This is a genomic window from Streptomyces sp. CG4 (assembly GCF_041080655.1).
Taxonomy (GTDB): domain Bacteria; phylum Actinomycetota; class Actinomycetes; order Streptomycetales; family Streptomycetaceae; genus Streptomyces.
In genome coordinates this window covers 3,432,513-3,490,183 of sequence record NZ_CP163525.1, presented here as the reverse complement: position 1 = coordinate 3,490,183, position 57,671 = coordinate 3,432,513, and the positions used below count along the sequence as shown (strand labels likewise).

46 protein-coding genes, 2 tRNA genes and 1 pseudogene (2 of these 49 cut by a window edge) are annotated in these 57,671 nt (G+C 71.9%); 34 read left to right on the top strand and 15 right to left on the bottom strand.

All coding sequences use genetic code 11. The annotated features are described in order from the left end of the window. From AB5L52_RS15695 to moeZ, 9 genes and pseudogenes are all read left to right on the top strand, one after another. On the top strand, nt 1-1,273 hold the 3' portion of the coding sequence (locus tag AB5L52_RS15695) for an ABC transporter substrate-binding protein (RefSeq protein WP_369364572.1). Its footprint begins 446 nt before the window's first position; 1,273 of the gene's 1,719 nt are visible here — the last part of the coding sequence; its start codon lies off the left edge, out of view; its stop codon occupies nt 1,271-1,273. 4 nt (nt 1,274-1,277) lie between these two features. Continuing rightward, nucleotides 1,278-2,365, top strand: a pseudogene (locus AB5L52_RS15690) (ABC transporter permease). After that, nucleotides 2,362-3,360, top strand: coding sequence for an ABC transporter permease (locus AB5L52_RS15685; RefSeq protein WP_369364570.1), 999 nt, complete (start codon nt 2,362-2,364; stop codon nt 3,358-3,360). Before AB5L52_RS15690 ends, AB5L52_RS15685 begins: the two are co-directional and overlap by 4 nt. After that, a complete protein-coding gene (locus AB5L52_RS15680) occupies nt 3,357-4,949 on the top strand; it encodes an ABC transporter ATP-binding protein (RefSeq protein ID WP_351024116.1) in 1,593 nt (530 codons plus the stop codon). The genes AB5L52_RS15685 and AB5L52_RS15680 overlap by 4 nt, the downstream gene beginning before the upstream one ends. A 202-nt stretch (nt 4,950-5,151) precedes the next feature. After that, nucleotides 5,152-6,858 (top strand): DUF3492 domain-containing protein, encoded by a 1,707-nt coding sequence (locus tag AB5L52_RS15675; RefSeq protein ID WP_369364568.1) that lies wholly within the window; start codon nt 5,152-5,154, stop codon nt 6,856-6,858. Nucleotides 6,859-7,322: 464 nt separating this feature from the next. Beyond that, nucleotides 7,323-8,591 (top strand): hypothetical protein, encoded by a 1,269-nt coding sequence (locus tag AB5L52_RS15670; protein ID WP_369368883.1) that lies wholly within the window; start codon nt 7,323-7,325, stop codon nt 8,589-8,591. Between the two features lie 473 nt (nt 8,592-9,064). Then, on the top strand, nt 9,065-10,024 hold the full coding sequence (locus AB5L52_RS15665) for an NAD-dependent epimerase/dehydratase family protein (RefSeq protein WP_351024111.1): 960 nt from the start codon (nt 9,065-9,067) through the stop codon (nt 10,022-10,024). Continuing rightward, on the top strand, nt 10,012-10,761 hold the full coding sequence (locus tag AB5L52_RS15660; protein WP_369364565.1) for a spherulation-specific family 4 protein: 750 nt from the start codon (nt 10,012-10,014) through the stop codon (nt 10,759-10,761). The genes AB5L52_RS15665 and AB5L52_RS15660 overlap by 13 nt, the downstream gene beginning before the upstream one ends. 63 nt (nt 10,762-10,824) lie before the next feature. Then, nucleotides 10,825-12,003: an adenylyltransferase/sulfurtransferase MoeZ gene (gene moeZ / locus AB5L52_RS15655; RefSeq protein WP_351574801.1), complete on the top strand. Its 1,179-nt coding sequence runs from the start codon at nt 10,825-10,827 to the stop codon at nt 12,001-12,003. Between the two features lie 156 nt (nt 12,004-12,159). On the opposite strand, the gene AB5L52_RS15650 is transcribed toward moeZ, so the two are convergent. From AB5L52_RS15650 to AB5L52_RS15640, 3 genes are all read right to left on the bottom strand, one after another. After that, on the bottom strand, nt 12,160-12,372 hold the full coding sequence (locus AB5L52_RS15650; protein ID WP_351574804.1) for a hypothetical protein: 213 nt from the start codon (nt 12,370-12,372) through the stop codon (nt 12,160-12,162). A gap of 214 nt (nt 12,373-12,586) precedes the next feature. Beyond that, a complete protein-coding gene (locus AB5L52_RS15645; protein WP_351024100.1) occupies nt 12,587-12,715 on the bottom strand; it encodes a hypothetical protein in 129 nt (42 codons plus the stop codon). Nucleotides 12,716-13,142: 427 nt separating this feature from the next. After that, the gene (locus tag AB5L52_RS15640) at nt 13,143-13,520 is read right to left on the bottom strand and encodes an MAE_28990/MAE_18760 family HEPN-like nuclease (protein ID WP_369368882.1); all 378 of its coding nucleotides are present in this window, start codon (nt 13,518-13,520) and stop codon (nt 13,143-13,145) included. Here AB5L52_RS15640 and AB5L52_RS15635 point away from each other — a divergent pair. Then, the gene (locus AB5L52_RS15635) at nt 13,519-14,178 is read left to right on the top strand and encodes an NAD(P)H-dependent oxidoreductase (RefSeq protein ID WP_351024097.1); all 660 of its coding nucleotides are present in this window, start codon (nt 13,519-13,521) and stop codon (nt 14,176-14,178) included. The genes AB5L52_RS15640 and AB5L52_RS15635 overlap by 2 nt on opposite strands. A 25-nt stretch (nt 14,179-14,203) precedes the next feature. Here AB5L52_RS15635 and AB5L52_RS15630 read toward each other — a convergent pair whose 3' ends face one another. Both AB5L52_RS15630 and AB5L52_RS15625 read right to left on the bottom strand, forming a co-directional pair. Beyond that, complete coding sequence (locus AB5L52_RS15630; RefSeq protein ID WP_369364562.1) at nt 14,204-15,751, bottom strand: alpha/beta hydrolase; 1,548 nt, start codon at nt 15,749-15,751, stop codon at nt 14,204-14,206. Nucleotides 15,752-15,927: 176 nt separating this feature from the next. After that, a complete protein-coding gene (locus AB5L52_RS15625) occupies nt 15,928-18,927 on the bottom strand; it encodes a lysylphosphatidylglycerol synthase domain-containing protein (RefSeq protein ID WP_369364560.1) in 3,000 nt (999 codons plus the stop codon). A 186-nt stretch (nt 18,928-19,113) separates the two neighbouring features. Here AB5L52_RS15625 and AB5L52_RS15620 point away from each other — a divergent pair, with 186 nt between their 5' ends. The 6 genes from AB5L52_RS15620 to AB5L52_RS15595 all read left to right on the top strand — a co-directional run bounded on the left by AB5L52_RS15620 (nt 19,114) and on the right by AB5L52_RS15595 (nt 30,138). After that, a complete protein-coding gene (locus AB5L52_RS15620; protein ID WP_369364558.1) occupies nt 19,114-19,500 on the top strand; it encodes an MGMT family protein in 387 nt (128 codons plus the stop codon). A gap of 361 nt (nt 19,501-19,861) precedes the next feature. Next, on the top strand, nt 19,862-23,119 hold the full coding sequence (locus tag AB5L52_RS15615) for an ATP-dependent helicase (protein WP_369364557.1): 3,258 nt from the start codon (nt 19,862-19,864) through the stop codon (nt 23,117-23,119). A 115-nt stretch (nt 23,120-23,234) separates the two neighbouring features. Beyond that, a complete protein-coding gene (locus AB5L52_RS15610; protein WP_369364554.1) occupies nt 23,235-27,164 on the top strand; it encodes a UvrD-helicase domain-containing protein in 3,930 nt (1,309 codons plus the stop codon). Between the two features lie 53 nt (nt 27,165-27,217). Next, on the top strand, nt 27,218-28,621 hold the full coding sequence (locus AB5L52_RS15605) for a dipeptidase (protein ID WP_351574819.1): 1,404 nt from the start codon (nt 27,218-27,220) through the stop codon (nt 28,619-28,621). A 154-nt stretch (nt 28,622-28,775) separates the two neighbouring features. Next, nucleotides 28,776-29,720 carry an NAD(+) diphosphatase gene (nudC, locus tag AB5L52_RS15600; RefSeq protein WP_351024078.1) on the top strand — a complete coding sequence of 315 codons (945 nt, stop codon included), beginning with the start codon at nt 28,776-28,778 and terminating at the stop codon, nt 29,718-29,720. Between the two features lie 58 nt (nt 29,721-29,778). Continuing rightward, on the top strand, nt 29,779-30,138 hold the full coding sequence (locus AB5L52_RS15595; protein WP_369364550.1) for a class I SAM-dependent methyltransferase: 360 nt from the start codon (nt 29,779-29,781) through the stop codon (nt 30,136-30,138). 49 nt (nt 30,139-30,187) lie between these two features. Here the strand turns inward: AB5L52_RS15595 and AB5L52_RS15590 are convergent, their stop codons facing one another. Beyond that, entirely contained in the window at nt 30,188-30,430 is a 243-nt protein-coding gene (locus tag AB5L52_RS15590) for a mycoredoxin (protein ID WP_351024074.1), read from the bottom strand. Between the two features lie 183 nt (nt 30,431-30,613). Here AB5L52_RS15590 and AB5L52_RS15585 point away from each other — a divergent pair, with 183 nt between their 5' ends. The 5 genes from AB5L52_RS15585 to AB5L52_RS15565 all read left to right on the top strand — a co-directional run bounded on the left by AB5L52_RS15585 (nt 30,614) and on the right by AB5L52_RS15565 (nt 34,532). Continuing rightward, nucleotides 30,614-32,833, top strand: coding sequence for an ATP-dependent DNA helicase UvrD2 (locus AB5L52_RS15585; protein WP_369364548.1), 2,220 nt, complete (start codon nt 30,614-30,616; stop codon nt 32,831-32,833). A 164-nt stretch (nt 32,834-32,997) separates the two neighbouring features. Then, nucleotides 32,998-33,321: a hypothetical protein gene (locus tag AB5L52_RS15580; RefSeq protein WP_351574825.1), complete on the top strand. Its 324-nt coding sequence runs from the start codon at nt 32,998-33,000 to the stop codon at nt 33,319-33,321. Nucleotides 33,322-33,492: 171 nt separating this feature from the next. Next, on the top strand, nt 33,493-33,861 hold the full coding sequence (locus AB5L52_RS15575; protein ID WP_103817702.1) for a WhiB family transcriptional regulator: 369 nt from the start codon (nt 33,493-33,495) through the stop codon (nt 33,859-33,861). Then, the gene (locus AB5L52_RS15570; protein ID WP_351024066.1) at nt 33,858-34,181 is read left to right on the top strand and encodes a hypothetical protein; all 324 of its coding nucleotides are present in this window, start codon (nt 33,858-33,860) and stop codon (nt 34,179-34,181) included. The genes AB5L52_RS15575 and AB5L52_RS15570 overlap by 4 nt, the downstream gene beginning before the upstream one ends. A 138-nt stretch (nt 34,182-34,319) precedes the next feature. Continuing rightward, nucleotides 34,320-34,532: a hypothetical protein gene (locus AB5L52_RS15565; RefSeq protein WP_351024064.1), complete on the top strand. Its 213-nt coding sequence runs from the start codon at nt 34,320-34,322 to the stop codon at nt 34,530-34,532. An 82-nt stretch (nt 34,533-34,614) separates the two neighbouring features. Here AB5L52_RS15565 and AB5L52_RS15560 read toward each other — a convergent pair whose 3' ends face one another. Further along, nucleotides 34,615-35,994 (bottom strand): AarF/ABC1/UbiB kinase family protein, encoded by a 1,380-nt coding sequence (locus tag AB5L52_RS15560; RefSeq protein ID WP_351024062.1) that lies wholly within the window; start codon nt 35,992-35,994, stop codon nt 34,615-34,617. Beyond that, nucleotides 35,987-37,219: a TOMM precursor leader peptide-binding protein gene (locus AB5L52_RS15555; RefSeq protein ID WP_369364543.1), complete on the bottom strand. Its 1,233-nt coding sequence runs from the start codon at nt 37,217-37,219 to the stop codon at nt 35,987-35,989. The genes AB5L52_RS15560 and AB5L52_RS15555 overlap by 8 nt, the downstream gene beginning before the upstream one ends. 413 nt (nt 37,220-37,632) lie before the next feature. Between AB5L52_RS15555 and AB5L52_RS15550 the strand changes: the two genes are divergently transcribed. The 4 genes from AB5L52_RS15550 (at nt 37,633) to AB5L52_RS15535 (ending at nt 41,581) form a co-directional block, all read left to right on the top strand. Next, complete coding sequence (locus tag AB5L52_RS15550) at nt 37,633-38,229, top strand: M48 family metallopeptidase (RefSeq protein WP_076090927.1); 597 nt, start codon at nt 37,633-37,635, stop codon at nt 38,227-38,229. 129 nt (nt 38,230-38,358) lie between these two features. Then, on the top strand, nt 38,359-40,116 hold the full coding sequence (locus AB5L52_RS15545) for a TerD family protein (protein WP_369364541.1): 1,758 nt from the start codon (nt 38,359-38,361) through the stop codon (nt 40,114-40,116). An 11-nt stretch (nt 40,117-40,127) separates the two neighbouring features. Then, on the top strand, nt 40,128-40,808 hold the full coding sequence (locus tag AB5L52_RS15540) for an AIM24 family protein (RefSeq protein ID WP_351574840.1): 681 nt from the start codon (nt 40,128-40,130) through the stop codon (nt 40,806-40,808). Between the two features lie 17 nt (nt 40,809-40,825). Continuing rightward, the gene (locus AB5L52_RS15535; RefSeq protein WP_351574843.1) at nt 40,826-41,581 is read left to right on the top strand and encodes an AIM24 family protein; all 756 of its coding nucleotides are present in this window, start codon (nt 40,826-40,828) and stop codon (nt 41,579-41,581) included. Nucleotides 41,582-41,654: 73 nt separating this feature from the next. Here the strand turns inward: AB5L52_RS15535 and AB5L52_RS15530 are convergent, their stop codons facing one another. Next, nucleotides 41,655-42,170: an NUDIX hydrolase gene (locus tag AB5L52_RS15530; RefSeq protein ID WP_369364539.1), complete on the bottom strand. Its 516-nt coding sequence runs from the start codon at nt 42,168-42,170 to the stop codon at nt 41,655-41,657. Then, nucleotides 42,167-43,627: a zinc-dependent metalloprotease gene (locus tag AB5L52_RS15525; RefSeq protein ID WP_351574849.1), complete on the bottom strand. Its 1,461-nt coding sequence runs from the start codon at nt 43,625-43,627 to the stop codon at nt 42,167-42,169. The genes AB5L52_RS15530 and AB5L52_RS15525 overlap by 4 nt, the downstream gene beginning before the upstream one ends. A gap of 191 nt (nt 43,628-43,818) precedes the next feature. Here AB5L52_RS15525 and AB5L52_RS15520 point away from each other — a divergent pair, with 191 nt between their 5' ends. The 3 genes from AB5L52_RS15520 (at nt 43,819) to AB5L52_RS15510 (ending at nt 47,014) form a co-directional block, all read left to right on the top strand. After that, complete coding sequence (locus tag AB5L52_RS15520; protein ID WP_351024041.1) at nt 43,819-44,931, top strand: SDR family oxidoreductase; 1,113 nt, start codon at nt 43,819-43,821, stop codon at nt 44,929-44,931. 121 nt (nt 44,932-45,052) lie between these two features. Continuing rightward, nucleotides 45,053-45,511: a molybdenum cofactor biosynthesis protein MoaE gene (locus tag AB5L52_RS15515; protein WP_369364536.1), complete on the top strand. Its 459-nt coding sequence runs from the start codon at nt 45,053-45,055 to the stop codon at nt 45,509-45,511. 408 nt (nt 45,512-45,919) lie between these two features. Beyond that, nucleotides 45,920-47,014 (top strand): PDZ domain-containing protein, encoded by a 1,095-nt coding sequence (locus AB5L52_RS15510; protein WP_369364534.1) that lies wholly within the window; start codon nt 45,920-45,922, stop codon nt 47,012-47,014. 114 nt (nt 47,015-47,128) lie between these two features. On the opposite strand, the gene AB5L52_RS15505 is transcribed toward AB5L52_RS15510, so the two are convergent. Then, entirely contained in the window at nt 47,129-47,671 is a 543-nt protein-coding gene (locus AB5L52_RS15505) for a PPA1309 family protein (protein ID WP_351024030.1), read from the bottom strand. A gap of 164 nt (nt 47,672-47,835) precedes the next feature. Between AB5L52_RS15505 and AB5L52_RS15500 the strand changes: the two genes are divergently transcribed. The 4 genes from AB5L52_RS15500 (at nt 47,836) to AB5L52_RS15485 (ending at nt 53,018) form a co-directional block, all read left to right on the top strand. Next, nucleotides 47,836-50,727 carry a UPF0182 family protein gene (locus AB5L52_RS15500; protein ID WP_351024214.1) on the top strand — a complete coding sequence of 964 codons (2,892 nt, stop codon included), beginning with the start codon at nt 47,836-47,838 and terminating at the stop codon, nt 50,725-50,727. A 42-nt stretch (nt 50,728-50,769) separates the two neighbouring features. Further along, nucleotides 50,770-50,843: transfer RNA gene (locus AB5L52_RS15495), tRNA-Met, on the top strand. Between the two features lie 204 nt (nt 50,844-51,047). Continuing rightward, complete coding sequence (locus tag AB5L52_RS15490) at nt 51,048-52,868, top strand: tetratricopeptide repeat protein (protein WP_369364532.1); 1,821 nt, start codon at nt 51,048-51,050, stop codon at nt 52,866-52,868. 76 nt (nt 52,869-52,944) lie between these two features. Beyond that, nucleotides 52,945-53,018: transfer RNA gene (locus tag AB5L52_RS15485), tRNA-Met, on the top strand. A 143-nt stretch (nt 53,019-53,161) separates the two neighbouring features. On the opposite strand, the gene AB5L52_RS15480 is transcribed toward AB5L52_RS15485, so the two are convergent. Then, nucleotides 53,162-53,578: a Fur family transcriptional regulator gene (locus AB5L52_RS15480; RefSeq protein WP_351024024.1), complete on the bottom strand. Its 417-nt coding sequence runs from the start codon at nt 53,576-53,578 to the stop codon at nt 53,162-53,164. 149 nt (nt 53,579-53,727) lie between these two features. Here AB5L52_RS15480 and AB5L52_RS15475 point away from each other — a divergent pair, with 149 nt between their 5' ends. After that, a complete protein-coding gene (locus tag AB5L52_RS15475) occupies nt 53,728-55,197 on the top strand; it encodes a catalase (RefSeq protein WP_369364529.1) in 1,470 nt (489 codons plus the stop codon). Nucleotides 55,198-55,330: 133 nt separating this feature from the next. On the opposite strand, the gene AB5L52_RS15470 is transcribed toward AB5L52_RS15475, so the two are convergent. Next, on the bottom strand, nt 55,331-55,726 hold the full coding sequence (locus AB5L52_RS15470; protein ID WP_369364527.1) for a cyclic nucleotide-binding/CBS domain-containing protein: 396 nt from the start codon (nt 55,724-55,726) through the stop codon (nt 55,331-55,333). A gap of 222 nt (nt 55,727-55,948) precedes the next feature. Beyond that, nucleotides 55,949-56,749, bottom strand: a complete 801-nt coding sequence (gene hisN / locus AB5L52_RS15465) for a histidinol-phosphatase (RefSeq protein ID WP_351024016.1) — start codon at nt 56,747-56,749, stop codon at nt 55,949-55,951. A 179-nt stretch (nt 56,750-56,928) separates the two neighbouring features. Here hisN and AB5L52_RS15460 point away from each other — a divergent pair, with 179 nt between their 5' ends. Beyond that, the gene (locus AB5L52_RS15460; RefSeq protein ID WP_351024013.1) at nt 56,929-57,540 is read left to right on the top strand and encodes a TetR/AcrR family transcriptional regulator; all 612 of its coding nucleotides are present in this window, start codon (nt 56,929-56,931) and stop codon (nt 57,538-57,540) included. A gap of 25 nt (nt 57,541-57,565) precedes the next feature. On the opposite strand, the gene AB5L52_RS15455 is transcribed toward AB5L52_RS15460, so the two are convergent. Then, a protein-coding gene (locus AB5L52_RS15455) for an ABC transporter family substrate-binding protein (protein ID WP_351024010.1) crosses the window boundary here: on the bottom strand, nt 57,566-57,671 show its final stretch. It continues 1,583 nt past the right edge of the window; 106 of the gene's 1,689 nt are visible here — the last part of the coding sequence; its start codon lies off the right edge, out of view — the gene reads right to left on this strand; it ends in the stop codon at nt 57,566-57,568.

Genomic DNA, 57,671 nt, shown 5'->3' with positions numbered 1-57,671 from the left:
CGCGCCGTACCTGCGTGACTGGCTGTCCGGCGCCGCCGATTACCAGGGGCCGTACAAGGACAAGAAGGGGCTCTCGGCGATCGAGACGCCGGACGCCCGGACCATCGTCTTCCATCTGGACAAGCCCGAGGGCGAGTTCCCGTTCCTCGCCACGCAGACGCAGTTCGCACCGGTGCCCCAGAGCAAGGACAACGGCACCAAGTACGAGGCGCACCCGATCTCGTCCGGCCCGTACAAGGTCGTCAAGAACGAGAACGACGGCGAGCATGTCGTGCTGGAGCGCAACACGTACTGGTCCACGGCGACCGACGCCGAGCGCAAGGCGTACCCGGACACCGTCGACGTCCGCTCCGGTCTCGACTCCTCCGTGATCAACCAGCGGCTGTCCGCGTCCCAGGGGGCGGACGCGGCCGCGGTCACCACGGACACCAACCTCGGACCGGCCGAACTCGCCAAGGTCAGCGGGGACAAGCAACTCGCCGCGCGCGTGGGCACCGGCCACTTCGGCTACACGAACTACCTCGCGTTCAACCCGACCGTGAAGCCGTTCGGCAACCCCAGGGTGCGGCAGGCGATCGCGTACGCCATCGACCGGTCCTCGGTGGTCAACGCGGCCGGCGGCAGCGCGCTCGCCGAGCCCGCCACCACCTTCCTGCCCAACCAGAAGTCCTTCGGCTACACGCCGTACGACCCGTTCCCGGCGGGCGCGTCCGGCAACGCGGCGAAGGCCCGGGAACTGCTCGCCCAAGCCGGTTACAAGAGCGGGCTCACCATCACGCTGACCCACTCCAACGCCAAGGACTTCGAGACCAGCCCGGAGATCGCGACCGCCGTCCAGGACGCGCTCAAGAAGGCCGGCATAACGGTCAAGCTGCAGGGCCTGGAGGACAACGACTACCGGGACAAGATCCACAGCGTGAAGACCGAGCCCGGCTTCTTCCTCGCGCACTGGGGTGCCGACTGGCCCTCCGGCGGTCCCTTCCTCGCCCCGATCTTCGACGGCCGGCAGATCGTCAAGGACGGCGCGAACTTCAACACGGGCCTGCTCAATGACACGTCGGTCAATGACGAGATTGACGCGATCAACAAGTTGACCGACCTTGACGCGGCCGCCAAGCGATGGGGTGCCCTGGACAAGAAGATCGGCGAGCAGGCCCTCGTCGTGCCGTTGTTCCACCCGGTCTACAAGCGTCTGTACGGCTCGGACGTCAAGAACATCGTCATCAGCGACTGGACCGGCGTGCTGGACATCTCCCAGGTCGCGGTGAAGTAGCGTCGTGAGCGAGGCACTTGTCGCCGTCGAGACCGCCGGGGCGGACACCGCCGCCCCGGCGGTCTCGGGGCCCGTCAGTTCTGGCGGCGGCTGCGCGCGCAGCGCGCCGCCCTGGTCGCCGCGGCCGTCGTCGCGCTGCTCGTCCTGATCGCGCTCGCCGCGCCGCTGCTCACCGCCCTGGAGGGCCAGGACCCCACCACGTACCACCCGTCCCTGATCGACTCCGCGCGCGGGGGCGTGCCCCTCGGCTCCTTCGGCGGCATCGGCGCCGACCACTGGCTGGGCGTCGAACCGCAGACCGGCCGCGACATGTTCGCCCGGCTGGTCTACGGGGCGCGGGTGTCGCTGGGCGTCGCGCTGGCGGCCACGGTGGTCCAGGTGGTCCTGGGCGTCGCCATGGGCGTGGCGTCCGGCCTCGGCAACCGCTGGGCCGACCTGGTCCTGAGCCGGATCACCGACATCTTCGTCGCGATGCCGCTGATGGTCATGGCACTCGCGCTGCTGGCCATCGTGCCCGACGGCTTCCCGCGGCCCGTCCTGGTCGCGCTGGTCATCTCCCTGGTCTCCGGCTGGAGCACGACGGCGAAGATGGTGCGCGCCCAGACCCTCACCCTGAAGAACCTCGACTACGTCGCCGCGTCCCGGCTCAGCGGCTGGAGCACCTGGCGGACCGCCGTACGCGAACTGCTGCCCGGCCTCGCCGCGCCCGTCATCACCTACGCGGCGCTGCTGATCCCGTCGAACATCAGCGCCGAGGCCGCCCTGTCCTTCCTCGGCGTCGGGGTGAAGCCGCCGACGCCGTCGTGGGGACAGATGCTCACCTCCGCCGACGTCTGGTACCAGGCGGCCCCGCAGTATCTGCTGCTGCCCGCCGCGGCCCTGTTCGTGACCGTGTTCGCGCTGACCGTCCTCGGCGACGGCGTCCGCGTCGCCCTCGACCCCCGCGCGGCCTCCCGCCTGCGCATCGGCACCGGCCGCAAGCGCGAGGCCCGCGCGGAGACCTCCGGACCGGAGCAGAACGCGGAGACCTCCGGACCGGAGCAGAACGCGGAGACCTCCGGACCGGAGCAGAACAAGGAGGACCGGGCATGAACGGCCTCACCGGCTTCGTCCTGCGCCGTGTCATCGGCGCCGTGGTCACCCTGTTCGCGCTCTCGGTGATCATCTACGTCGTCTTCTACGTCACCCCCGGCAACGTCGCCCAGATCACCTGCGGCCCGCGCTGCTCCCCGGCCCAGGTCCACCAGGTGGCCCAGCAACTCCACCTCGACGACCCGCTGTACGTGCGCTACTGGCACTTCCTGCAGGGCCTCTTCGTCGGCCAGGACTTCTCCACCGGCACATCCGTGGAGCACTGCGCGGCGCCCTGCCTGGGCCAGTCGTACCAGACCGACCAGCAGGTCACCGGCATCATCCTGACCAGGCTGCCGGTGAGCTTCTCGCTGGTGCTCGGCGCGATGGTGATCTGGCTGCTGCTCGGCGTCGGCACCGGCGTGCTGTCCGCCTGGCGGCGCGGCCGCTTCAGCGAGCGCGCCCTGACCGCGCTCACCCTGGCCGGTGTCGCCACGCCCGTCTTCGTCATCGGCCTGGTCCTGATGATCGTCGTCTGCGGCGAGCTGCAGCTGCTGCCCTTCCCGGAGTACGTGAACTTCACCGACGACCCCGAACAGTGGGCGTGGAACCTGCTGCTGCCCTGGCTCTCCCTCGCCCTCATCGAGTCGGCCAACTTCGCCCGGCTGACCCGGGCGTCGATGCTGGAGACCCTCGCCGAGGACCACATCCGCACCTTCCGCGCGTACGGCGTCGGAGAGCGCGCGATCATCGCCCGGCACGCGCTGCGGGGTGCGACCGCGTCCGTCGTCGCGCTCAACGCCGTCACCTTCGGCTCGGCCGTCGGCGGTGCCGTGCTCACCGAGACCCTGTTCGGCCTGCCGGGCGTCGGCCAGGAGCTGGTGCACGCGGTGAAGGTCGTGGACCTGCCGGTGGTGGTCGGCATGGTTCTGGTCATCGGCTTCTTCGTGGTCCTCGCCAACGCCGTCGCGGACGTCCTGTACGCGGTGGCCGACCGACGGGTGGTGCTCGTATGAGCCTGGTCGACGTCACCGGCCTCACGGTCGAGTTCGGCTCCCTGCGGGCCGTGGACGGACTCTCCTTCAGCCTGGCGAAGGGGGCCGCGCTGGCCCTCGTCGGCGAGTCCGGCTCCGGCAAGTCCACGGTCGCGGGCGCCCTGCTGGGCCTGCACCGGGGCACCGGGGCCCGGGTCACCGGCTCGGTGCGGGTGGCCGGCACGGACGTACAGGCCGCCCCGGACGAGGAGCTGCGGCGGCTGCGCGGGGCGAAGGCCGCCATGGTCTTCCAGGACCCGCTGTCCTCGCTCGACCCGTACTACGCGATCGGCGACCAGATAGCCGAGGTCCATCGCGTACACACGCGCGTGTCGCGTCGTACCGCACGCGCGCGTGCCGTGGAGGTGCTGGAGCGGGTGGGAATTCCGGACGCGGTACGGCGCTCCCGGTCCCGGCCGCACGAGTTCAGCGGCGGCATGCGCCAGCGCGCCCTCATCGCCATGGCGCTCGCCTGCGAGCCGGACCTGCTGATCGCCGACGAGCCGACCACCGCCCTCGACGTCACCGTCCAGGCGCAGATCCTCGACCTGCTGCACACGCTGCGCGAGGAGACCGGCATGGGCCTGCTGCTCGTCACGCACGACGTGGGTGTCGCCGCCGAGAGCGTGGACGACGTCCTCGTGATGCGGCACGGCAGGGCCGTCGAGCACGGCCCCGTCGGCACGGTCCTCGCGGCGCCCGCCGAGGCGTACACCCGGGAACTCCTCGACGCCGTCCCGCGCGTGGACGCCCGCCGCACCGGTTCCCAGGCATCCGACGAGGTCGTGCTGGAGGCCGCCGGACTGCGGCGCGAGTTCGGGCGAGGCAAGCGGGCCTTCGCGGCCGTGGACGACGTCTCGCTGACCGTACGCCGGGGCGAGACCCTCGGCGTGGTCGGCGAGAGCGGCAGCGGCAAGACCACGCTCGGCCGGATGCTGGTCGGGCTGCTGGAGCCGACGGCCGGCGCGCTCCGCTACGCGGGCCACCCGCACACCGGCGTGAACCCGGCCGTCCAGATGGTCTTCCAGGACCCCGTCTCCTCCCTCAACCCCCGCCGCAGCGTGGGCGAGTCCATCGCCGACCCGCTACGCGCGCGTGGCGAACATGATGAGCAGGACATCCGGGGGCGCGTGACGGAACTGCTGGAGCGCGTGGGGCTCGACAGGGCGCACTACGACCGCTACCCGCACGAGTTCAGCGGCGGCCAGCGCCAGCGCGTCGGCATCGCCCGGGCGCTCGCCGCCGAACCGCGCGTCATCGTCTGCGACGAGCCGGTCTCCGCGCTCGACGTGACCACGCAGGCGCAGGTGGTCGAGCTGCTCGGCGAACTCCAGCGGGAACTCGGCCTCGCGCTGGTCTTCATCGCCCACGACCTCGCCGTCGTACGGCAGGTCAGCGACCGGGTCGCGGTGATGCGCCGGGGCCGGATCGTCGAGTACGGGCCGGCCGACGAGGTGTACGACAGCCCGCGCGAGCCGTACACCAGGCAGCTCCTGGCCGCCGTACCCGCGCTCGACCCGGAGCTGGCGGCGCGGCGGCGCGAGGCCCGGCGCGAGCCGGCCGTGGCGTAACGTTTCGTGCTCGGTTGATCGCCGTGTGAGGCCTTAGCGCGGCCGAACGCGACCCGCACGCGAAAGTTACGACCGTTCACCCCTTTTGGTGGTGCGACGGACAACCGTCCGTCGCACCACCGCCTTGTCCCCTTACGTTCGTCACCGCTGCGAGCCGCCGGGACAACGGTGGCTCCCCAGACGGGAGATCGGGGGTGCACACGTGCGCATCGGACTGCTTACCGAGGGTGGCTACCCGTATGTGGGCGGTGACGCCGGGCTCTGGTGCGACCGGCTCGTGCGCGGGCTCGGGCAGCACGAGTTCGACATCTACGCGCTCAGCCGCAGCCGGCGCCAGGAGGAGGACGGCTGGGTCCCGCTGCCGCCACAGGTCGGCCGGGTGCGCACGGCGCCGCTGTGGACGTCCGAGGACGACGGGGTCGCCTACGGGCGGCGCGCGCGCCGGCGCTTCACCGAGTGCTACGGCGAACTCGTCGGGGCGATGTGCGCCGGAGCCGGCGTCGACGCCGCCTCCGAGGGTGCGGCCACCGATCTGCCGGACCGTTTCGGCAGCGCGCTCTACGGGCTCGCCGAACTCGCCCGCGAACAGGGCGGGCTGGTCGGCGCCCTGCGCTCGGACGCCGCCGTGCACGCCCTCGAACGCGCCTGTCGCGCCCCCGGCGCGCTGCGCACGGCGCACGAGGCGCGCGTACCCGATCTGCTCACCGTCACCGCGCACCTCGAACGCGCCCTGCGCCCCCTCTCGCTCGACTGGTACGGCGACGACGGACTCGGCGCGGCCGACCTCTGCCACGCCGCCGCCGGAGGCCCCGCCGCCCTCCCCGGGCTGCTCGCCCGGCACTTCTCCGGCGTGCCGCTGCTCGTCACCGAGTACGGCGTGCAACTCCGCTCGCACTACCTGGCCCTCGGCCCCGACACCGCCGCCCCCGCCGTACGCGCGCTGCTCGGCGCCTTCCAGGGCCGGCTCGCCGCCGAGGTCTACCGGCGGGCCGAGCTCCTCACGCCCGGCAACTCCCACGCCCGGCGCTGGCAGGAACGGTGCGGCGCCGAGCGGGCCAGGATCCGCACCGTCCACCCGGGCATGGACGCCGGCCGCTTCGCGGAGGTCGGCGAGGCCCCGGACCGCGCCGACCCGGACACCCTGATCTGGGTCGGGCGCGTCGAACCCGCCAAGGACCTCATCTCGCTGCTGCACGCCTTCGCCGAGGTCCGCAAGGAGGAGCCCAAGGCGCGCCTCAGGATCGTCGGCGCGCCCTGCGGACCCGAGGGCGCGGCCTACCTCGGCCACTGCCGGGCGCTCGCCGCCCAGCTCTTCCCGGACGAGGCGGAGGGCGTGCACGCCGTCGGCGACAACCCGGTCTCCTTCGAGGAGATCGGCGGCCCGGAGGCCCCCACGCTGCCCGACGCGTACGCCGCCGGCGCGGTCGTCGTGCTGTCCAGCGTGGTCGAGGGCTTCCCGATCGGCCTGATCGAGGCCATGTTCTGCGGCAGGGCCACGGTCTCCACCGACGTCGGCGCGGTGGTGGAGGTCATCGGGGGCACCGGGCTCGTCGTGCCCCCGCGCAATCCGCGGGCGCTCGCGGAGGCGTGCGTGGCCCTGCTGCGCGACCCCGAGCGCCGTGAGCGCCTGGGCGCCGCCGCGCGCGCCCGCGCGCTCGAACTGTTCACCGTCGAGCAGAACATCGCGGCATTTCACGGCATTTACCTGGAGATCGTCTCGCACTGCCCGGTCCGCCGGGTCGTCCTCGACGAGGCCGGCGCGCCCCTGCCGTTCGCCACCCCCGCCGAGTCCCACGTCCCCGGCCGCTGGACCGGCCCCACGGCCCGCGTCCTGCCCCGGACCGTCCCCGGCTGGGCCACGGCCCCACCGGTGCGCACGACACCGCTGACCGCTGCGGAGGGGGCGTGATGAGCGTTCGGGACGACCGCGCCGACGGGGACGGGGAGTGCGCGGTGGGCGAGTTGAGCGGATGGGCGGCGCCGGGGAAGCCGGAAGGCACGGGTTCGGCCGCCGTGTCGGGGGCTTCCGGTGACGGGGCGCGCGCGGGGAGTGCGCCGGGCGCGCTGGACCTGCCGGGGATGCCCAGGGGGGCGGAACCCTGGGACTCGCGGTCGGGGGAGTGGGAGTGGGGCGAGGGAGACCGGGGTGGCGAGGGAGACCGGGGTGACGGGGCGGCCTGGTCCGGCGCAACCTCGTCGGATCGCGCGGGCTCTTCCGCGCCGACCGCTTCCGTGCCCGGCGCGGACAGCCTTGCCGGTCACGCCGACAGAACCGACCGGACTGGCTGGACCGGATGGACCGACAGGACCGACCGGACCGACCAGACTGGCTGGGCCGACCGGACCGGCCCCGGATCGCTTGCGGCGAGCGTCGTGGCGCGGGCGGAACCGGACGACCCGCTGTCGCTCAACTCGCCTTCCGGCGACCGGGATTCGAGCAGCCCCGAGCCGGGCAAGCGGCGCGTCGCCGTGCCCCGGAGGGGGACCGCCGACCCCGTGAAAGCGTTGCTGCACCGGCACCGCGACCTGTGCGAGCGGGCCGTGGACCCGTTGGAGATCGTGGCCGGGCTGGAGGCGCAAGGCGTCACCGACCGGACCGCCGCCCGCTTCCGCCACCGCGACGTCTTCTCGCTCGCCGAGGAGCTGTACGCGCGCGTGCCGCGAGGCGGCGAGCGGGGCCCCAGGACCGAGCCCCCGCCCGCACCCCGCGTCCGCGCGGACTGGATCCTGCTCACCCTCCTGCCCGGCGCCCTCGGCGCGGCCACCGTGGCCGGACTCCGCCTCACCCACGGTCACCCTCGCGTCCTGGTCGCCTGCACCGGTGTCCTGGCCGTCGCCCTCGCCCTGCGTGCCGCACTGCGCCGCGGACCCCTCGCCGGCCCGACCGGCACCGGCACACACGCGTGGCGCGCATCGAGCACCGGCACGCACGCATGGTGCGCGGGAAGCACCGGCACGCACGCGTGGCGCGCGGCGAACGGCACGCGCGCGTGGACCCTCTGGCTGCTCGGGTACGCCGTCCTCGGCGACGGTCTCCTCAACGCCGCCGTGACGGGCGGCCCCGACGCCCTGCCGACCGGCACCCCGAACGGCTCCTGGCCCACCGCCACCGCGCCCGCCCTCGCCCTCACGCTGGCCTGCGCCCCGGCCGCCTGGTGCGCCCATCTGCTCGCCGCGGGTGCCCGCCGCAGGCTCGCCGGCAGCCGGGGCCTGGAGGACTTCACGGCCGCCGCCAAACCGCTGCTGTTCGGCGCGTTCGCCCTGTTCGTGGGCGCGTTCACCGCACTGCTCGTGGTGTGCGGCACCGTCCTGCGGGAAAGCCCGGCCTGCCCGCAGACCCTTGCCCTGGGCGCCCTGCTGCTGCTCGCCCGGCTGCTCAGCGTGCACCACCACCGGCACGCCCCGGCCGTGGTGCTGGGCGCGGCGGCGGCCACGGAGGCGGTGGCCGTCGCCCTGCCGCTGGCCGCGCGGCTGCCCGGCTGTGTGGTCCTGGCGACCCCTGTACGGACCCTCGTGAACGCCTGGGGCGCGGCCGCCGTCCCGGCCCTCGGCTGCGGCATCGCGGCGCTGGTCCTGCTGGTCCACGCCGGCCGCACCCTCACCCAGGCCTCGGCACACGCGCCCACGGGAGCCCCCGAGTGAACCTTCCGCCACCGGCCCGCACCACCGCCGTGGGCGGCCGCACCACCCCCAATCACCGCCGCAGGCGGTCGCACCACCCCTTTTGAAGGAGAACGCCAGATGACCACCTCCCGACCCGGAGCGTCCGGAGCCCCCGGAACCGCCGGCGCGCCCGCAGCTGTCACAGCCGCGGGCGCAGAAGCCGCCGGGACCGCCGGAGCCGGAGTCCGGGGACTCACCGGATCCGCCGGCCCCGTCAGAGCGGGCGGACCCACCGCGCCTTCGTGGCTCACCGAGCCTTCTTGGACCAGCGCGCCTTCCCGGCCCACCGCGACTTTCCGGCCCACCGCGCCGGTCGGCCTCGCCGGGCACAGCGGCTCGACCGGACAGGGCGCTCCTGCGAGTCGTATCGGCAGCCTCGTCAGTCGTGCCACCCGTGCCCGGCACACCGGCCCCGCCCGTCACGTCAGTGCCCACACCCCGGGAGCCGCCCGATGAGGGTTCTGCTGATCGGAGCCAACGGATACCTCGGCCGCTTCGTCGCCGACCGTCTGCTCGCCGACCCGGCCGTCCAGCTCACCGCGCTCGGCCGCGGCGACGACGCCGACGTCCGCTTCGACCTCGCCACCGGCAGCCCCGGCGCACTCACCCGCTTCCTGGACGCGGTGCACCCCGGGGTCGTGATCAACTGCGCGGGCGCCATCCGCGGCGGCGCCCGCGAACTCACCCGGCACAACACCGTGGCCGTGGCCACCGTCTGCGAGGCCCTGCGCCGCAGCGGCTGCGGCGCCCGTCTGGTGCAGATCGGGTGCAGCTCCGAGTACGGGCCGAGCCAGCCCGGCTCCTCCACCGCCGAGGACGCCGTACCGCGCCCCGGCGGCCCGTACGGCGTCAGCAAGCTCGCCGCGACCGAACTGGTCCTCGGCTCCGGCCTGGACGCGGTCGTCCTGCGGGTCTTCTCGCCGGCCGGGCCCGGCACCCCGGCCGGCTCCCCGCTGGGCCGGCTCGCCGAGGCCATGCGGCGGGCCATGCAGTCCGGCGACGGTGAACTCAAGCTCGGCGGCCTCGGCGTCCAGCGCGACTTCATCGACGTACGCGACGTCGCCCGCGCCGTGCACGCCGCCTCGCTCTCCGCCGCCCAGGGCGTCATCAACATCGGCTCCGGCCGCGCCGTGCGCCTGCGCGACGCCGCCGCCGTCCTCGCGCGCGTGGCGGGGTACAGCGGTGCCCTGCACGAGCTCGACGCCCCGCCCGGCCCGCTGCGCGGCGCCATCGGACACCCGCGCCCCGACTCCGATCACGCGGCCCCGGTGGCGTACCCGTACCCGGACGGCTGCGGCAGCTGGCAGCAGGCCGATGTGCGCACCGCGCGCGACCGGCTCGGCTGGCGGCCCCGCATCAACCTCGAAGAATCCCTGGCCGACATCTGGATGGAGGCGGCATGCCGCATCTGACCAGCACCACAGCGGGCACCACGAGCACCGGCCTGCGCACCACCCTCGGCATCCCCGGCTTCGCCCACCCGCTCGTCGCCCCCGCCCAGTGGGCCGAGCTCTCCCGCCCGGGCACCCCGCTGGACTGGGTGGTCCTCAACGTCGCCGCGGGCCCCGGCACCCGCCCGGACCCGCACTGTCTGGAAGCCGCGGGCCGGCTGCGGGGCGCCGGCGTCCGCGTCCTCGGCCACCTGGACCTCACCCACGGTGCCCGCGCCTTCGGCGACCTGGTCGCCGACGCCCAACGCCACCTGGACTGGTACCGGGCCGACGGCTTCTTCCTGGACCGCTGCCCCAGCGACCGCACCGCGCTGCCCGAGGTCCGCCGCGCGGTCACCACGCTCCGGGCGATCAGTGACACCGCCCACATCGTCCTCGGCCACGGCAGCCACCCGCACCCCGGGTACGCGGACCACGCCGACCAGTTGGTGACCTTCGCCGGCGCCTGGTCCGACTACCGCTGGTCGCAGGCCGCCGAGTGGACCGCCGACTACCCGCCCGACCGCTTCTGCCACTTCGTGCACAGCGTGCCCCGCGGCCACCTGGAGGAGGCGCTGCGCATCGCACGCTGGCAGGGAGCGGCCACGATCTACTTCACAGACCGCACGGACCGCCGCGGCCGCGCCGACCCCTGGGAGACGATGCCCGGCTACTGGGACGAAATCGTCTCGCGTATCGGAACAGGTGTCTCGGAATGAAGAAGGCCGTGGCAGTGTTACGGGGAGAACAACCGTAGTGATTGACCGACCAACGGAGTCCCCGTGTCGCTGCCACCCCTGGTTGAGCCGGCTGCTGAGCTCACCGTAGACGAGGTCCGCAGGTACTCCCGCCACCTGATCATCCCCGACGTGGGCATGGACGGGCAGAAGCGGCTGAAGAACGCCAAGGTGCTCTGTGTGGGCGCCGGCGGCCTGGGCTCGCCGGCGCTGATGTACCTGGCCGCCGCGGGCGTGGGCACCCTCGGCATCGTGGAGTTCGACGAGGTCGACGAGTCGAACCTGCAGCGCCAGATCATCCACAGCCAGTCCGACATCGGCCGTTCCAAGGCCGAGTCCGCCCGTGACACCGTCAAGGGCATCAACCCGTACGTGAACGTGGTCCTTCACGAAGAGCGGCTCGAGGCCGAGAACGTGATGGACATCTTCAGCCAGTACGACCTGATCGTCGACGGCACGGACAACTTCGCGACCCGCTACCTGGTCAACGACGCCTGCGTGCTGCTGAACAAGCCGTACGTATGGGGTTCGATCTACCGCTTCGACGGCCAGGCCTCCGTCTTCTGGTCCGAGCACGGCCCCTGCTACCGCTGCCTCTACCCGGAGCCCCCGCCCCCCGGCATGGTCCCCTCCTGCGCCGAGGGCGGCGTGCTGGGCGTGCTGTGCGCGTCCATCGGCTCCATCCAGGTCAACGAGGCCATCAAGCTCCTCGCGGGCATCGGCGAGCCGCTGGTCGGCCGCCTGATGATCTACGACGCCCTGGAGATGCAGTACCGCCAGGTCAAGGTCCGCAAGGACCCGAACTGCGCGGTCTGCGGCGAGAACCCGACCGTCACCGAGCTCATCGACTACGAGGCCTTCTGCGGCGTCGTGTCGGAGGAGGCCCAGGAGGCCGCCCTCGGCTCGACGATCACTCCGAAGCAGCTCAAGGAGTGGATCGACGAGGGCGAGAACATCGAGATCATCGATGTCCGCGAGCCGAACGAGTACGAGATCGTCTCCATCCCGGGCGCCAAGCTGATCCCGAAGAACGAGTTCCTCATGGGCGCCGCCCTGGAGACCCTCCCGCAGGACAAGAAGATCGTCCTGCATTGCAAGACGGGTGTCCGCAGTGCGGAAGTCCTCGCCGTCCTGAAGTCCGCGGGCTTCGCCGACGCCGTCCACGTCGGCGGCGGCGTCATCGGCTGGGTCAACCAGATCGAACCCCACAAGCCGGTCTACTGACCGCCGCTTCCGCTCACCAGCGGGACTGACGAAGCCCACGGCTCTGAGCTGCTCGGATGCCGTGGGCTTCTGTCGTTGTTGGTTGGCGTCGGTCGGCCTCGCACGGCCCAGGGACGGCCCAGAAATCGCGCCGGTGGTGCGTGCCGGGAAGGTGCGTCACCTGCTGCAGGCAGCGACGATGCCCAGAATCACCAAGGCCACGAAGAACATCGCTACGCAACCACCTATGGCGCTCTCCGCCTCCGCGACGATCCCCTTGGGCTTCGGGCGGGACTTCTCGTAGTCCCGCATCCCTCGCGCAACCGCACGCCTGATTTCGTCCTCATCCACGGAGTCCCCCAAGCCAGCCACCGCGTTCTGAACGACCATGGTCAACCTACCTGTTGCGCACCATCGTCGCTCGATCCATCGGCGCGCACAGTGGCTGGCACTGACCTCTTCGTCCCGAAGCAACTTGGGTGGGGGCGCTGCCTCGGGCTGGTGTGGCACTCACCTGCGGCAATCGTCCGTGGGCGTCTGCGCTCGTCCGCTGCTGTTCGTCGGGGTTGTCACGCAGTCAGACACTCACCCCCGCGGCTCCGGATCACTTCTTGCGGCGCTTGCTCGCCCTCTTCTTCAGCTCGGCTTGGCCGCGCTTCGTCCAGTCACCTTGGTGGAGGTAGCAGCGCGACGTGCCCTTGACCGTCTTGTTCTGGCAACGTTTCCCAGTCACCGTCGGCCAACCGCACTTCCCCTGCTTCCACTCACCCACGGTCGCCCCTCCCGTTGGTCAGCCCTGCGTCTGAACATCCAGCCTGGCGCACCTTGCCTGCACAGGGCAGGGCGCATGGCCGACGGCACTAGGCGACCCGGGCGCACGCGGGTCAGTACGTCGAGCACACTTCGCCGAGTGCAGGCTTTCCAAGTCTGTTGGTCCCCTGCTGGGCGGAGTGCAGGCTCGTTCACCTGAGTTCATGGGCAGGGCAGTGCTGGGACGACCCCATGCGGATGGTCGCGCTTGAACGGCGGCGAATGAGACGGAAACTGAGACGGTCTGGCGCACGGCCAGGGTGGTGACCAGCTTGCCGAAATGGCGTGGGCTCAGGTCGGTGAGCGGGGCCATCCAGGATGGCATTACCAATACCCGCTTGAAGTAAAACCTAGAGTTCCTTGCGTCTTCGGTATGTCTGGTTCTCCGCTGCGGCGCCAACGGTATTTCGAACGAAACCCATGATCCCGAGAACTTCTAAATGCAACTCTTCATATGAATCCGCGTCGACACTTAGATATTGGCCGTGGGTTATTTCGTTTCGCACTCTTAGTAGCTCATAGTCGATGAGCCTCGTCTTGGTTTGGACAGGAGAAGAATCGAGGTAATGCCGGCCAGCGCCGGTGAGGTTGGCGTCGGCTGGCCGCGGACGGTCCCAGGACGGCACAGCTGCGGTCCTCCCCTGTCGCGTGATGTCCGTCGGGGAACCACACTGGTCGGTGGGGCGCCCTGCTGGAGGCGCTTGCCCGCGATGGAAGGACGGACCCATGCCCACGGACTCGCTTCCCGGCCCGCTGCGGTTCCTGATCTTCGGCGCGGCCCTGCGGGCCGATTCGACCAACGCCCGTCTCGCCTCCCTCGTGGCCCGGCTCATCTCCGACACCGGTGCCGCCGTCGACCTCGCCAGCATGCGCGATTTCGACATGCCCTTGTACGACGGTGACATGGAGACCGGCGAAGGGCTGCCGCACGGCGCCCTCGCCCTGCGCGACCGGCTAGAGCAGAGCGACGCCCTCGTCATTTCCTCGCCGGAGTACAACGCCTCCGTGCCGGGAGTGCTGAAGAACGCGATCGACTGGGTCTCGCGTGTCCGGCCGCAGCCGTTCAAGACCAAGCACGCGCTGCTCGTCTCCGCCTCGCCGTCGCTGGTCGGCGGCAACCGCGGGTTGTGGGCTCTGCGGATTCCCCTGGAACACCTGGGCACCCGTGTCTACCCGGACATGTTCAGCGTGGCCAACAGCTACCAGGCCTTCGCCGAAGACGGAACGCTGGCCGATCCGGGGCTGCAACAACGTCTCAGCGAGACCGTGTCGGGTTTCCTCAGCCTCGTCGAAGCGGACGTGCGCTACGTCTGCCTCGAACGCCGTTGGTACGAGTTTCTGGGAGACCGTACCGAGGCGGCCATCACCCAGCGGGCCGAGAAGTGACGCCGTACACGGGCTCCCGTGTGCCTCAGGAACAGACCGCGCCGGTCTTCGGCTCCTTGCCGTCCAGCAGGTAGTCGTTCACCGCGCTCTGTACGCACTTGTCCTTGCTGTCGTACGCACCGTGCCCCTGGCCCTTGTACGTGAGCTCGACGCCGACGCCCTTGCCGAGCGCCTCGACCATCTTCTGCGCGCCCTCGTACGGGGTGGCCGGGTCGCCGGTGTTGCCGACGACGAGGATGGGCGCCGAGCCGGGGGCGCTGACGTCGGGATGGTCAGCGGCGCCCGGCACGGCCCAGTCGGTGCAGCTGACCATGCCCCAGGCCAGATAGTCCCCGAACAGCGGGGAGGCGGCACGGAACTCGGGCAGCTTCTGCTGTACGTAGTCGGCGGTGTACCGCGGCTTTTCGTCGGCACAGTTGATGGCGGTGTTCGCCGCGGTGATGTTGCTGTACTCGCCGTTCTCGCTCCGGCCGTTCATCGAGTCGGACAGCAGCATCAGAATCTTGCCGTCGCCCTCGTACGCCCGCTCCAGGCCCTCGGTGAGGTACTCCCAGAAATCCTTGGAGTACAGGGACTGCGCGATGCCGTTGGTCGCGGCGGTCTGGGTGAGCCGGCGGGGCGCGATGCCCGGGATCGGCTTCTTCTCCAGGTCGTTGAGGAGTTTCGCGATGCGGTCCTTCACGTCCTGCGCGGTGTTGCCGATCGGGCACTCCGAGGTCTTCGAGGTGCAGTCCTGGGCGAAGTTGTCGAGCGCGAGCTGGAAGCCCTTGGCCTGTCCGAGCGCGCTCTGCTCGGCGTTCTCCGTGGGGTCGACGACGCCGTCGAGCACGGCACGGCCGACGTTCTTGGGGAACAAGTGGGCGTAGACGCCGCCGAGTTCGGTGCCGTAGGAGATGCCGAAGTAGTGCAGCTTGTCGTCGCCGAGGACCTGGCGCATCAGGTCCATGTCGCGGGCCGCGTCCGTGGTCGCCACGTGGGGAATGATCTGCTGCGAGTTCTTCTCACAGGCCGCGTTGAACTGCTTGGTGCGGTTCACCAGCGCGGTGCGCTCGGCGTTGTTGTCGGGGGTCGCGTCCTGCTGGAAGTACACGTCCAGCTGGGCGTCGCTCTCGCACTTCACCGGTGCGCTGCGGCCGACCCCGCGCGGATCGAAGCTGACCAGGTCGTAGCGGGTGCGCAGGGCGGCGTAGTCCTCGCCGAACGCGGGCAGCGTGGTGACACCGCTGCCGCCGGGCCCGCCGAAGTTGAAGACCAGCGAGCCGATCCGCCGGCTCGCGGGGCCGCTGGCCTTGGCGCGGATCAGGGCGATGTCGATGGTGTCGCCCTTGGGACGGCTCCAGTCCAACGGCGCCTTCATGGTGGCGCACTGCCAGGCGCCGCCGCCCGGCAGCGGCGACGGGGCGGCGCCGCCGCCCTCCGCCTCGGACGGAGCCGGGCAGTCCTTCCAGTCCAGCTGCTGCGCCGAGAGGTCGCCGTCCTGGCCGGCGCCGTCGCCGCAACCGGCCAGCAGGGCGGAGAGCAACAGAGCGGTGGTGGTCAGGGCGGCGGCGCGCAGCCGGGAGGGATTCGCCATGTTCCCCATCCTGGCGGCGCGCACGCCACCGCGCGCGGGGCGCGGGCCGTACGAGGTACGCGCACGCGGTGCCTACGGGGCGCACGCCTCCCTGCCTACGCGGGGTGCCTACGCGGGGCGCCTACGTGGGGCCCGTCCTCTCACCACAGGGCTCTCACCACAGGGTTCCCTTGCGCTTACAGGGCTCCCTTGCGGGTGAGGTGGTTGAAGGCCAGCCAGCCCGGGAGTACCGGCAGCCACAGCGTCAGCAGGCGGTACAGCAGCACGGCCGGCGCGGCGACCTCCTTGGGCAGGCCGAAGGCGATCAGGCCGAGTGTGAGGCTCGCCTCCACCGCGCCCACGCCGCCCGGGGTGGGCGCCGCGGACCCGAGGGCGTTTCCGGCGAGGAAGACGACGGCGACGCTGGCGATGCTGAGCGAGACCGTGCCGCCGCCGAACGCCCGGACGGAGGCGTCCAGGCACATCACGAAGCAGGCCGTCAGCAGGAGCATGCCGCCGATGCCGGTGACGAGCTTCTGCGGCCGCTGCAGCACGTCGAGCATGCGCGGTACGACACCGGCGAACAGCGACCGCACGCGCGTGACGACGAATTTCCGCAGGAACGGCACCGAGGTCACCACGAGCACCAGCACCGCCACCGTCAGCAGACCGGCGATGACCGTACGGGACGGCGACAGCGAGGGCGTCTTCTCGGTACCGGTCAGATAGCCGAAGGACAGCAGCATCAGGATGTGGCAGCCGAGCCCGAACAACTGCGACGCGCCGACGCTCGCCACCGCGAGCCCGGCGCGCACGCCGGCGCGCTGCAGGAAGCGTGTGTTGAGGGCGACACCGCCGACCGCGGCAGGCGCCACGATCTTCACGAAGGACCCGGCGACCTGGGCGGCCACGGTCCGCAGGAACGGCACCCGCTCCGGCACGAATCCCAGCAGTGCCATCGCCGCGGCGACATAGCTGAGCGCGGAGAACGCCACCGCGGCGCACACCCAGCCCCATTGGGCCTGCGCGAACAGCGTGCCGAACTGGATGTGGGTGAGCTGCGTCAGCAGGTAGTACGCGCCGATCGCACCCGCGATGAAGCTGATGAGGGTGCGCGGCCGCACCCGCTCCAGCCGGGCCGGCTCCACGGGGGCCTGCGGCCTGATCCGCAGCACCTCGTGCCGGATCTGGGTGAGCAGATCCTCCTCGCGGGCCTCTTCGAGGGCTTCGTCGATGGCCCGCCGCTCGGCCCGCTGCTCGGCGCGGACCGTCTTCTTGTCGGGCTTTTCCAGCTTCTTGCCGGGCTCCTCAAGGGTGGTGGGCCCGCTGGTCTCGGCGGCCTCCTCCAGACGGGCCTGCTTGGCCTGCCGGGACGCGTCGAGGACCGCTTCCCGCTCGCGCTGGGAGCGTTCGCGGGCCAGTCGGCGCAGCGTCGCGCGCGTGGAGCGCGTCAGCGCGATCGGCTGGAGCATTGGCAGACAGTCGGCGACGGCGTCGGGGCCGAGCACGCCGACCGCCGAGGCCACGGCCCGTTCGGCGCCCACCCGCAGACCCAGCGTCGTGACCAGCTGCGCCACGTCCATGCGCAGCAGCAGCTCGCCGGCCGCGATCTCGCCGCCGCGCAGCTCGGTGAGGATCACCCTGCCGGAACGATCCACCAGAATCGCGTCACCCGCGAGCCGGCGGTGCGCGATGCGCCGCGACTGCAGCGCCTGCACCTGGTGCCAGGTGTTGCGCAGCAGCTCGTCGGTGATCTCCGCGTCGGCCAGCGAGTCCAGCGTGCGCCCGCCGGAGTGCTCGTAGACGAGCATCACGGCATCCGGGCCCAGTTCGGAGGTGGCGATCAGCTTGGGCGCGTTGGCTCCGGCCGCGATCGCCGCGTACGCCAGCAGCGCCTCCTGCTCCAGGGCCTGGCGCAGCGACTGCAGGCTGGAGCGGGTGGCGAAGCCGCGCAGGGTGAGATTGCGCCACGCGCGGTAGAAGAAGCCCTGGGCCTGCTGTTCCCGGTCCACGACCGTGACGTCCAGCGGCGGGCCGTCCTCCAGGGTGACGAAATAGCGCCGGCCCCGGTCGCCGTTCTCCGACTCCACGGCCTCCTCGCGGGCCGCGCTGACGGGGTGGAAGCCGACGTGTCGCAGGCCCGCCATCAGGGTCTGTCCGGTGGGGCGGATGTTGGGGGAGCCGACCGCGTACAGCGTGCCGTAGGCGATGGTCCAGCCGATCAGCACCGTCAGGATGATCGAGAACGGGGTCGTGTAGCCCGTGACCAGCATCGAGAACGCGTCGAGCAGCAGCACCATCCACAGCACCGCGCGCCATCGGGGTCTGCGGGACATGCCGACGGCCGTCATGTAGGCGATGACGGGGGCCAGATAGCCGTGCACGGGGTCGGTCAGGACGTGGATGTCGCCCGGCGAGGGCTGGGTGAGCGCCTGCTGGATCGAGTCCGGTGCGGCCCGCGCGACCCACAGGTCGGTCGCCAGGGTCACTCCGTGGGCGAGGACGGCCGCGAGGACGCCGTCGGCGATGCGCAGCCCGTCCCGTTTGATCAGCCGCTCGATCGCGAAGGCGACCGGTACCAGCAGGATCGCGATGCTGGACGCCAGTCCCGCGATCTTGATCAGCAGGTCGGGGGCCTGCCCGGTGCCCTTGTTGATGTCCTGTTCGAGGCCCGAGGTGGTGCCGTGCGCGAACGCGGCGATCGCGAGCAGCACCACGATGGCGAGCAGGCCCACCAGCAGCCGCATGAGGTCGGAGGGGCGGTGCACGCGCGCGGGGAGCAGCGGTTCGTCGCCCTCCACGGCCTCGGCGCGCGGATCGTCGTCTGCGCCCGGACCGTGGTCGGGGGGTGTGTTCTCCGGGACGTGCGCCCCCTCGGTCTCGTGGTGATGGTTCTCACGCGCGCGCGTGCCGCCGTCTTCGGACGTGCCGGTGTTCTCCGTGCCGCTGTTCTTGGACGTGCCGGTGTTCTTGGACGTGCCGGTGTTCTCCGTGCCGCTGTTCCTGGGCGTGCCGGCGTCCTCGGCGCCGTTGTGCCCGGGGGTGCCGGTGTTTCCCGCACGGTCGTGCTCGCGCGGGTCGGCGCCCTCCCGCCGCGTGTCGTCGCGGCGGGAGCCCGTGCCGCCGGCGGTGCCGGGACGCGCTGGGGCGTCAGGGCTGCCCGCCCCGCCCTCGGGGTGCACGCCCTGCTGCTTCATGGTCTCTTCTTGGTCTCGTATCACCAGTCACCGCCCGCACGATGGTGGCATGCCCCACCGACCCACGCGGGCATCAGGGTGCGGATGCGCGGGCGCACAGTCTGCCGGAAGCGCCGTCCCGGGGCGAGGGGGCCGTACCTCGCGATCCGCGCCGCGATGTCGGTGGGGTGCGGCAGGATGGGACGAATGAGCGAGCAGAGCCCCGTCGAGGACACCCGCGAGGAGTACGCGGACGCGCTGCCGGAGTACGCCGAGCGGGTCCTCGAAGTCGCGGAGCGGATTCCGCCGGGGCGGGTCATGACGTACGGCGATGTCGCCGAGTGGCTCGAGGAAGGGGGACCGCGCCAGGTCGGCCGGGTGATGTCCCTGTACGGCGGCGCCGTCCCGTGGTGGCGGGTCGTACGAGCCGACGGGGTGCTGCTGCCCGGCCACGAGCTGAGCGCGCTCGCCCACTACCGCGCCGAGGGCACGCCGCTGAAGGAGGCGGCCCGGAGCGCCGAGGGGCATCTGCCGCGACTCGACATGCGGCGGGCCCGTTGGGACGGCGGGGCGGGCGCGGAGGGTCACACCTGACAGCTTCCGCCATCGGATGCCGTCGGGGAGAGCCCGTGGCCCGTATGGGTGACATGGGGGACGTCCGTGGCATGACGTACGTTCGTGGGGTGTGGGACGCGCGTGGCGCGAGCGCCACAAGCGCCGCGAGGGAAGAAGTGGAAGCCCTGCTTCCGTCCGTTGCGGCGGCGTAGCGTCGGCGGCACGCGTCCCCCTCACCCCGCGGCCACCGTCACGCACGCGTGACCGCCCGCCCACCAGCACAACCACCAGGACCGGCCAACCACGTGAGCTCCTCTTCCTCCACCAGTCGCCTGCCGCACCCTCCGGTGCGGCAGGGGGCCGTGGCGCTTACCGACTGGTCCGTACCCCGCCGGCCGCCATGGACCCCCCTCGTCTGGACGCCGCACAGCGCACCGTGGTTGACCACCGGAGCGGCCCCCTCCTCGTCCTCGCCGGCCCCGGCACCGGCAAGACCACCACGCTCGTCGAGTCCGTGGCCGCGCGGATCGCCCGGGGCGGCGACCCCGAGCGCATCCTGGTGCTGACGTTCAGCCGCAAGGCCGCCGTCGACCTGCGCGACCGCATGGCCCTGCGCATCGGCGCCGCCCGCGCGCCCCGCGCCACCACGTTCCACTCGTACTGCTACGCCCTGGTGCGCGCCCACCAGGACAGCGGCCTGTTCGCCGAGCCGCTGCGCCTGCTCTCCGGCCCCGAGCAGGACGTCGCCGTCCGTGAACTGCTCGCCGGCCAGCCCGAGTTGGAGCGGCTCGGGCTGACCCATGTGCGCTGGCCCGACGAACTGCGCGCCTGCCTGACCACGCGCGGCTTCGCCGACGAGGTCCGCGCGGTCCTCGCCCGCAGCCGCGAGCTGGGCCTCGGCCCCGACGCGCTGGACGCGTTCGCCCGCCGTATCGGCCGCCCCGACTGGCGCGCTGCCGCGGCGTTCCTCGCCGAGTACCTCGACGTGCTCGACCTGCAGGGCGTGATCGACTACGCGGAACTGGTCCACCGCGCGGTCCTCCTCGCCCGCCGCCCCGAGACCGCCGCACGGCTCGCCGCCCAGTACGACGCCGTGTACGTCGACGAGTACCAGGACACCGACGCGGCCCAGGTGCGGCTCCTGCACGCACTGGCCGGCGGCGGACGCACCCTGGTCGCCTTCGGCGACCCGGACCAGTCGATCTACGCCTTCCGGGGCGCCGATGTGAACGGCATCCTCGACTTCCCGGCGGACTTCCCGCGCGCGGACGGCCGCCCCGCCCCCGTCGAGGTGCTGCGCGCCTCCCGCCGCTCCGGCGCCGGTCTGCTGGCCGCCACCCGCCTGATCACCCAGCGCATGCCGCTGACCCGGCTGCCGGCCGACAAGGTCCGCGCACACCGCGAGCCGGCCGCCGTACGGGACGGGGGCCGCGTCGAGGTCTACACGTATCCGACGGCCGGTACGGAACTGGACAACATCGCGGACATCCTGCGCCGCGCGCACCTGGAGGACGGCGTCGCCTGGAGCGACATGGCCGTCCTGGTCCGGGCCGGCTCCCGCACCCTGCCGACCCTCCGCCGCGCCCTCTCCTCGGCCGGCGTCCCGCTGGACATGGACGGCGACCACCTGCCCCTGCGCCACGAGCCGGCGGTGGCCCCCCTGCTGACGGCCCTGCGCGCGGTGGCCACGGCGGAGGCACACGGCCGAGAGGCGGACGCCACCGCACTCGGCTCGGAGAGCCCACCGGCCCCCGACGAAGTCCCAGAAGACACCCCTGGCACCTCCTGGCTCGACACCGAGACCGCGCTCACCCTGCTCGCCTCCCCCCTCGCCGGCATGGACCCGGCCGATCTGCGCCGCCTCGGGCGTGCCCTGCGCGAGGAGGAGCGGGCGGCGGGCAATCCGTTGCCGCCGCCCTCCGACGTACTGCTGGCACGGGCGCTCGCCGAACCGGAGCGCCTGGCCGTGCACGACCCGGTGTACGCGCGCGGGGCACAGCGCCTCGGCGCACTGCTCGGCAAGGCCCGCCGCCGCCTGACCGACGGCGGTACGGCCGAGGAGGCGCTGTGGGAGCTGTGGGCGGGCACGCCGTGGCCCGCGCGGCTGGAGCGGGCCGCCCGGCGCGGCGGCGCGGCCGGCCGCAACGCCGACCGGGACCTGGACGCCGTGTGCGCGCTGTTCGCCACCGCCGCGCGTGCCGAGGAGCGCACCGGAGGCCGTGGCGCGCTGAACTTCCTGGAGGAGATCGAGGCCGAGGACATAGCCGCCGACACGCTCACGCGCCGCGCGGTACGCCCGGACGCCGTCCGCCTGATGACCGCGCACCGCGCCAAGGGCCTGGAGTGGCGGCTGGTCGTCGTCGCCGGCGTCCAGGAGGGCCTGTGGCCCGACCTGCGCCGCCGTGGCTCGCTCCTGGAGGCCGACCGCATCGGCCGGGACGGCCTCGCCGAACCACTCACCCCGGGGGCGCTGCTCGCCGAGGAGCGCCGCCTGTTCTACGTCGCCGCCACACGCGCGCGTGACCGCCTCGTCGTGACCGCCGTGAAGGCGCCCGCCGACGACGGCGACCAGCCGTCCCGTTTCCTCACCGAACTCGGCGTCGAACCCCGGGACGTCACCGGCCGCCCCCGCCGCCCGCTGTCCGTGGCCGCGCTCGTCGCAGAGCTGCGCGCCACCACGGTCGACCCGCGCGTGTCCGCCGCCCTGCGGGAGGCCGCCGCCCGCCGGCTGGCCCGGCTCGCCGCCCTCGCCGACGAGGACGGCCGCCCGCTGGTGCCGTCCGCTCACCCCTACCGCTGGTGGGGCATGTACGACCCGACCGAGAGCAAGGTGCCGCTGCGCCACCGCGACCAGCCGGTCGTGCTCTCTGGCAGCGCCCTCGGCCAGCTCGCCAACACCTGTGCACTCCAGTGGTTCCTGGGCCGCGAGGTGAAGGCCGACGCCCCGGCCACGACCGCGCAGGGCTTCGGCAACGTCGTCCACGTCCTCGCCGACGAGGTGGCCTCCGGCCGTACTCCGGCCGACCTCGACGTCCTGATGGAACGGCTGGACTCGGTGTGGAACGCGCTCGCCTTCGACGCCCCCTGGAAGTCGCAGCAGGAGAAGGACAACGCGCGCGTGGCGCTCGAACGCTTCCTGAACTGGCATGTGCTGGACCGCACCGGGCGCACCCCGGTGGCCAGCGAGCAGGACTTCGACGTCACCCTCGAAGCGGGCGACTACCAGGTCCGCATCCGCGGCCAGATGGACCGCGTGGAGACGGACGGCGACGGCCGCGCCTACGTGGTCGACTTCAAGACCGGCAAACAGGCCCCCAGCGCCGCCGAGGTCGCCCGCCACCCCCAGCTCGCCGTCTACCAGCTCGCCGTCCACGAAGGCGCCGTCGACGAGGCATTCGACGGCGTACGTCCCGAACCCGGCGGCGCGGAACTGGTCCACCTCAGGCAGGGCGCCGCCCAGCGCGACGGCGGCGACAGCCTGCCCAAGGTGCAGACCCAGGAGACGCTGTCGGGGGAGTGGGTCGGCGAGCTGCTGGCCACCGCCGCCGGCAAGGTCCTCGACGAGCGGTTCGCGCCGAACACCGGCCAGCACTGCACGCACTGCGCGTTCCGCTCCTCGTGCAGCGCCCGGCCCGAGGGGCGGCACGTGATCGAGTGAGCCACCGTCAGGCGCGGGAGTGACGGACGGCACCACACGTGCTGACCTGCGCGTCTTCCGTCCCGAGGGGTCGATCCGCGCTCGACTGTCAGTGCTCGCCACTAGCCTTTCCGACATGCCCGCCCGTATCACCGACCCCGAGCAGCTCAAAGAGCTCCTCGGCATCCCGTTCACCCCGGAGCAGACGGCCTGCATCACCGCGCCGCCCGCCCCGCAGGTGATCGTGGCCGGAGCCGGATCGGGCAAGACCACCGTGATGGCCGCCCGCGTGGTCTGGCTGGTCGGCACCGGCCAGGTCGCCCCGGAACAGGTCCTCGGCCTCACCTTCACCAACAAGGCCGCCGGAGAGCTGGCCGAACGCGTCCGCAAGGCGCTGATCAAGGCCGGTGTGACCGACCCCGACGTCATCGACCCGGACAACCCGCCCGGCGAGCCGGTGATCTCGACCTACCACGCCTTCGCCGGCCGCCTCCTCACCGACCACGGCCTGCGCCTCGGCCTGGAGCCCACCTCCCGGCTGCTCGCCGACGCCACCCGCTACCAGCTGGCCGCGCGCGTGCTGCGCGAGGCGCCGGGCCCGTACCCCGCGCTGACCCGCTCCTTCGCCGACCTCGTCAGCGATCTGCTCGCCCTCGACTCCGAACTCGCCGAACACCTCGTCGACCCCGCGGAACTGCGCGCCTGGGACACGGACCTGCTGCGCACCCTCCAGAGCGCCAAGCTCACCAACGCCGATCTGCGCAAGGTCCCCGAGACGGCCACCGCCCGCCGCGAACTGGCCGACCTCGTCCGGCGCTACCGGACGGCCAAACGCGAGCGCGACCTCCTCGACTTCGGCGACCAGATCGCCCTGTCCGCCCGGCTCGCCGGCATCCCCGAGGTGGGCCGGCTGCTGCGCGAGGAGTTCCGCGTGGTGCTCCTGGACGAGTACCAGGACACCTCCGTGGCCCAACGCGTCCTGCTGGCAGGCCTGTTCGGCAGTGGTGCGGGCCATCCGGTGACCGCGGTCGGCGACCCCTGCCAGGCCATCTACGGCTGGCGCGGCGCCTCCGTCGCCAACCTGGACGACTTCCCCGCACACTTCGCGCACACCGACGGCCGCCCCGCCACCCGGCAGGCGCTCAGCGAGAACCGCCGCAGCGGCGGCCGCCTCCTCGACCTCGCCAACGGTCTCGCCGAGCCGCTGCGCGCCATGCACGCGGGCGTGGAGGCCCTCCGCCCGGCCCCCGGCGCCGAGCACGACGGCACGGTCCACTGCGCCCTGCTGCCCACCCACGCCGAGGAGATCGACTGGATCGCCGACTCCCTCGCCCACCTCGTGCACACCGGCACGGCCCCCGGCGAGATCGCCGTACTGTGCCGCACGGCGACCGACTTCGCCGAGATCCAGGGCGCCCTCGTGGCCCGGGACATCCCCGTCGAGGTGGTCGGCCTGTCCGGGCTGCTGCATCTGCCCGAGGTCGCCGACCTCGTCGCCGTCTGCGAGGTGCTCCAGGACCCCGGCGCCAACGCCGCCCTGGTGCGCCTGCTGACCGGCCCGCGCTGGCGCATCGGCCCCCGCGACCTCGCCCTGCTGGGCCGCCGCGCCCGGCTGCTGGTCGCCCACGCGCGCATGGACGACACCGACGACCCGGACCGCCGGCTCGCCGCAGCCGTCGAAGGGGTCGATCCGGCCGAGGTGATATCGCTCGCGGACGCCCTCGACACCTTCCTCGAAACACCCGCGGACGACGAGGGCGATGACGACGGGCTGCCGTTCTCGCCGGACGCGCGCGTGCGCTTCGCGCGCCTGGCCGCCGAGCTGCGCGACCTGCGCCGCTCGCTGTCCGACCCGCTGATGGACGTCCTGCACCGCGTCCTCGCCGTCACCGGCCTGGAGGTGGAGCTGTCGGCGTCCCCGCACGCCCTGGCCGCCCGCCGCCGCGAGACCCTGTCCAACTTCCTGGACGTCGCCGCGTCCTTCGCGGCGAGCGACGCCGAGGCCACCCTGCTCGCCTTCCTCGGCTTCCTGCGCACCGCCGCGCAGTACGAGAAGGGCCTCGACAACGCCCTGCCCGGCGGCGAGAACACCGTCAAGGTGCTCACCGCCCACAAGTCCAAGGGCCTGGAGTGGGACGTCGTGGCCGTCCCCGGACTGGTCAAGGGCACGTTCCCCAGCGCACAGGGCCGCGAGAAGTGGACCGCGCAGGCCAAGGTGGTGCCGCACGCCCTGCGCGGCGACACCGACACCCTGCCCGACGTCGGCAGCTGGGACGCGCGCGGTATGAAGGCCTTCCACGAGGCCATGAAGGACCACCAGCACACCGAGGAGCTCCGCCTCGGCTACGTCACCTTCACCCGCCCCCGTTCCCTCCTGCTCGGCTCCGGCCACTGGTGGGGCCCCAGCCAGAAGAAGCCGCGCGGCCCCTCCGACTTCCTCCAGGCCCTGCACGACCACTGCGCCGCCGGTTACGGCGAGATCGAGGCCTGGGCGGAGGAGCCCGCCGAGGACGCGGAGAATCCCGCCCTGCACGCGGCCGCCGCCGACCAGGTGTGGCCGCTCCCGCTGGACGACGCCGCCCTGGCCCGCCGCCGCGCGGCCGCCGAGACCGTCCTCGCCCACCTGGACACCCTCGCCGCCCAGGAACCCGGCCGCCCACCGGCCGCCCACGACCCCGCCGCCCTCGACGACCCGGACTGGCCCCCGCCCCCGGACGAAGCCCCCTACGACGACCCCTACGAGAGCGAGCCGTACGACGAGCACGGCGCGGACTTCCCATACGACGAGGACCCTTTCGCCGACGACGAGCCCCCGTACGACACGGACGCCGTGGCTCCGGCCGACCCCGCCTTGGACGCCTCCGCCTCGGATGCTCCCGTCTTGGCTGACCCTGCCTCGGGCGCCTCTGCCTCGGACGCGCTTCCCTTGGCTGACCCTGCCTCGGGCGCTCTCGCCTCGGGCGTCTCCGCCTCGGACGCTCCCACCTTGGCCGACCCCGCCTCGGGCACCTACGCCTCGGACGCGCTTCCCTTGGTTGGCCCCGCCTCGGATGCTCCCGTCTTGGCCGACCCTGCCCCGGGCGACCCTGCCTCGGACGCGCTCTCCTTGGCTGGCTCCGCCTCGGACGCTCCCGCCTTGGCCGACCCCGCCTCGGACGCCCCCACCTTCGCTGCCCCCGCCCCAGGCGCCCCCGCCCCGCACGCCCCCACCTCGGCCGACCCCGTCGGCCGAGGCGCCCGGGGCGTCGACCGGCCCGCGATCCCGCACCAGGCAGCCGCCCCGCGGCACCGCCCCCACCCCGCCGACCCGCAGTACCCCGCCGATCTCACCCCGGAGGAAACCCGCACCATCGCCTCCTGGGACCGTGACCTGGACGCGCTCACCGGGGAGCTGCTGCGCGCCCGGCAGGCCGTCACCGACGTCCCGCTGCCCGCCACGCTGACCGCGACCCAGCTGATGCGCCTGGCCGAGGACCCGGACGGGCTCGCGCAGGAACTCGCGCGCCCCATGCCACGCCCCCCGCAACCGGCCGCGCGCCGTGGCACCCGATTCCACGCGTGGGTGGAAGCCCGCTTCGAGGAACTGACCCTGCCCCTGCTGGAACCGGACGAGCTGCCCGGCAGCGACGCCGAGATCGCCGACGAACACGACCTGGAAGCCCTGAAGGAGGCCTTCGAACGCAGCGAGTACGCCCGGCGCACCCCTCACCGGGTCGAGGCCCCCTTCCAGCTCACCCTCGCCGGTCGCGTCGTGCGGGGCCGGATCGACGCCGTGTACAAACACGGCGACGGCGACGAGACGACGTACGAGATCGTCGACTGGAAGACCAGCCGCACCCGCACCGCCGACCCGCTCCAGCTCGCCGTGTACCGGCTGGCCTGGGCCGAGCAGCAGGGCGTGCCGCCCGAGTCGGTCACGGCCGCCTTCCTCTACGTGCGCAGCGGCGAGGTCGTACGACCGCCGGACCTGCCGGACCGGGCCGCCCTGGAACGGCTCCTGACGGGCGAGGCCGGAACGGAAGGCGCCGGAACGGAAGACGCCGGAGTGACACATCGGACAAGCTGAGTCTGACGAACCGCCCGCCGAGGTTGTCGGTGCGGGCCGATAGGCTCGTGAGCATGAGCCAGACCCCGGACAGCGCCGTCCGCACGTACATCGAGCAGCACCGCGCCGCCTTCCTCGAAGACCTAACGGAATGGCTGCGCATCCCCTCCGTGTCGGCCCAGCCCGACCACGCGTCCGACGTACGGCGCAGCGCCGACTGGCTCGCCGCCCAGCTCAAGGAGACCGGCTTCCCGACCGCCGAGATCTGGCCGACCCCGGGCGCTCCGGCCGTCTTCGCCGAGTGGCACTCCGACGACCCCGAGGCGCCCACCGTCCTCGTCTACGGCCATCACGACGTGCAGCCCGCCGCCCGCGAGGACGGCTGGGACAGCGACCCGTTCGAGCCGGTCGTCCGCGGAAACCGGCTGTACGCGCGCGGGGCGGCCGACGACAAGGGCCAGGTGTTCTTCCACACACTCGGCGTCCGCGCCCACCTCGCCGCCACGGGCCGCACAGCCCCCGCGGTCAACCTGAAGCTGCTGATCGAGGGCGAGGAGGAGTCCGGCTCCCCGCACTTCCGGGCCCTGGTCGAGGAGCACGCGGCACGGCTGGCCGCCGACGCCGTGATCGTCTCCGACACCGGCATGTGGTCCGAGGACACCCCGACCGTCTGCACCGGCATGCGCGGCCTCGCCGAGTGCGAGATCCGGCTGTACGGCCCCGACCAGGACATCCACTCCGGCTCCTTCGGCGGCGCCGTACCCAACCCGGCCACCGCGGCCGCCCGCCTGGTCGCCGCCCTGCACGACGAGCACGCACGCGTGGCGATCCCCGGCTTCTACGACGGCATCGTCGAGCTGACCGACCGCGAGCGAGAGCTCTTCGCCGAGCTGCCCTTCGACGAGGAGCGCTGGCTGCGCACCGCCAAGTCCCACGCCCCTCACGGCGAGGCCGGATTCAGCACTCTCGAACGCATCTGGGCCCGCCCGACCGCCGAGGTCAACGGCATCGGCGGTGGTTATCAGGGCCCGGGCAGCAAGACGATCATCCCGTCCACCGCCATGGTGAAGCTGTCCTTCCGGATGGTCGCGGGCCAGGACCCCGAGCACATCGAGAAGGCCGTCCGCGCCTGGGCCGAGACACAGCTGCCCGCCGGGATCCGGCACGAGATCAGCTTCGGCGCGGCCACACGCCCGTGCCTGACCCCGCTCGACCACCCCGCGCTGCAGTCCGTGGCCCGCGCCATGGGCCGCGCCTTCGAGAAGCCGGTCCGCTTCACCCGCGAGGGCGGCTCCGGACCCGCCGCCGATCTCCAGGAGGTCCTCGGCGCCCCCGTGCTCTTCCTGGGCATCTCCGTCCCGTCCGACGGCTGGCACGCCCCCGACGAAAAGGTCGAGCTGGATCTCCTCCTCAAAGGCGTCGAGACCAGCGCCTATCTGTGGGGTGACCTGGCCGAGCACTGGCGTCCCACGACCTGACCGGCAGGCGCCGTACGGAAGGGCATGGCGCGCGGGGCACACTGGAGGGACCGCCCCGTCCGCCCCGCCCGCGCCCGGCCCGGTGCCTTCCGCCGTACGTCCCGCCGAACCGCCCGCCGAACGAACCGCTGCACTGGGGGAGTTGGAAGCACCCGTGACCACCTGGACCGACGACACAGCCGATCGACCCATCTCACTGACCGCCCCGAGCGGCATCGACCGCGCCGCCCACCACCGGCTCGACGAGGCCTGGCTCGCGGCGGCGTGGAGCCACCCCACGACCCGGTGCTTCGTCGTCTCCGGCGGCCAGGTGCTCATCGACGAGACACCGGACGGCCGGACCGAACTCGTCATGACGCCCTCCTTCGAGGCCCCGCTCACCGAGGCGCACCGCTACTTCCTCGGTACCGACGACGAGGGCGTCAGCTACTTCGCGCTCCAGAAGGACTCGCTGCCCGGCCGTATCGACCAGTCCGCACGCCCCGCCGGGCTGCGGGAGGCGGGCCTGCTGCTCTCCGCGCGCGACGTCGGCCTCATGGTGCACGCGGTCGGCCTGGAGAACTGGCAGCGCACCCACCGCTTCTGCTCCCGCTGCGGCGAGCGCACGGTCATCGCCGCCGCCGGCCACATCCGCCGCTGCGCGGCCTGCGGCGCCGAGCACTACCCGCGCACCGACCCGGCCGTGATCATGGCGGTGACCGACGCGGACGACCGCATCCTGCTCGGACGCCAGGTCCACTGGCCCGAAGGCCGCTTCTCCACACTCGCCGGCTTCGTCGAACCCGGCGAGTCCATCGAGCAGGCGGTGCGCCGCGAGGTGTTCGAGGAGGTCGGCGTGACCGTCGGCCCCGTGGAGTACGTGGCCAGCCAGCCCTGGCCGTTCCCGTCCAGCCTGATGCTCGGCTTCACCGCCCGCGCCACCTCCACCGAGATCGACGTCGACGGCGACGAGATCCACGAGGCCCGCTGGTTCTCCCGGGAGGAGCTGCACGAGGCCTTCGAGTCCGGCGAGGTGCTGCCGCCCTACGGCATCTCCATCGCGGCCCGCCTGATCGAGATGTGGTACGGCAAGCCGCTTCCCACGCGCAGCTTCGTCTGAGCGGCGCCGAGGGGCGGGCGATCCGTACGGGAACCACAACGTCCACTACCACCGGGCCGTGCCGGCCGCCGTACCCGACGGCTGCCGCACGGCCCTGGACGTCGGCTGGGGCGACGGGCTGCCGGCCCGTGAGCTCGCGGCCAGAGCGGTGACGGTCACCGGCGTGGACCGCTCGCCGGAGATGATCCGGCAGGCCCGCGCACAGCAGCCCGCGAACATCACGTTCGTGGAGGCCGACTACCTGAACGGCACCGCGCTGCCCGAGAGCGCCTACGCGTTCGTCAGCGCGGTCGCGGTCGTGCACCACACCCGTTTCGAGGAAACGATCGGCGCCCTGACCCGGCCGGTCGCGCCCGGCGGCCGGCTGCTGTGGCGCTACGTCGTGGTCTGGGACAAGACACGGCAGGGCGGCCCCTGAGGGATCAGGGGCCGCCCTGCCGAGGTCACCGCGGAAACCCGCGGAGCGCCTACGCGCCGATCTTCTGCTTCACCTGGGCCAGCGACGGGTTCGTCAGCGTCGAGCCGTCCGGGAAGAGCACCGTCGGCACCGTCTGGTTTCCGCCATTCGCCTTCTCCACGAACGTGGCGGACTCGGGGTCCTGCTCGATGTTGATCTCGGTGTAGGCGATGCCCTCCCGGTCCATCTGGCTCTTCAGCCGCCGGCAGTAGCCGCACCAAGTCGTGCTGTACATCGTCACAGTGCCCTGCATGTCTCTCGCGCTCCTCAGGCAGCTCGGAAAGGTCGTCCGAGAAAGGAACGTACGCGATCCGCCCGCCATTCCCGACCGGGGTATCCACAGGCAGCTGTGACACCTGCCGCATTCATACGACTATCGGGGCCCGCCTGTGGACAACCGACACGGCAGTCCCGGGCGACCTGGCAGCATGGCGGTGTGACAGCAGCAACGCACTCCACCCTCTTCCCGCAGGGCCCGGGCGGTTCGCCGTACGCGGCGCCGACCGGGGCCGACGCGGTGCTCGACGGGCTCGACCCCGAGCAGCGCGCGGTCGCCACCGCCCTGCACGGCCCGGTGTGCGTCCTGGCGGGAGCGGGGACGGGCAAGACCCGCGCGATCACACACCGCATCGCCTACGGAGTGCTCGCCGGCATCCTCCAGCCGTCCAGCGTGCTCGCCGTCACCTTCACCAACCGCGCCGCCGGAGAGATGCGCGGCCGGCTGCGCCAGCTCGGGGCCCATGGCGTCCAGGCCCGCACCTTCCACTCCGCCGCCCTGCGCCAGCTCCAGTACTTCTGGCCGAAAGCGATCGGTGGCGGCATGCCCCGGCTCGTCGACCGCAAGATCCAGCTCGTCGCCGATGCGGCCGCGAGCCTGGGGACCCGGCTGGACCGGGGCGAGCTGCGGGACGTCACCGCCGAGATCGAATGGTCCAAGGTCACCCAGACCGTCCCTGCCGACTATGCGTACGCGGCTGCGAAGGCCGGCCGCGAGGCCCCGCGCGACCCCGCCGAGATCGCCCACCTCTACGCGGCCTACGAAGACCTCAAGCGCGACCGCGCGGTGATCGACTTCGAGGACGTCCTGCTGCTGACCGTCGCCATCCTGCAGGACCGCCACGACATCGCCGAACAGGTCCGCACCCAGTACCAGCACTTCGTCGTCGACGAGTACCAGGACGTCAGCCCCCTGCAGCAGCGGCTGCTGGAGCTGTGGCTCGGCGACCGCGACAGCCTGTGCGTCGTCGGCGACGCCAGTCAGACCATCTACTCGTTCACGGGAGCAACGCCCGACCATCTCCTCGACTTCCGGGCCCGGCACCCCGGCGCCACCGTCGTCAAACTCGTCCGCGACTACCGCTCCACCCCCCAGGTGGTCCACCTCGCCAACGGCCTGCTCGCCCAGGCCCACGGCCGCGCAGCCGACCACCGGCTGGAACTCGTCTCCCAGCGCGCCCCCGGCCCCGAGCCGGTCTACACCGAGTACACCGACGAGCCCGCCGAGGCCGAGGGCGCCGCCCGCCGCATCCGCGAGCTGATCGACGCGGGCGTCCCGGCCGCCGAGATCGCCGTCCTGTTCCGTACGAACGCCCAGTCCGAGACCTACGAACAGGCCCTCGCCGACGCCGGCGTCCCCTACCAGCTGCGCGGCGCCGAGCGCTTCTTCGACCGGCCCGAGGTGCGCAAGGCCGGCATCGCCCTGCGCGGCGCGGCCCGCTTCGGCGGCAACGACTCGCTTCTGGACGAGGCCGTGGACCTGCCCTCCCAGGTGCGTGCCGTGCTCTCCGGGGAGGGCTGGACCACCGAGCCTCCGGCCGGCTCCGGCGCCGTCAGAGAGCGCTGGGAGTCCCTCGCCGCCCTGGTCAACCTCGCCCACGACCTCGCCGCCGCCAAGCCCGGAGCCACCCTCGGTGACTTCGTGGCGGAACTCGACGAGCGGGCGAACGCCCAGCACGCCCCGACCGTCCAGGGCGTCACCCTCGCCTCGCTGCACGCCGCCAAAGGCCTGGAGTGGGACGTCGTCTTCCTCGTCGGCATCGCCGAGGGCATGCTGCCCATCACCTACGCCAGGACCGACGAGCAGATCGAGGAGGAACGCCGGCTCCTCTACGTCGGCGTCACCCGTGCGCGCGAACGGCTCCAGGTCTCCTGGGCCCTGTCCCGCTCGCCGGGCGGCCGCCCCAACCGCCGGCCGAGCCGCTTCCTCGACGGACTGCGCCCCGGCACCACCGCCACCGTCGGCCGCACCGGCAGCGGCGCCACCGGAGGCGTCGAACGCGGCATCGCCGGGGCCGTCGCCGCGGTTCCCCGGCGTGCCCAGCGCACCCCCGCCCGCTGCCGCGTCTGCGGCCGCACGCTCACCGACGCGGGCGAGATGAAACTGATGCGCTGTGAGGACTGCCCCTCGGACATGGACGAAGGGCTCTACGAACGACTGCGCGAGTGGCGGGCGGTCCAGGCCGAGCGCAGCGGACAGCCGGACTTCTGCGTCTTCACCGACCGCACCCTGATGGCCATCGCCGAGGCCCGGCCGGAGAGCCCCGCCGAACTCTCCCGCATCCCCGGCGTCCTGAGCCGCAAGCTCCGCAGCTACGGAACCGATGTTCTGTCCATCTGCGCAGGCCACGACATTGCAGAGGCCGACGAGGACGACTGATACGAACTCGTCGAAAAAATAGTTTGCGCATGCCCCAGCAATCCCCATAGGTTCTAGGCACGGAAGCGGCGGCCTTCTCCAAGACCCCGATTCCGTGTTCTACTTGCATATCCGAACGGACTGGTTCACCCCAGTCCCCAAGACGCCGAGAGGAGGCGAGTCCAGTGATCAGCATCAACACCAGCACCACCATCAGCACGGCCAAACTGACCGATCGCTCGACCGTCTCCCTGTGCATGCTCGGCGCCTCCCACCGGAGCACCGGTCTGTCCGGCATCCGTGCCGTCCGTCCGGCGTCCTCCCTCGCTCTCGCGGGCCTCCCCGTCCGTGAGCGCAATGAGCGACCGACCAAGGCACTGGAAGCGGTAGCGGCACAGGCGCAGGCCTATGCCTTTGCGGCGGCCGGTGCCGGATTCCGGAAGCAGACGACGCAGCACCACCTGATGTGGGCCTTCCGTGGGCCAAAACCCTGGAGTGATCCAGCCTGATCCGATCAGGCCGGCGCCTTCAGGGCCGCGGAACCCCATCCGGGATCCGCGGCCCTTCTGTTTGCCCCGACCGGGGACAGCAGAGCGAAGGGGCCTCGGGACCAGAAAGAACCCGGTACCAAGCCGACACCCGGTCAACCGGCCGGAACGACCAGACGAGGAAGACCAACCGTGCAACTCGAAGCGCACGCCCCGTCCGTACCGCCTTCACAGACGATCCCCCCGCCCGGCCTCACGGAGGACTCCACCTTGACCCCCCTCACCGCGCTCACCGCGCTCGACGACGCCATCGAGAACCTCGGCGTACCCGTCCCCTGCCGTTCCTACGACCCGGAGGTCTTCTTCGCCGAGTCGCCGGCCGACGTCGAGTACGCCAAGTCCCTCTGCCGCACCTGCCCGCTGATGGAGGCCTGCCTCGCCGGCGCCAAGGAGCGGCGTGAGCCCTGGGGCGTCTGGGGTGGCGAGCTGTTCGTCCAGGGTGTCGTCGTCGCCCGGAAGCGGCCGCGTGGTCGCCCGCGGAAGAACCCGGTCACGGCATGAACATCGCAGGAACGATCGACCGCCCCCTCACGCACGACCCCAAGAAGCAGGCCCCGATGAAGCCGTCCACCAGCGAGCCCGCCGGCTCCGCGACCACAGACTTCACCACCACCGGCGCGACCGAAGCGCGCCAGAACAGGACCCGAGAGATGCAACTCATGCAAGAAGCCCTGGCTCGTGCGCATATGCACGAGCGCCTCCATGACGCCGCGCGGGAACGCCGGGCCATGCGCCTGGCGGTCGCCCAGCGGATGCAACGCCGGGCCGAGCGCGCCTCGCGGCGCGCCCGTCGTGCGCTCGCCCTGGCGGTCATGCAGTAACGATCACGCCTGAGAAGCGGCGGCCTCCCGGCCCGGGGAGGCGAAGCTTTCTGCGCGGGGGCCGGTCCAGCCGAACGGACCGGTCCCCGCGGTGCGTTGTGCACGGCGATCCGCCGCCGGCGGAGTTATCGTCACCAGGTGACGAGTCTTCCCGGAGGAAGTGATCAGGGCGGCTCCACCGCGGAGCCCCGCGCGCTCGTGTGCGCCCGCTGCGGCACCCACGCCGACGACCCCCAGCCGGCCACCTGGACCTGCTCCGTGGAGAACGGCACCCGCCAGTACTTCTGCGACGCCTGCTCCCGGGAGAACCTCAGAGCGATCGAGGGCCGACTGGACTCGGCGTGGTGGTGAGAGCCCCTTCTCCGGGGCCCCTCCCCTCCCCCCTCCCCCCCCCGCCCCCTCCCTCCCCCGTTCACTTTCAAGGCACCCCGGATCACGCCTCCGCCGCAGGCTCCTCCTCGGGCAGGTCGTCGCCGGGTACGCCGGAGACGAAGCCCGGTAGCCACTCCTGGAGTTCCTCGCGCAGGCGGACCGTGGCACCCAGTTGGCACAGGACGCCGATCGTGCTCAGGGTCACCCGGTGGATCAGGAGGTAGGCCGGCGGCAGGTTGAGGCGTTTGCCCAGCTGGTAGGCGGGGGAGCGGGGGTCGGCGACGCGGGTGGCCTGGTTGCGCATCCAGGTGCGGGTGAAGGTGAACGCCTCGACCCGGGCCGGTTCGATGATCGGCAGCAGGTAGTCGAGGACCGCGTCCGGGTCCAGCTCTATGGACTCCTTCACGAATCCCTCCTCGCAGAGGAGTTCGTAGACCGTCTCGGCCGCGCCGTCCAGGGTCATGCGGAGTGACGCGCCGATCGGCAACGGCAGTCCGCCGGGCAGCCGGTCGACCGTGCCGAAGTCCAGGACGCCGAGGCGCCAGTCGTCCTCGCCGTCCGGGCCGCCGGGCAGCAGCCGGAAGTTGCCGGGATGTGGGTCGGCGTGCAGCAGGCCGGTGCGGGCCGGGCCCGAGAAGAGGAACCGGGCCAGCAGCTGGCCGGCGCGGTCGCGCTGCTCCTGGGTGCCGTCCGAGATCACCTCCGACAACGGGACACCGTCGATCCACTCGGTCACCAGGACCTGCTCGCACTGATGCACCACGGCCGGGACCACCACGTCCGGGTCGTCGGCGAACTCCTCCGCGTGCGCGGACTGGGCCTGCGCCTCCAGTCCGTAGTCCAGTTCCTCGGAGACGCGGTCCTTCAGTTCCGCGATGAGCGGCTTGATGTCCATGCCGGGAATCAGCGGCCCCAACAGACGGGCGAAACGGCTCAGTTGGCCCAGGTCGGAGAGCAGGGCCTCGCCGGCGCCCGGGTACTGCACCTTGACCGCCACCTCGCGGCCGTCGTGCCATATGGCCCGGTGCACCTGCCCGATCGAGGCCGCGGCGGCCGGCTTGTCCTCGAACTCCTCGAACAGATCGTGCCAGTCCGGACCCAGCCGCTCCTGGAGCACCCCGTGCACCGTGCGCGTCGGCATCGGCGGCGCCGCCTCCTGGAGCTTGGTGAGGGCCGCGCGGTAGGGCCCGGCGACCTCCTCGGGCAGCGCGGACTCGAAGACGGACAGGGCCTGCCCGAACTTCATCGCGCCGCCCTTCAGCTCGCCGAGCACCTTGAACAGCTGCTCCGCCGTGCGCTGTTGCAGTTCACGGCCGACGATCTCCGCGGACTCGCCCACGATCCGCTTGCCCAGCCCCCAGGTCGCCCGGCCGGCGAAGCCGAGCGGGAGCGCGGCGAGCTTGGCGGTACGGGTGACCGCCTTCCGGGGAAGATCAGACATGCGCCCTCCAAGTCCCAGTCGGCCGCGCCGCTTCTGCCTTGCGTCGCTTCGTCGACGGCCGTTGCACCGCCATTGTCTCGCGCGGTGCGCCGTCGGTTGAGGAGTGCTCCGCTTTACCTCTCTCAGCCGGTGCTTCACCTCTCTCCGCCGCTCCGCACCCGCATGCCGGATGCGGCGGGACCGGTCGGGCATGCCAGCCCAGTCCGGGCATGGACACCTCCCAGCGGGTGCCCGTGCTGGACGGCGACTGCCCGTCGAGGAAGGCCAGCGCATGCGCTGCGGCCAGTCCGGCGACCGTCGTGGCCAGCGTCAGATCGCAGGCCCCGGTCCGGCGGGCTCCGGGGCACCGCCACTGGGTGGCGAGCCGCGGCCAGGCCGGGTCCCGGTCCGCGCGGTCGAGATGCAGACAGCCCGCGCATCCCGACTCACCGGGCAGGACCAGCGGACCGACGACACCGGTGCCTTCGACGACACCGGCGTACAGATGCGGCGTTCCTGAGGCCATGAGCGGCTCGGCGTCGGCCGGATCGGGTGCGTGCACGGTCACATCGTCCCGGGGAGTGAGGATCACCAGGGAGAGCCCGGCGTCCTGGGCGCCGGATCCGGGGGAGTGGGCGTGGCGTGGTGCGCGGTCGGGTGCCGCGCGGCGCACAGCGGCCCGCGCCGCCGTGTCCCGGCGCTCGCCGATCGACTCGGCGGGCAGCCCGCCCGGAGCCACGTCCCACGGCTCCACGCGTCCCGTGTCGCGCACATCGACCTCGCCGACTCCGGCGCCCGACAGCACCGACGCCAGCACGGCGCCGACCCGCCCCGCGCCGTGCACCCGCACGCGCAGTGCCCGGCGGGCGGCGAGCCGGGCGAGCGCGCCGCCCGGCTCGGACGTGGTCAGGGAGAGCGCGGCGAGGTCGGGGCGCAGCCGTCGTAGGACGTGCTCCTTCGCGCGCAGCGCGTCCGCGGCGGGTCCGCCGCCGCGCGCGTCGTCGACCAGGCCGGCGCGCGTCAGCTGCTCCAGCAGGGTGTCGACTTGGCCGGCCTGCAGGTCCATGCGGCGGCCCTCCTCGCGCAGCAGCGGCAGCCCGCGCGTGCCGTTGAGCAGATCCAGGAAGCCGCGCGTCGCCGGGTCCATCGGTCCCAGCGTCAGCGCGTGCGCCGGAGTCATTCCGAACTGCACGGTGTCGCTGTCACGCCAGCCGCGCCGCAGCGCGGGCTTCATCACCGGATGCATGACTGTCCCCCGTATCCGTCGTATCCGTTCCGTTGAATCCGCTCCGTCGAATCCGTTGAAAGCATCCGCGGAACATCGCGTCGCCGGTGGAGCCGGTCACGCTCCGCCGACGTCTGCCAGCATGCCGTGCCTGCCGCTTCGACGCCGAGAGTTATCCACAGGCTAGGGGTGTTTGTCATATAAGTTGGGCGAATAAACTCCCTCAAATCACCCTAGATGGGCCGCGTCAACCGGCCAAAATGAACCGCGCCAACCGGCCGATCGGAGCCGTGCACCCCGGTCGGGCGGAGCCCGGTAAACCGGATGTGCGGATCAGTCGTAGGAATCATAGGAATCAAACGCATGGTGGGGGATCGGCATCGAACCCTCCCGGAGCCGGGACTTTGGCCGGGCCCAGCGGGTAACGTCGGGGCGTGCCCGCCGACCCACTGCACCGCGCCGGAAAGCCACAGCGCAGCACGACGAGCCAGCCGCCCGGCGGCTCGGGGGCGAGCGCGATCGAGGTCCGCAGGAGTTCCCGGCGCCGCCGGACGGTCTCCGCGTACCGCGAGGGCGATCGCACCGTCGTACTGATCCCCGCCCGGATGTCCAAGGCGGAGGAGCAGCGCTGGATCACCGTCATGCTCGACAAACTCGCCGCCCAGGAGAGCAAGCGGGTGCTCGGGGACGCCGAGCTGGCCGAGCGCGCCGAGCGGCTGTCGGAGCAGTACTTCGACGGCCGGGCGCGCCCCGCCTCCGTGCGCTGGGTCACCAACCAGAACACCCGCTGGGGTTCGTGCACTCCGGCCGAGGGCAGCATCCGGCTCTCGCACCGGCTGCAGGGGATGCCCGAGTACGTCGTCGACTACGTCCTCTGCCATGAGCTGGCCCATCTGCTGGTCCCCGGTCACGGGCCCGGTTTCTGGCGGCTGCTGGAGGCGTACCCGCGCACGGAGCGGGCCCGCGGGTACCTCGAAGGGGTCGTCGCCGCGGAACGGTTGCCGCATCTGCCCGGAGCGCGCGGGGAGTGAGCCGGACGCCGTCCGTCCGCCTTCCGGCGCGGTTGTGTACCGGGTCTGTACCGGCTGCGTCCGATGTCGGTCCCAGCCGTTAGCCTGGCGCGACGCACTCACATTCGGGATGGGGGACGGTCGTAACGCATGGCCAGGGAATTCCAACGCGGCCACAAGGCCAGGATCAGTGACCTGACGGCGGGCACGGATCTGTACGTAGGCGTGCAGATCTCCGCCCCCGGGCTGACCTTCGACATCAGCTGCTTCGGGCTGGACGCCGACGAGCGCCTCTCGGACGACCGGTACTTCGTCTTCTTCAACCAGCCGAAGTCGCCCGAGGAGTCCCTCCAGTTGCTGGGTGCCCAGGCGGGCGACACGGAGTCGTTCCGGGTCACACTGGACCGGATCCCGTCGCACATCCGCAAGTTGTCCTTCACGGCGACCATCGACGGTGCCGGGCAGATGGCGCAGGTCGCCCCCGGCTATCTGCGCATCGTGGCCGGCGGCGAGGAGGTCGCGCGGTACTCGTTCAACGGTGCGGAGTTCTCCACCGAGCGGGCCGTGATGCTCGGTGACATCTACTTGAAGGACGTGTGGCGGTTCGCCGCCGTCGGACAGGGCTTCGACGGCGGTCTGGAGGCCCTGCTCAGGAACTTCGGCGGCGAGGTGCTGGAGGAGGAGCCCCCGCAGCCGCGGCCCGACGCCGCCCCCGGCTTCGCCCCGCCCGCGTTCGCCGCCCCGGCCACACCCGCACCAACTCCCGCGCCCGCCCCGGCCCCCGCGCCGCAACCTGCCGCCGCCCAGGGCTTCACACCGCCCGCCGGCAGCACGCCCCCGCAGGGCTTCACACCGCCGCCCGGCCAGACGTCGCCCAATCACATCCCGCCCGGTCAGACCCCGCCCCCGGCGCCGGCTCCGGCCCCGAACGTGCATGCCGCGCCGACGGTCATCGCCCCCCTGACCCCGCCCGTCGGCGGCACCGTCCACCCACCCGCCCCGGCCCCCGCGCCCTACGGCCAGCCGCCGCAGCAGCCGTACGGCCACCCCCAGCAGCAGCCCTACGGCCTGCCGCCCCAGCAGCAGCCGTACGGCGGCCACCCCACCGCGCCGACGCCCCCGGGCTACGGTCAGCAGCCGCCCTCCTACGGCGGCCACCCCACCGCGCCCATGCCGCCCGGTTACGGCCAGGTCCCCGGCCAGCAGCCCGCCGGCTACGGGGTACCACAAGGCGCCCCGCAGGGCGGTGCGGGTGTGGCCGGCGCGCTCCAGATGTACAAGGAGACGCCCACCGGGCAGCGCTGGACGCAGCAGAACAAGAAGCTCATGCGTGTCGACCTCGGCATCGGCGGACAGCCCGTGCTGGCCCGGCAGGGCAGCATGGTGCTCTACCAGGGCAAGGTCGACTTCGGCTACAAGGGCGCTGGTTTCGCCGGGCGGATCGTGGGCCACGCCACCGGCCAGGAGATGCAGTTGATGCGCTGCACCGGCAACGGCCAGGTGTTCCTCGCCGAGAACGCCACCCAACTGCACCCCGTCGAGCTGCAGGGCGACGCGATCTGCGTGTCCGCGGAGAACGTCCTCGCCTTCGACGAGGGCCTGCAGTACGAGGTCCGCCGCATCGAGGGCCACGGCATCCCCGGCGGCGCGCTGTTCACCATGCAGTTCCAGGGCACCGGCACGATCGTCCTCAAGACGCACGGCACGCCCGTGGTCCTGCCGGTCACACCGACCACCTTCGCCGACTGCAACGCCGTCGTCGCCTGGTCGGCCGCCTCCCAGGTGATCGTCTCCAGCCAGGTCCGCATGCGCCGCAACGCCTACCCGGGCGACACCGGCGAGAGCGTCAACCTCCAGTTCCGGGGCGCGCCCGGCAACTTCATCGTCGTCCAGCCGTACGAGGTCTGAGGGAGCCCGTCATGAACCAGCCGCTCGCGGGCTACGCCCCCGCACCCGTCACCGCCCGCATGGACAACCACGGCCACCACATGCTGAAGGTGGCCATGCAGACCGGAAACGACCTCCTCGCGCGCGTGGGCTCGATGGTCGCCTACGAAGGCTTCATCCAGTACGAGCCCAACCCGCCCGCCGTCCGCCAGATCGCCCGCGACTGGATCACCGGCGAGGGCGCCCCGCTGATGAAGTGCTCCGGCGACGGCCTGCTCTACCTCGCCGACTACGGCGCGAACGTCGTCGTCATCAACCTCAACGGCGACGGCATCTCCGTCAACGCCACCAATCTCCTCGCCTTCGACGCGCATCTGAGCTGGGGCGTGGAACGGGTCAAGGGACTGGCGAAGTTCGCCGGTCAGGGGCTGTGGAACACGAAGATCTCCGGGCAGGGCTGGGTCGCGCTGACCTCCCGGGGCACGCCGATCGTCGTCGACTGCGGCGGCGGCGAGGACGAGACGTACGTCGACCCGGACGCGCTCGTCGCCTGGTCGCCGAACCTGAAGGTGAAGGGCAAGCGCAGCTTCAAGGCGCAGTCGCTGATCGGCCGGGGCAGCGGTGAGGCCTACCAGATGGCCTTCTCCGGCCAGGGCATCGTCGTCGTCCAGCCCAGCGAGGACAGCACCGACCGCATCCGGGTCCGGGGCTGAGGGGGAGTCAGTAAGTCATGCAGAGCCCGCTTTTCGCGCACAACGACCTCCAGACGCAGGAGCGTTGGAGCCTGCAGAACTCGCAGCTGCTCCGGGTCGTCCTGGAGGGCCACGACGACATCCTGGCCCGCAAGGGCGCCATGGTCGCCTATCAGGGCCTGGTCGAGTTCGACGCCGAGTACACCAGCAACAACCAGGCACGCGCGCGTGCGTACACCGGCGAGGGCCTGGACCTGATGCGCTGTCACGGGCAGGGCACGGTGTATCTCGCCAACCTCGCCCAGCACGTGCACATCATGGACGTCGAGCAGGACGGGCTGACCGTCGACAGCTCCTACGTCCTCGCCATGGACTCCTCGCTGCACTACGAGGTCGTCGCCGTCGACAGCCTCTACGGCATCTCCGGCTCCGGGAAGTACCAGCTGAACATCACCGGGCGCGGCCGGGTCGCCCTGATGACCTCGGGCGCGCCGCTGCTGATGCAGGTCACGCCCGACAAGTACGTCAACTGCGACGCGGACGCGATCGTCGCCTGGTCCACGGGGCTGCGCGTGCAGATGCAGGCCCAGACGCACTCCTCCGGGGTGTGGCGCCGGCGCGGGAACACCGGTGAGGGCTGGGAGCTGAGCTTCATGGGCACCGGCTTCGCGCTCGTCCAGCCCAGCGAGCTGCTGCCGCCGCAGAACGCGGTGATCGGCCAGGGCATCGCCGCCCAGTTCGGCATGGGGCAGCACGGGGCACACGCGCAGAACCAGGGGAACGTCTGGAACTGAGCCGCAGGTGAGGGGTGACCGCGAGGACGGTCACCCCTTACTCGGTCTGCTCGGTCGGAGCCCGGTGACTCGGTCAGAGCCTGGCGCGCGTTGCCTCCAGCAGGCGTACGACCGATTCGTCCGCCACGTCGGCCACCTCGTCGTAGGCGAACCAGCGCAGGTCGAGGGACTCGTCGCTGATCGCCTCCACGGCCCCGTCCGGCGCCACGGCGGCGTACTGGACGTCCAGGTGCCAGGCGCAGGGCGTGTGGTGGCGGTCCAGGCGGACCGGCCCGCCGGACAGCAGGGTCAGGCCCGCGATACCGGACTCCTCGGTCGCCTCCCGCAGGGCGGCCTGTGCCAGCGTGGCGTCGCCCGGCTCGCAGTGGCCGCCCATCTGCAGCCACATCCGCAGCTTCCTGTGCAGCGTGAGCAGCACCCGGTCGCGCTCGGGGTCGATCACCAGCCCGCTGGCGGTGACGTGGCCCGTGTGGCAGGCCTTCCACATGCCGTCCGGGTGGGCCGCCAGATGGTCCAGGTAGGACTGGCGCAGCTCTTCCTGGTCCTCGTAGGCCTTCAGCACGAGGACCGCGTCGTCGTACAGGCTCACTCGGTGTCGTCGCCCTTGGCGTCGTCGTCCTTCTTGTGCACGTCGGGCTTGTGCAGGTCAGGCTTGTGCAGGTCCGGCTTGTCCGCCGCCTCGCCGAGCATCTTGTCCAGCTCGGAGAAGTCCAGCTGCTCGCGGTGGACGAAGCCGTCCGGGTCGTCCAGGTCGCCGGCCGTCGGCAGCATGTCCGGGTGGGCCCACAGGCCGTCCCGGCCGTCGACACCGCGCGCGTCCGTGAGCGAGGCCCACAGGCGGGAGGCGTCGCGCAGCCGGCGCGGGCGCAGCTCCAGGCCGATCAGCGTGGCGAACGTCTGCTCCGCCGGGCCGCCGGTCGCGCGGCGCCGGCGCAGGGTCTCGCGCAGCGCGTCGGCGGACGCCAGACGCGGCTTCGCGGCCGCGTGGACCACCGCATCCACCCAGCCCTCGACGAGCGCCAGAGCGGTCTCCAGACGGGCCAGGGCGGCCTTCTGCTCGGGCGTGTCCTCCGGCTGGAACATGCCCTGCTGAAGGGCGTCCTGCAGCTGCTCGGGGTTCTGCGGGTCGAACTGGCCGACCACGTCCTCCAGCTTGGCCGTGTCGACCTTGATCCCGCGCGCGTACCCGTCGACCGCGCCGAACAGGTGCGAGCGCAGCCACGGCACATGTGCGAAGAGGCGCTGGTGGGCCGCCTCGCGCAGGGCGAGGTAGAGCCGCACCTCCTCCTGGGGCACGCCGAGGTCCTTGCCGAAGGCCTCCACGTTGGCCGGGAGCAGCGCGGCCTTGCCGGCCGGGCCGAGCGGCAGGCCGATGTCGGTCGAGCCGATGACCTCGCCCGCGAGCACGCCGACGGCCTGCCCGATCTGCGTGCCGAACATGGCGCCGCCCATCGAGCGCATCATGCCGATCAGCGGGCCCGCCATGGCCTGCATCTCCTCCGGCAGGACGTCGCCCATGGCCGCGCCGACCCGCTCGGCGACCGGGTCGACCAGCTCCTGCCAGGCGGGCAGGGTCGCCTCGACCCACTCCGCGCGGGACCAGGCCACCGCCGAGGCGGAGCCCGACGGCAGGGACGTCGCGTCGTCCAGCCACAGGTCGGCCAGGCGGACGGCCTCCTCGACCGCCTTGCGCTCGGCCGGGCCCACGCTGGCGTCCTTCGTGCCGTCCGGGGCGCCCTGGGCGACCGTCTGGCGGGCGATCTGCTTGGCCATGTCCCAGTTCACCGGACCGCCCTCGTAGGAGAGCATCTGGCCCAGCTGCTGGAAGGCGGCGCCCAGGTCGGTGGGGTTCAGGGAACCGAACATGGCAGCGAGCGGATTGTCGGCGCCGGGGCCGCCAAAGCCCCCGGCTCCAGGCAGGCCGCCGAAGCCGAACGGGTTGGCCTGTCCCTGCCCACCACCGCTCTGCTGGTCCTTCTTCTTGCCCTCGTCGCCGTCCTCCGGCTCCTCCGGCGGAAGGCCGAAACCGAATGGGGTGTCACTCACGGGAATCCTCGGCTGGTAAGGCCACCGGTTCTCTCCGGCGGCACGGCTGCCCGACAACACCACCCAGCGTAGACACCCGGACCCGATCGGGCCTCGGTGCTTCGCCCACAGCAGGCCTGCGGCAGGATGGATGCACCTGGTACGTACGCGTCACTCGCGCTCGTATTGAAGACAACCGCTGGAGACGCCCGGTGAGTTCCCCAGATCCACAGGTTCGCGCAGCGCGAAACCCGTCAACCCCGTCCGCCGTGCGCGGACCCGTCGTCGCGGTCACCGGCGCCGCCGACGGGGTCGGCGCCCTGCTCACCGAGCGGCTCGCCGCCTCCGAGGAGATCAGGCAGGTCGTCGCCATCGACGAGCGGCGCGGCGAGTGCGCGGCCGCCACCTGGCACATCCTCGACGTGCGCGACCCCGCCATCGCGGACAAGCTGCGCGGTGCCGACGTGGTCGTCCACCTCGCGCTCGACCTGGATCTGGAGACCGATCCGGCGGCTCGCACCGCTTACAACGTCCGGGGGACCCAGACCGTCCTCACGGCCGCCGCGGCGGCCGGCGTGCACCGGGTCGTGCTGTGCACCTCGGCGATGGTCTACGGCGCGCTGCCGGACAACGAGCTGCCCCTTGCGGAGGACGCCGAGCTGCGAGCGACCGCCGAGGCCACCGGGGTCGGGGACCTGCTGGAGATCGAGCGGCTGGCGCGCCGGGCGCCGCGGGCGCATCCGGGGCTGAACGTCACCGTCGTACGGCCCGCGGTGCTGGTCGGCGGCACGGACACGGCGCTGACCCGGTATTTCGAGTCGCCGCGGCTGCTCGTCGTCGCCGGGTCGCGGCCCGCGTGGCAGTTCTGCCACGTCGAGGACCTGTGCGGTGCGCTGGAGTACGCCGTCCTGGAGAAGGTCGACGGGGAGCTGGCGGTGGGCTGCGACGGCTGGCTGGAGCAGGAGGAGGTCGAGGAGCTGAGCGGGATCCGGCGGATGGAGCTGCCCTCGGCGGTCGCGCTGGGCGCGGCGGCCCGGCTGCACCGGATCGGGCTCACGCCGTCCCCGGCGGGCGATCTGGCGTACACGATGTACCCCTGGGTGATCAGCGGGAGCCGGCTGCACGACGCCGGGTGGCGGCCGCGGTGGACCAACGAGGAGGTGCTCGCGGAGCTGCTGGAAGAGGTGTCCGGGCGGCACACGGTCGCCGGGCGGCGGCTCGGCCGCAAGGACGCCACGGCCGCGGGTGCCGCCGGGGCGACGGTCGCCCTGCTGGGCGCCGCGGCCGTCGTACGGCGGGCCCGGAAGGCCCGGCGGCGCGTGTGAGAGCGCCGGGTGGGACCGCCCGCCGGCGCGGCCACGTCGTACGAGCCTCCAAAACGCTCCACGCGCGTGCCTGGTGAATCTCGTATTCCCCCGTGTCACAGGCGTGCGGCACGATGGGGGTATGGCACACGCGAACGAGTACCCCGGCGAGCAGGCGGCGCAGGATCCCATCAAGCTGATCGGGGTCCGGCAGACCGCGCTCTCCGTGGACGAGGTGTTCCAGGCGGTCGGGGACGCCGCGGCCGGCGGCGTCGCGCTGTTCGTGGGGACCGTGCGCAACCACGACGGGGGCGCGGACGTGGACGCCCTCGGGTACTCCTGCCACCCCAGTGCCGAGGCCGAGATGCGGCGGATCGCCGAGAAGGTCGTGGCCGAGTATCCGGTGCGGGCGCTGGCCGCCGTGCACCGGGTGGGAGACCTGCGGGTCGGGGACCTCGCCGTGGTCGTCGCCGTGGCCTGTCCGCACCGGGCCGAGGCCTTCGACGCCTGCCGCAAGCTGATCGACGACCTCAAGCACGAGGTGCCGATCTGGAAGCACCAGAAGTTCTCCGACGGCACCGACGAATGGGTCGGGGCGTAGCGCCGTCCTCGAGGGGTGGTGGCCGGGCGACGGGAGGGCGGGTGGGGGCCTGCTGAGGTCCGTCACCCGGAGCACCCCCGCACCTCCGGTTGCGTAACCGGCCCCCCGGCGCGAGCGTTGTCAGTGCGGATGGTTAATCTGCTGATCAGTCAGTTGCGGACGCTCATGGCGTTGGGAGGTCGGCAATGGGGGCGCTTGTCTGGCTGCTGATTCCGTTTGTGGCCGCGATCGGTGGCGGACTGTGGGGCAGTTGGGCCAGCCGGACCCGTAAGGTGCGCGGCGACGGCCCTGAGCTGGATGGCTACGCGCGGTTCCGTGCGGCCATGGAGAAGTCCCACACGGGTCCCGGCGGCGCGTGACGGGGTGCCCTGACGGTGCGCTGACAGAGGCGTCCCGTACTGTCGTGCCATGCCACGCCGCACCGCGACGATGCTCGCCTCCACCCTGATGCTGATCGCGCTCCTGTGCGCCGGAGTGCTCATCCCCGTGCCGTACGCGGAGATGTCGCCGGGCCCGACCGTGAACACGCTGGGGGACCACGACGGCGCGCCGGTGCTGCAGATCACCGGGCACAAGACGTACCAGACCGACGGCCACCTGAACATGACGACCGTACGGGTGACCAGCGCGGACTTCCGGATGAACCTGGTGGAGGCGGTCTACGGCTGGCTGGACCACGACACCAAGGTCGTCCCGCACGACACGCTCTACCCGAACGGCACGACGGAGCAGCAGTCCTCGCAGCAGAACGCCGAGGAATTCAGCCAGTCCCAGGAGAGCGCCAAGGTCGCCGCCCTGAAGGAGCTGGGCGTCCCGGTGACGTCCTGGGTGATCGTCTCCACCGTGGTCAAGGGCTCGCCGGCCGAGGGCAAGCTGCACGCCGGTGACGTGATCAAGGCCGTGGACGGCACGGCCGTGAAGCAGCCCGCCGACGTCGCCAAGTTCGTCACGAAGCACAAGCCCGGTCAGAACGTCGCCTTCACGGTCGTCCCGGCCAAGGAGCAGGCCGCCGCCGTGAAGGCGCACAGGACGGCAACGAAGACGCAGGACGTCACGATCACGACGACCACCTCCGACGACAGCGGCGCCAAGCGCGCCATCGTCGGGATCTCCGCCGGGACCGACCACACCTTCCCGTTCGACATCGACATCAAGCTGGCCGACGTCGGCGGGCCGAGCGCCGGTCTGATGTTCGCCCTCGGCATCTACGACAAGCTGACCCCGGGCAGCCTGACCGGCGGAAAGTTCATCGCCGGTACCGGCACCATCGACGACAACGGCACCGTCGGGCCGATCGGCGGCATCGAGATGAAGACCGTCGGCGCCCGCGACAACGGCGCCCAGTACTTCCTGACGCCGGCCGAGAACTGCGCGGCCGCCGCCAAGGACACGCCGAGCGGGCTCACGCTGGTGAAGGTCAAGACGATCGGGGACGCGCTGGACGCGCTGAAGGACATCCGCAGCGGGAACACCGCGGTGCTGCCCCAGTGCACCAAGGGCTGAGCCGCCCCTGACACGGCTGGGGGCGCCCCGCGAGGCAGGGACGCCCCCATCGCCGTACCGGAAGGGACGTCACGGGAGACGTCACAGAGGAGGACGTGCCGAGGACGGCGGGCGTCAGTCCGCGAACGTCGCCGCCAGGGCCTCCGCCAGGCCGGGCACCAGGTCCGGGCCGGTCAGGACCTCCGTCGGGGAGTCCTTCTCGCGCAGCCGCACCGCCGACTCACGGCCGCCGTCGCGCAGCACCGCGACCGTCATGCGCACCTCCTGGCGCTCCGGGTGCTCGGCGACCCACCTGGTCAGCTTGGCCTCGCTCAGGTTCTGTGGGACCTGCGCCTCGGCGGACGGCGGCAGCATCAGGCGCTCCACCGAGAGTGCGCAGCCGGCCACGGCGTCGGGCCAGGCGATGGTGCCGAGGAACTCGTCCAGCGGCTTGCCGGACGGGAGCTCGTCCTGCTCGATCGGGGTGAGACCGGCGGACTCGGACGCGTCCTGAAGGCCCAGCTGGGCCGCGAGCGCGGGTTCCTGAGCCCGCAGCCGTGCGGTGTCGACAAGGGCGAAGAGACGGGCGGGCTGGTCCCAGCCGAGGCCGGAGACGTACTCGTCGATCTCGAGTACGGCCCGGGTGAGCGGGCTCGCTGCCATGGGAGTGTTGGACATGGTCACAATCCTGCCTCGTTCCCCGCCTGAATCGGGAACCGAGTGCGGCGTGAGTAAGTTGCATATGTGTTGGCCCGCGATCACGGGGGGCCACGGAGGGCCCGCGAACACGAGGGCCTGACGGATCGACAGCGAACTTCGAGGTGCGCACCTTGGCTTTCCAGATGCCGGACCGCGGCGGAGGCCCGACGGGGCCGCGGATCAGAGCGGGCCGCCCGTCCCGGCGGGTCCGGACCCTGCTCATGACACTGGGCGTCCTGGCCGTCCTCGGCATGGCGTTCACCATGTTCGCGGGCTTCTGGACGGACTGGCTGTGGTACCGGTCGGTGCACTACTCGTCGGTGTTCACGACCATGCTGTGGACCAAGATCGGCCTCTTCTTCGTCTTCGGCCTGCTGATGGCGGTCGCGGTGGGGGTCAACATCTGGCTGGCGCACCGGCTGCGGCCCCCGCTGAGCGCCATGTCCATGGAGCAGCAGAGCCTCGACCGCTACCGGATGGGCATCGCGCCGTACAAGAAGTGGCTGCTGCTCGCCGTCACCGCGCTCGTCGGGCTGCTCGCCGGCGCCTCGGCGGCCGGCCAGTGGCGGACCTGGCTGATGTGGGTCAACGGCGTGCCCTTCCACCAGAAGGACCCCCAGTTCCACCTCGACGTCGCCTTCTACGCCTTCGACCTGCCCTGGTACCGCTTTCTGCTCGGCTTCGGCTTCGCCACCGCCATCCTGTGCCTGATCGCCGCCGCGCTCACGCACTATCTCTACGGCGGGCTGCGCGTCACCAGCCCCGGCGCCCGGGCCACCGCCGCGGCGACCGGGCATCTGTCGGTGCTGCTCGGCATCTTCGTCGCCCTGAAGGCGGTCGCCTACTGGCTCGACCGGTACGGCCTGGCCGTCAAGTCCAGCGACTTCAAGGCGACCGGCGAATGGACCGGCCTGCGCTACGTCGACGCCAACGCCTATCTGCCGGCGAAGACGATCCTGTTCTGCATCGCCGTCATCTGCGCGCTGCTCTTCTTCGCCACGCTGTGGCGGCGCACCTGGCAGCTGCCGGTCATCGGCTTCGGCCTGATGGTCCTCTCGGCGATCCTGATCGGCGGGCTGTACCCGGCGATCGTGCAGAAGTTCCAGGTCCAGCCCAACGAGCAGGCCAAGGAAGCGCCGTACGTCCAGAAGAACCTCAGGGCGACCCGTGAGGCGTACGGCATCGACGACGCCAAGGTCACCGAGTACTCCGGTCAGTCCACGACGAAGGACAAGACCAAGCTGCGCGACGACGCGAACGACGCGGCGAGCATCCGGATCATGGACCCGAACATCGTCTCGCCGACGTTCCAGCAGCTGCAGCAGATGAAGAACTACTACGGCTTCCCGACCAACCTGGACGTCGACCGGTACCGCTCCAAGGACGGCAAGGACCAGGACACGGTCATCGGCCTGCGCGAGCTGAACCTGGACGGCATCCCGAAGAACAACTGGATCAACGACCACTTCCGCTACACCCACGGCTACGGCGTGGTCGCCGCCAAGGGCACCGAGGCCGACTCCCAGGGCCAGCCCGTCTTCACCGAGTACGACATGCCGTCCACGGGCGACCTCGGCGCCTACCGGCAGGCGATCTACTACGGCGAGAAGACGACCACGTACTCGATCGTCGGCGGTCCCCAGAAAGAGATCGACTACTCCGACAACAACGGCGAGAAGACCACCAGCTACCCCGGCAAGAGCGGGGTCAACCTCGACAACCCGATCAACCGGGCCGCGTACGCGGTGGTCTTCAACGAGCCGCAGATCCTCTACTCGGGCGCGATCGGCAAGGGCTCGCGGATCCTGTACAACCGCACGCCCAAGGAGCGCGTCGAGGCGGTCGCCCCCTGGCTGACCATCGACGGCGACGCCTACCCGGCGGTCGTGAACGGCCGCATCCAGTGGATCGTCGACGCCTACACGACGTCGAACGGCTACCCGTACTCCTCCCGCACGACCCTCGGGGACACGACGGCCGACTCGCTGACCGCCACCAACAACAACCGCACCGTGGTGGCTCAGCAGAACCAGGTCAACTACATCCGCAACTCGGTCAAGGCGACCGTCGACGCGTACACCGGCGAGGTCAAGCTGTACCAGTGGGACACCAGGGACCCGGTACTGAAGACCTGGATGAAGGCGTTCCCGGGCACGGTGCAGCCGAGGAGTGCCATCTCCCCGGAGCTGATGGCCCACCTGCGCTTTCCACAGGACCTGTTCAAGGTCCAGCGCGAGCTGCTCACCCGCTACCACGTGACGGACGCGCAGACGTTCCTCACCGGCAGCGAGGTGTGGCAGGTGCCGGACGACCCGACGAACAAGTCGGGCAATGCGGTGCCGCCGTACTACCTGAGCATGAAGATGCCCGACCAGAGCCGGCAGGCGTTCTCGCTGTCGACGACGTTCACGCCCAACGGCCGGGACAACCTGAGCGCGTTCATGACGATCGACGCCGAGGCCGGCAGCAGCGACTACGGCAAGATCAGAATCCTGAAACTGCCGACCAGTACGACGGTCGACGGGCCGAAACAGGTGCAGAGCCAGTTCAACTCCGAACAGGACATCGCCGCCGCGATCAAGCTCCTCAAGGGCGGCGACTCCGATATCGAGTACGGCAACCTGCTGACCGTGCCACTGGACAATGGACTGCTCTATGTGGAGCCGGTGTACGTGCGCGGTGGCGGGCTGAAGTACCCGCTGCTGCGCAAGGTGTTGGTCACCTATGAGGGCAAGACGGCGTTCGAGAACACGCTCGGCGAGGCCCTGGACAAGGTCTTCGGCACGACGGGTTCGACCACCACACCCCCGGACACCGGCACCACCCATCCGCCCACGTCCACCAACCCGACCGTCCAACAGGCCCTGGACGACGCCCAGAAGGCGTACGACGCCGGCCAGAAGGCCCTGCAGGCGCCGAACGGGCCGGACTGGACCGCCTACGACAAGGCCCAGAAGGACCTGAAGGCCGCGCTGAAGCGGGCCCAGGACGCGGAGGCCGCCGCCGGCAGAAACGGGGGCGGGAAGAAGGGCTGATCAAGTCCCCTCCGCGCCGTGGTACTGTTACCAGGCAAACGGCGCGGGGTGGAGCAGCTCGGTAGCTCGCTGGGCTCATAACCCAGAGGTCGCAGGTTCAAATCCTGTCCCCGCTACTGCGATCGAAGGCCCGGATCCCTTGGGATCCGGGCCTTCGTGGTGTGCGAACTCATGTACTGAGGGGAGGGACGGCCGCGCCGCCGTGGGGAGTTGAGTGGGGTGTGTTTGACTTGTCGTCCTGTGGGCATGTCGACAAAACGCTGAAGTGACCTCACGGGCTGCGGTATACCGGGTGTACCCAGGTTGCAGGTGGTGCGACGATGGACGTTATGGGGGACAAGGCAACTCTGTTCGAGTCAGGGCGATTTGTGCAGCCTTCCGTTGAGGAGCCGACCCGCGACGAGTTGAGTGACATGGCGGACGCCGCCGAAGAGGTGCGCCTCGCGCTCGCCGCGCAGAACGGCGACGCCGAGGCGGCGAGCGTCCTCGGCGCGGTGCTGCTGCGGCGTGGCGACCTCGACGGAGCCGAACCCCATCTGCGGGCCGCCACCGCGGCCGGTGACCGGGCCGCAGCCAACAACCTCGGTGTCCTTCTGCACCAGCGCGGCTACCCCGAGGAGGCCGCCGGCTGGTGGCGCATCGCCGCCGTCGCCGGCTCGGCCGCCGCCGCGCACGCACTGGGCCGCTACCACCGCGAGCGCGGGGACGAGCCCGCCGCCGAGTACTGGCTGCGCCAGTCCGCCGAGCAGGGCCATGTCCTCGGCGCCTACGCGCTCGCCGATCTGCTGGAGCACCGCGGGGACGTCGGCGCCGAACACTGGATGCGTGCGGCGGCCGAGCGCGGCCACCGGGAGGCGGCGTACCGGCTGGCGCGCGCGCTCGACCGTCCGGCCGGACCCGAGGACGAGAACGGGGCTGACAACGCTGTCGCCGAGGCCGAGCAGTGGTATCGGCAGGCCGCCGCGCGCGGCCACCGGCGCGCCGCGCTGCACCTCGGGGCGATCCTGGAGAAGCGGGGCGAGCTGAAGGAGGCCGGGCGCTGGTACCTGACCTCGGCCAAGGACGGCGAGGCCCGGGCCGCCTGCGCGCTGGGCTTTCTGCTGCGCGACGCCGGGGACACCGAGAGCGCGGCCGTGTGGTGGCTGCGCGCCGCCCAGCACGGCGACGGCAACGCGGCCAACGCGCTCGGCGCGCTGCACGCGGAGCGCGGTGAGACCCAGACCGCCGAGCGCTGGTACCGGGCGGCGCTGGACGCCGGCGACGACAACGGCGCGTACAACCTCGGGCTGCTCTGCGCCGAGCAGGGGCGCACCGCGCAGGCCGAGCAGTGGTACCGGCGCGCGGCCTACGCCGGGCACCGGGAGGCCGCCAACGCGCTCGCCATCCTGCTGCTCCAGGGCAGCGACACCACCGGCGCCGAGCCGTGGTTCTCCAAGGCCGCCGAGGCCGGCAGCGTGGACGCCGCGTTCAACCTCGGGATCCTCTACGCCGGACGGGGCACGGAGCAGGGCGCGGAGATGGCGCTGCGCTGGTACGAGCGGGCGGCCGCCGCCGGGCACACCGAGGCCGCGCTCCAGGTCGGGATCGCCCGGCTGCGCGACGGTGACGAGCCGGAGGCCGAGCGGCATCTGCGGTGCGCGGCGGGCGGCGGCAGCGCGGAGGCGGCGTACCGGCTGGCCACCCTGCTCGATGCGCGCCGGCCGCCGGAGCCGGCGCATGAGCTGGGCGAGATCGTGCACGAGAAGACCGAGTGCGAGGAGTGGTACGAGCGCGCGGCCACGCAGGGGCACCGGCGGGCGCAGGTGCGGGTCGGCATGCTCGCGGCGGCGCGCGGGGACGTGGTCGAGGCGGCGCGTTGGTACCGGGCGGCGGCGGAGGCCGGGTCGCGCAACGGCGCCTTCAATCTCGGGCTGCTGCTGGCGCGGGAGGGGAGCGAGCCGGAGGCGGCGGTGTGGTGGACGCGGGCCGCGGATGCCGGGCACGGGCGGGCGGCGCTGCGGCTGGCGCTGGTCTACGCGCGTCGGGGAGAGCTGGCGGAGGGGCAGCGCTGGGCGGACCGGGCGGTCGCGCTGGGACCGGCGGAGGTGTCGGAGCGGGCGGGACGGCTCAGGGACGCGCTGCGAGAGGAACTCTCGGCGTGAACAAGTGACCCCGGCCACGTCGCCGGTAACCGATTTGCTTCCGCCCACCTCCCTCACGTAATGTCGTGTTCACCGACGCGGGGTGGAGCAGCTCGGTAGCTCGCTGGGCTCATAACCCAGAGGTCGCAGGTTCAAATCCTGTCCCCGCTACTGAAGGCTGAGGGCCGGAATCCAGAAATGGGTTCCGGCCCTCGGTCGTTTCCAGATGCCGGGGCAGAAAATCAGGTGTCAGGGCGCGAATAAAGAATCAGGGCACAAAAAAGAGGGGGCTTGCGCCCCCTCCCGCTCACGGTTCACGCGCCTGCGCAGTCCGGACACAGCCCCCGGTACGTGACCTCGACGTCCGACACCGTGAAGCCGAAGCGCTCCGTGTCGGGGAGGTCGGCGAGCGGGTTGCCCGTCGGGTGGACGTCGCGGATCGCGCCGCAGCGGGCGCAGACCAGGTGGTGGTGCGGCCGGTGCGCGTTCGGGTCGTAGCGCTTGGCGCGTTTGTCCGTGGCGACTTCCAGGACCTCGCCGAGCGAGACCAGCTCACCCAGCGTGTTGTAGACCGTCGCCCGGGAGATCTCCGGCAGCTTCGCGACAGCCCGTGCGTGGACCTCGTCGGCCGTCAGATGGACGTGCTCGCCTTCGAGGACCTCGGCCACGACGCGCCGCTGCGCGGTCATCCGCCATCCGCGTCCACGCAGCCGTTCCAGAAGGTCGCTCATGGCCATCAGCCTAACAGCAAGGGGGACCAGGACGGGAATAGGTGTGAGATTGGATCCTGAGTTGACTTGGACAATGTCCAATGTAGGATCGATGACGGCTTTGGCCCTGGGGCAGGACTAGGGCGGGACTGGGACAGGACTGGTCAGCAATGACGCAGGAGGCGCACGTGACGCAGGGACCGCTCACCACGGAGGCCGGTGCCCCGGTCGCCGACAACCAGAACAGCGAGACGGCGGGCGTCGGTGGGCCGGTCCTCGTCCAGGACCAGCTGCTGCTGGAGAAGCTCGCCCACTTCAACCGGGAGCGCATTCCGGAGCGGGTCGTGCACGCGCGGGGTGCGGGCGCCTACGGCACCTTCACGGTGACCGCCGATGTCACGCCGTACACGCGTGCCGCCTTCCTCTCCGGGGTCGGCAAGGAGACCGAGGTCTTCCTGCGCTTCTCGACCGTGGCCGGCAACCTCGGCGCGGCGGACGCGGTCCGTGATCCGCGGGGCTTCGCGCTGAAGTTCTACACCGAGGAGGGCAACTACGACCTCGTCGGCAACAACACGCCGGTGTTCTTCATCCGGGACGCGATCAAGTTCCCGGACTTCATCCACACGCAGAAGCGCGACCCGTACAGCGGCAGCCAGGAAGCGGACAACGTGTGGGACTTCTGGGGGCTCAGCCCCGAGTCGACCCACCAGGTGACCTGGCTCTTCGGCGACCGCGGCATCCCCGCGTCGTACCGGCACATGAACGGCTACGGCTCGCACACCTACCAGTGGAACAACGCGGCCGGCGAGGTGTTCTGGGTCAAGTACCACTTCAAGACCGACCAGGGGATCAAGAACCTCACCCAGGCCGAGGCCAACCGGATCGCCGGTGAGGATCCCGACTCCCACCAGCGGGATCTGCGGCAGGCCATCGAGCGCGGCCAGTTCCCGAGCTGGACCGTGCAGGTGCAGATCATGCCGGCGGCGGACGCGGCGGCGTACCGCTTCAACCCGTTCGACCTCACCAAGGTGTGGCCGCACGAGGACTACCCGCCCCTCGAGATCGGCAGGCTGGAGCTCAACCGCAACCCGCGGAACATCTTCGCCGAGGTCGAGCAGTCGATCTTCTCGCCCGCGCACTTCGTGCCCGGGATCGGCCCCTCGCCCGACAAGATGCTCCAGGGGCGCCTCTTCGCGTATGGCGACGCGCACCGCTACCGCGTCGGCATCAACGCCGACCACCTGCCGGTGAACCGTCCGCACGCCACCGAGGCGCGGACGAACGCCCGGGACGGCTTCCTCTACGACGGCCGGCACGGCGGCGCGAAGAACTACGAGCCGAACAGCTTCGGCGGGCCGCAGCAGACGGGCCGTGTGCTCTGGCAGGCCGCCTCTGCCGATGGCGCCACGGGCAACCACCCCACCCCGGCGCACACCGAGGACGACGACTTCGTGCAGGCGGGCAACCTCTACCGGCTGATGTCGGAGGAGGAGCGGGAGCGGCTGGTCGCGGGTCTCGCGGGTGCGATCGCGCCGGTCTCGCGCGAGGACATCGCCGAGCGGGCGATCGGCAACTTCCGCAAGGCCGACGCCGACTTCGGCAAGCGGCTGGAGGCGGCGGTGCAGGCACTGCGCGGCTGAGCCGCGTCACTGGCCGGCGGCACTGCCCGTGCCTCCTCCAGTGCCTCAAGATCCTGGGGGTGCCCCCAGGGCGGGCCGGATCCCCTGGTGCTCGGGGTCCGGCCCGTTCCGTTTGTTCAGGGCGCCGGCTTGTTCAGAGCGCCGGCGCCGGTTGGCGGGCCGGGGCCCAGCAGCGGATGATGTCGCGGACCGAGACGATGCCGGCGACCTCGCCGCGGTCGAGGACGACCAGGTGCCGGAAGCCGCCGTGGGCCATGGCGCGGGCGGCCTGCTCCAGGGTCCAGGTGGGGGCGGCGAAGACGACGTCGGTGGTGGTGTGGGCGTGGGTGCGTTCCGTGTCCGGGTTCTGGCCCAGGCCGATGGAGTTGAGGATGTCGCGTTCGGTGAGGATGCCTACGCCGCCGGCGTCCGGGTCGAGGACGACGGCGGCGCCGATACGGCGGGCGGACATCAGGGCGGCTGCCTGGCGCAGGGTGTGGGCGGGGCCGACGGTGAGGATCGCCGTGCTCATGGCGTCACGTACGAGCATGGGTGGAGCCACCTCCTAGGAATCCACGGAGCAAGTTCCTGGATTCACAAGTTCACAAGTGGGGGTGGCCTCAGAGTGCCAGGTAAAGGAGGGGTCAACAAGGGGGCGCGTGCGGCCAGTTGAGGGCGTGCGCGCGCATACCTCGACTGTGTCAAGTCACGAGATATCGGGACATGCATCCCCATCACCTGGCCGCACCGGTCCCGGTGCGGCCGCCCGGCTTCACGGGCGCGGGGTGAGATACCCCAGCAGCTCGTCGTGCAGCAGGCCGTTGGACGCCGCCGCGTTGCCGCTGTGCGGGCCCGGGCGGCCGTCGATGCCGGTGAAGGTGCCGCCCGCCTCCGTGACGACGATCGCGTTGGCCGCCATGTCCCAGAGCGACAGCTCCGGCTCCGCGCAGATGTCCACGGATCCCTCGGCGACCATCATGTACGGCCAGAAGTCGCCGTACGCGCGCGTGCGCCACACCTGGCGGGTGAGGTCGAGGAAGCCGTCGAGGCGGCCCTGCTCCTCCCAGCCGGAGAGGGAGGAGTACGCGAAGGAGGCGTCCGCGAGCTTGCCGACGCCGGAGACGTGGATGCGGGTCGCGGAGGTCAGGCTGCGGCCGGTGAAGGCGCCGTACCCCTTCGCGGCCCACCAGCGGCGGCCGAGGGCGGGGGCGGAGACGAGGCCCACGACGGGCTGGAAGCCGTCCTCGCCCGCCTCCATCAGGGAGATGAGCGTCGCCCAGACGGGGACGCCGCGGACGTAGTTCTTGGTGCCGTCGATGGGGTCGATCACCCAGCGGCGGGGGCCGGTGCCCTCGACTCCGTACTCCTCGCCGAGGATCGCGTCCCTCGGGCGGGCGCGCTGGAGCTGGCCGCGGATGAGTTCTTCCGCCGCCTTGTCCGCGTCGCTCACCGGGGTCATGTCCGGCTTGGTCTCGACCTTCAGGTCGAGGGCCTTGAAGCGGGCCATGGTGGCGGCGTCCGCGGCGTCCGCGAGGACGTGGGTGAGGCGCAGGTCGTCGAGGTAGTCCGGCATGTAGGGCACGGTATCTGTCGGGTGGGTGCGTGAGCTACTAGCGGCGGGGGTGGCGCGCTGACTGGTGTCGTGCGCTGCTGCTGGCGGCGTACAGATACGTGCGCTCGGGGTACGGGACCCTTGACAGTGCATGCCGGCGCGTCAAATCTGGGCGCAGAGTCGCTCAGCCCAGGGAGGCGATGATGCCTGCTGCCCGGGAGTCCCTGTTGGACGCCGCCTATACGGCTCTCGCGCGCCGGCCGTGGGTCGCGGTACGGATGGTCGACGTGGCCGCGGCGGCCGGAGTGTCCCGGCAGACCCTGTACAACGAGTTCGGCAGCAAGGACGGGCTGGCCCGGGCCCTGGTGCGGCGGGAGGCCGACGGTTATCTGGCCGGGGTCGAGCGGGCGCTGGCCGGTCCGGGCGAGCCGCGGGACCGGCTCACCGCCGTGGTCGAGTGGACGAGCTCCGCCGCCCGGGAGAACGCGCTGGTACGGGCCATGCTCACCGGCTGCTGGAGCGAACGGCTCCCCGCCCCGCCGCTCGCCGCCGTGCCGTCCCCCTCCTCGGTGCCGGCGCAGCGCCGCGCGGACGGGCCGCTGCCGACGCCCCGCGACTTCGTGCGGATCGTGCGGGACCGCGCGGTCACCGTCCTGACGGGACCCACCGCCGGCCCCGCCGACACCGCCGAGCTGACCCGCCCCTGCGAACTGGTCGTGCGCCTCGCCCTGTCCTGCGTCGCGGCACCGCCGGCGGAGGGCGGCGGCATGGCGGAGATGGTCCGGGTGATCGTCCCCCGCGAGTCGGTGTGATCCGTCCGGCGCCCCCGCCGCCTGCCTACTTCTTCAGCCAGCCCACCTTCGTGTAGTCGATGTCCGCCAGGCCCTCCGCGCCGAAGTTGGCCAGGCCGGAGCGGACGGCGACGATCTGGGGGCGCTGGTAG

Excerpts from the sequence above, each read along its gene's own strand:
- AB5L52_RS15685 (WP_369364570.1), top strand. The coding sequence starts at position 2,362 with ATGAACGGCCTCACCGGCTTCGTCCTGCGCCGTGTCATCGGCGCCGTG.
- AB5L52_RS15680 (WP_351024116.1), top strand. The coding sequence starts at position 3,357 with ATGAGCCTGGTCGACGTCACCGGCCTCACGGTCGAGTTCGGCTCCCTG.
- AB5L52_RS15665 (WP_351024111.1), top strand. The coding sequence starts at position 9,065 with ATGAGGGTTCTGCTGATCGGAGCCAACGGATACCTCGGCCGCTTCGTC.
- AB5L52_RS15660 (WP_369364565.1), top strand. The coding sequence starts at position 10,012 with ATGCCGCATCTGACCAGCACCACAGCGGGCACCACGAGCACCGGCCTG.
- AB5L52_RS15650 (WP_351574804.1), bottom strand. The coding sequence starts at position 12,372 with ATGGTCGTTCAGAACGCGGTGGCTGGCTTGGGGGACTCCGTGGATGAG.
- AB5L52_RS15635 (WP_351024097.1), top strand. The coding sequence starts at position 13,519 with ATGCCCACGGACTCGCTTCCCGGCCCGCTGCGGTTCCTGATCTTCGGC.
- AB5L52_RS15640 (WP_369368882.1), bottom strand. The coding sequence starts at position 13,520 with ATGGGTCCGTCCTTCCATCGCGGGCAAGCGCCTCCAGCAGGGCGCCCC.
- AB5L52_RS15630 (WP_369364562.1), bottom strand. The coding sequence starts at position 15,751 with ATGGCGAATCCCTCCCGGCTGCGCGCCGCCGCCCTGACCACCACCGCT.
- AB5L52_RS15625 (WP_369364560.1), bottom strand. The coding sequence starts at position 18,927 with ATGAAGCAGCAGGGCGTGCACCCCGAGGGCGGGGCGGGCAGCCCTGAC.
- AB5L52_RS15620 (WP_369364558.1), top strand. The coding sequence starts at position 19,114 with ATGAGCGAGCAGAGCCCCGTCGAGGACACCCGCGAGGAGTACGCGGAC.
- AB5L52_RS15615 (WP_369364557.1), top strand. The coding sequence starts at position 19,862 with ATGGACCCCCCTCGTCTGGACGCCGCACAGCGCACCGTGGTTGACCAC.
- AB5L52_RS15610 (WP_369364554.1), top strand. The coding sequence starts at position 23,235 with ATGCCCGCCCGTATCACCGACCCCGAGCAGCTCAAAGAGCTCCTCGGC.
- AB5L52_RS15605 (WP_351574819.1), top strand. The coding sequence starts at position 27,218 with ATGAGCCAGACCCCGGACAGCGCCGTCCGCACGTACATCGAGCAGCAC.
- AB5L52_RS15590 (WP_351024074.1), bottom strand. The coding sequence starts at position 30,430 with ATGCAGGGCACTGTGACGATGTACAGCACGACTTGGTGCGGCTACTGC.
- AB5L52_RS15570 (WP_351024066.1), top strand. The coding sequence starts at position 33,858 with ATGAACATCGCAGGAACGATCGACCGCCCCCTCACGCACGACCCCAAG.
- AB5L52_RS15560 (WP_351024062.1), bottom strand. The coding sequence starts at position 35,994 with ATGTCTGATCTTCCCCGGAAGGCGGTCACCCGTACCGCCAAGCTCGCC.
- AB5L52_RS15555 (WP_369364543.1), bottom strand. The coding sequence starts at position 37,219 with ATGCATCCGGTGATGAAGCCCGCGCTGCGGCGCGGCTGGCGTGACAGC.
- AB5L52_RS15545 (WP_369364541.1), top strand. The coding sequence starts at position 38,359 with ATGGCCAGGGAATTCCAACGCGGCCACAAGGCCAGGATCAGTGACCTG.
- AB5L52_RS15540 (WP_351574840.1), top strand. The coding sequence starts at position 40,128 with ATGAACCAGCCGCTCGCGGGCTACGCCCCCGCACCCGTCACCGCCCGC.
- AB5L52_RS15535 (WP_351574843.1), top strand. The coding sequence starts at position 40,826 with ATGCAGAGCCCGCTTTTCGCGCACAACGACCTCCAGACGCAGGAGCGT.
- AB5L52_RS15515 (WP_369364536.1), top strand. The coding sequence starts at position 45,053 with ATGGCACACGCGAACGAGTACCCCGGCGAGCAGGCGGCGCAGGATCCC.
- AB5L52_RS15510 (WP_369364534.1), top strand. The coding sequence starts at position 45,920 with ATGCCACGCCGCACCGCGACGATGCTCGCCTCCACCCTGATGCTGATC.
- AB5L52_RS15505 (WP_351024030.1), bottom strand. The coding sequence starts at position 47,671 with ATGTCCAACACTCCCATGGCAGCGAGCCCGCTCACCCGGGCCGTACTC.
- AB5L52_RS15500 (WP_351024214.1), top strand. The coding sequence starts at position 47,836 with ATGCCGGACCGCGGCGGAGGCCCGACGGGGCCGCGGATCAGAGCGGGC.
- AB5L52_RS15490 (WP_369364532.1), top strand. The coding sequence starts at position 51,048 with ATGGACGTTATGGGGGACAAGGCAACTCTGTTCGAGTCAGGGCGATTT.
- AB5L52_RS15480 (WP_351024024.1), bottom strand. The coding sequence starts at position 53,578 with ATGAGCGACCTTCTGGAACGGCTGCGTGGACGCGGATGGCGGATGACC.
- AB5L52_RS15475 (WP_369364529.1), top strand. The coding sequence starts at position 53,728 with ATGACGCAGGAGGCGCACGTGACGCAGGGACCGCTCACCACGGAGGCC.
- AB5L52_RS15470 (WP_369364527.1), bottom strand. The coding sequence starts at position 55,726 with ATGCTCGTACGTGACGCCATGAGCACGGCGATCCTCACCGTCGGCCCC.
- hisN (WP_351024016.1), bottom strand. The coding sequence starts at position 56,749 with ATGCCGGACTACCTCGACGACCTGCGCCTCACCCACGTCCTCGCGGAC.
- AB5L52_RS15460 (WP_351024013.1), top strand. The coding sequence starts at position 56,929 with ATGATGCCTGCTGCCCGGGAGTCCCTGTTGGACGCCGCCTATACGGCT.